The organism is Nocardioides bruguierae (genome assembly GCF_023656415.1).
Taxonomy (GTDB): Bacteria; Actinomycetota; Actinomycetes; order Propionibacteriales; family Nocardioidaceae; genus Nocardioides; species Nocardioides bruguierae.
Map to the genome: position 1 here is coordinate 1 of NZ_JAMOIL010000024.1, position 57,671 is coordinate 57,671.

General features: G+C 73.2%; 46 protein-coding genes and 1 tRNA gene (1 of these 47 running past the window's edge). 17 read left to right on the forward strand and 30 right to left on the reverse strand.

All coding sequences use genetic code 11. From position 1 onward, the window contains the following. Positions 1-25: 25 nt before the first annotated feature. The 6 genes from M8330_RS16355 to lepA all read right to left on the reverse strand — a co-directional run bounded on the left by M8330_RS16355 (position 26) and on the right by lepA (position 8,174). Positions 26-1,081, reverse strand: coding sequence for an intradiol ring-cleavage dioxygenase (locus M8330_RS16355; protein ID WP_250828196.1), 1,056 nt, complete (start codon positions 1,079-1,081; stop codon positions 26-28). Between the two features lie 139 nt (positions 1,082-1,220). Then, a complete protein-coding gene (locus tag M8330_RS16360; RefSeq protein WP_250828197.1) occupies positions 1,221-3,050 on the reverse strand; it encodes an AMP-dependent synthetase/ligase in 1,830 nt (609 codons plus the stop codon). 70 nt (positions 3,051-3,120) lie between these two features. Then, complete coding sequence (locus tag M8330_RS16365) at positions 3,121-3,804, reverse strand: MOSC domain-containing protein (RefSeq protein WP_250828198.1); 684 nt, start codon at positions 3,802-3,804, stop codon at positions 3,121-3,123. Positions 3,805-4,036: 232 nt separating this feature from the next. Next, positions 4,037-5,236: an NAD(P)/FAD-dependent oxidoreductase gene (locus tag M8330_RS16370; RefSeq protein ID WP_250828199.1), complete on the reverse strand. Its 1,200-nt coding sequence runs from the start codon at positions 5,234-5,236 to the stop codon at positions 4,037-4,039. A gap of 111 nt (positions 5,237-5,347) precedes the next feature. Further along, positions 5,348-6,277: an aminoglycoside phosphotransferase family protein gene (locus M8330_RS16375; protein WP_250828200.1), complete on the reverse strand. Its 930-nt coding sequence runs from the start codon at positions 6,275-6,277 to the stop codon at positions 5,348-5,350. A 7-nt stretch (positions 6,278-6,284) separates the two neighbouring features. Then, entirely contained in the window at positions 6,285-8,174 is a 1,890-nt protein-coding gene (lepA, locus tag M8330_RS16380) for a translation elongation factor 4 (protein WP_250052472.1), read from the reverse strand. Positions 8,175-8,306: 132 nt separating this feature from the next. Here lepA and M8330_RS16385 point away from each other — a divergent pair, with 132 nt between their 5' ends. The 4 genes from M8330_RS16385 to rpsT all read left to right on the forward strand — a co-directional run bounded on the left by M8330_RS16385 (position 8,307) and on the right by rpsT (position 11,429). Then, positions 8,307-8,762, forward strand: a complete 456-nt coding sequence (locus M8330_RS16385) for a nuclear transport factor 2 family protein (protein WP_250828201.1) — start codon at positions 8,307-8,309, stop codon at positions 8,760-8,762. 167 nt (positions 8,763-8,929) lie between these two features. Next, complete coding sequence (locus M8330_RS16390) at positions 8,930-9,979, forward strand: phosphotransferase family protein (RefSeq protein WP_250828202.1); 1,050 nt, start codon at positions 8,930-8,932, stop codon at positions 9,977-9,979. Positions 9,980-10,017: 38 nt separating this feature from the next. Beyond that, complete coding sequence (locus tag M8330_RS16395) at positions 10,018-10,977, forward strand: phosphotransferase family protein (RefSeq protein ID WP_250828203.1); 960 nt, start codon at positions 10,018-10,020, stop codon at positions 10,975-10,977. A 194-nt stretch (positions 10,978-11,171) separates the two neighbouring features. Beyond that, positions 11,172-11,429 (forward strand): 30S ribosomal protein S20, encoded by a 258-nt coding sequence (gene rpsT, locus M8330_RS16400; RefSeq protein ID WP_250052477.1) that lies wholly within the window; start codon positions 11,172-11,174, stop codon positions 11,427-11,429. A 126-nt stretch (positions 11,430-11,555) separates the two neighbouring features. On the opposite strand, the gene holA is transcribed toward rpsT, so the two are convergent. From holA to M8330_RS16450, 10 genes are all read right to left on the reverse strand, one after another. Next, positions 11,556-12,590 carry a DNA polymerase III subunit delta gene (gene holA, locus M8330_RS16405; protein WP_250828204.1) on the reverse strand — a complete coding sequence of 345 codons (1,035 nt, stop codon included), beginning with the start codon at positions 12,588-12,590 and terminating at the stop codon, positions 11,556-11,558. A 105-nt stretch (positions 12,591-12,695) separates the two neighbouring features. Beyond that, the gene (gene ppk2 / locus M8330_RS16410; protein ID WP_250828205.1) at positions 12,696-13,505 is read right to left on the reverse strand and encodes a polyphosphate kinase 2; all 810 of its coding nucleotides are present in this window, start codon (positions 13,503-13,505) and stop codon (positions 12,696-12,698) included. 38 nt (positions 13,506-13,543) lie between these two features. Beyond that, positions 13,544-15,907, reverse strand: coding sequence for a ComEC/Rec2 family competence protein (locus tag M8330_RS16415; protein WP_250828206.1), 2,364 nt, complete (start codon positions 15,905-15,907; stop codon positions 13,544-13,546). Then, positions 15,904-16,902 (reverse strand): ComEA family DNA-binding protein, encoded by a 999-nt coding sequence (locus M8330_RS16420; RefSeq protein WP_250828207.1) that lies wholly within the window; start codon positions 16,900-16,902, stop codon positions 15,904-15,906. Before M8330_RS16420 ends, M8330_RS16415 begins: the two co-directional genes overlap by 4 nt. Positions 16,903-17,141: 239 nt before the next feature. After that, positions 17,142-18,014, reverse strand: a complete 873-nt coding sequence (locus M8330_RS16425; protein ID WP_250828208.1) for a DegV family protein — start codon at positions 18,012-18,014, stop codon at positions 17,142-17,144. A gap of 11 nt (positions 18,015-18,025) precedes the next feature. After that, on the reverse strand, positions 18,026-20,512 hold the full coding sequence (gene leuS / locus M8330_RS16430; protein WP_250828209.1) for a leucine--tRNA ligase: 2,487 nt from the start codon (positions 20,510-20,512) through the stop codon (positions 18,026-18,028). 268 nt (positions 20,513-20,780) lie between these two features. After that, a complete protein-coding gene (locus tag M8330_RS16435) occupies positions 20,781-21,299 on the reverse strand; it encodes a Dps family protein (protein WP_250052484.1) in 519 nt (172 codons plus the stop codon). Between the two features lie 239 nt (positions 21,300-21,538). Then, positions 21,539-23,665, reverse strand: a complete 2,127-nt coding sequence (locus M8330_RS16440; protein ID WP_250828210.1) for a PhoX family protein — start codon at positions 23,663-23,665, stop codon at positions 21,539-21,541. Positions 23,666-23,852: 187 nt separating this feature from the next. Further along, on the reverse strand, positions 23,853-25,082 hold the full coding sequence (locus M8330_RS16445; RefSeq protein ID WP_250828211.1) for an MFS transporter: 1,230 nt from the start codon (positions 25,080-25,082) through the stop codon (positions 23,853-23,855). After that, a complete protein-coding gene (locus M8330_RS16450) occupies positions 25,075-26,553 on the reverse strand; it encodes an AAA-type ATPase lid domain-containing protein (protein WP_250828212.1) in 1,479 nt (492 codons plus the stop codon). The genes M8330_RS16445 and M8330_RS16450 overlap by 8 nt, the downstream gene beginning before the upstream one ends. 202 nt (positions 26,554-26,755) lie before the next feature. Between M8330_RS16450 and M8330_RS16455 the strand changes: the two genes are divergently transcribed. From M8330_RS16455 to M8330_RS16470, 4 genes are read left to right on the forward strand one after another with little or no spacing between them, the layout of a single operon-like run. Beyond that, the gene (locus M8330_RS16455) at positions 26,756-27,826 is read left to right on the forward strand and encodes an amidohydrolase family protein (protein ID WP_250828213.1); all 1,071 of its coding nucleotides are present in this window, start codon (positions 26,756-26,758) and stop codon (positions 27,824-27,826) included. Beyond that, positions 27,823-28,689 (forward strand): iron-sulfur cluster assembly protein, encoded by an 867-nt coding sequence (locus M8330_RS16460; protein WP_250828214.1) that lies wholly within the window; start codon positions 27,823-27,825, stop codon positions 28,687-28,689. Before M8330_RS16455 ends, M8330_RS16460 begins: the two co-directional genes overlap by 4 nt. Next, positions 28,686-29,723, forward strand: a complete 1,038-nt coding sequence (locus tag M8330_RS16465; RefSeq protein WP_250828215.1) for an NAD(P)-dependent alcohol dehydrogenase — start codon at positions 28,686-28,688, stop codon at positions 29,721-29,723. Before M8330_RS16460 ends, M8330_RS16465 begins: the two co-directional genes overlap by 4 nt. A gap of 42 nt (positions 29,724-29,765) precedes the next feature. Next, the gene (locus M8330_RS16470) at positions 29,766-30,089 is read left to right on the forward strand and encodes a putative quinol monooxygenase (protein ID WP_284704841.1); all 324 of its coding nucleotides are present in this window, start codon (positions 29,766-29,768) and stop codon (positions 30,087-30,089) included. 37 nt (positions 30,090-30,126) lie between these two features. Here the strand turns inward: M8330_RS16470 and M8330_RS16475 are convergent, their stop codons facing one another. The 7 genes from M8330_RS16475 to M8330_RS16505 all read right to left on the reverse strand — a co-directional run bounded on the left by M8330_RS16475 (position 30,127) and on the right by M8330_RS16505 (position 34,146). Beyond that, complete coding sequence (locus M8330_RS16475) at positions 30,127-30,498, reverse strand: hypothetical protein (protein ID WP_250828217.1); 372 nt, start codon at positions 30,496-30,498, stop codon at positions 30,127-30,129. Positions 30,499-30,716: 218 nt separating this feature from the next. Beyond that, positions 30,717-30,789: transfer RNA gene (locus tag M8330_RS16480), tRNA-Ala, on the reverse strand. A gap of 104 nt (positions 30,790-30,893) precedes the next feature. Continuing rightward, entirely contained in the window at positions 30,894-31,544 is a 651-nt protein-coding gene (locus M8330_RS16485) for a histidine phosphatase family protein (RefSeq protein ID WP_250828218.1), read from the reverse strand. Between the two features lie 4 nt (positions 31,545-31,548). Beyond that, on the reverse strand, positions 31,549-31,935 hold the full coding sequence (gene rsfS / locus M8330_RS16490; RefSeq protein WP_250052498.1) for a ribosome silencing factor: 387 nt from the start codon (positions 31,933-31,935) through the stop codon (positions 31,549-31,551). Between the two features lie 10 nt (positions 31,936-31,945). Continuing rightward, positions 31,946-32,611: a nicotinate-nucleotide adenylyltransferase gene (gene nadD / locus M8330_RS16495; RefSeq protein ID WP_308196305.1), complete on the reverse strand. Its 666-nt coding sequence runs from the start codon at positions 32,609-32,611 to the stop codon at positions 31,946-31,948. Positions 32,612-32,642: 31 nt separating this feature from the next. Then, a complete protein-coding gene (locus M8330_RS16500; protein WP_250052502.1) occupies positions 32,643-32,789 on the reverse strand; it encodes a hypothetical protein in 147 nt (48 codons plus the stop codon). Between the two features lie 28 nt (positions 32,790-32,817). After that, a complete protein-coding gene (locus M8330_RS16505; RefSeq protein WP_308196303.1) occupies positions 32,818-34,146 on the reverse strand; it encodes a glutamate-5-semialdehyde dehydrogenase in 1,329 nt (442 codons plus the stop codon). A gap of 73 nt (positions 34,147-34,219) precedes the next feature. Here M8330_RS16505 and M8330_RS16510 point away from each other — a divergent pair, with 73 nt between their 5' ends. Next, positions 34,220-34,744 (forward strand): SGNH/GDSL hydrolase family protein, encoded by a 525-nt coding sequence (locus tag M8330_RS16510; protein ID WP_250052504.1) that lies wholly within the window; start codon positions 34,220-34,222, stop codon positions 34,742-34,744. Between the two features lie 6 nt (positions 34,745-34,750). Here M8330_RS16510 and M8330_RS16515 read toward each other — a convergent pair whose 3' ends face one another. From M8330_RS16515 to M8330_RS16535, 5 genes are all read right to left on the reverse strand, one after another. Then, positions 34,751-36,010: a chloride channel protein gene (locus tag M8330_RS16515; RefSeq protein ID WP_250828220.1), complete on the reverse strand. Its 1,260-nt coding sequence runs from the start codon at positions 36,008-36,010 to the stop codon at positions 34,751-34,753. Between the two features lie 98 nt (positions 36,011-36,108). Further along, the gene (locus M8330_RS16520; RefSeq protein ID WP_250828221.1) at positions 36,109-37,062 is read right to left on the reverse strand and encodes an electron transfer flavoprotein subunit alpha/FixB family protein; all 954 of its coding nucleotides are present in this window, start codon (positions 37,060-37,062) and stop codon (positions 36,109-36,111) included. Positions 37,063-37,084: 22 nt separating this feature from the next. Further along, a complete protein-coding gene (locus M8330_RS16525) occupies positions 37,085-37,873 on the reverse strand; it encodes an electron transfer flavoprotein subunit beta/FixA family protein (protein WP_250052509.1) in 789 nt (262 codons plus the stop codon). A gap of 124 nt (positions 37,874-37,997) precedes the next feature. After that, complete coding sequence (locus tag M8330_RS16530) at positions 37,998-38,330, reverse strand: hypothetical protein (RefSeq protein WP_250828222.1); 333 nt, start codon at positions 38,328-38,330, stop codon at positions 37,998-38,000. 5 nt (positions 38,331-38,335) lie between these two features. Then, complete coding sequence (locus tag M8330_RS16535) at positions 38,336-39,115, reverse strand: enoyl-CoA hydratase/isomerase family protein (protein WP_250052513.1); 780 nt, start codon at positions 39,113-39,115, stop codon at positions 38,336-38,338. 216 nt (positions 39,116-39,331) lie between these two features. On the opposite strand from M8330_RS16535, the gene glgX reads away from it, so the two are divergent. Next, positions 39,332-41,488 carry a glycogen debranching protein GlgX gene (gene glgX, locus M8330_RS16540; protein ID WP_250828223.1) on the forward strand — a complete coding sequence of 719 codons (2,157 nt, stop codon included), beginning with the start codon at positions 39,332-39,334 and terminating at the stop codon, positions 41,486-41,488. 15 nt (positions 41,489-41,503) lie between these two features. Here the strand turns inward: glgX and glgP are convergent, their stop codons facing one another. Then, entirely contained in the window at positions 41,504-44,128 is a 2,625-nt protein-coding gene (gene glgP / locus M8330_RS16545; protein WP_250828224.1) for an alpha-glucan family phosphorylase, read from the reverse strand. Between the two features lie 127 nt (positions 44,129-44,255). Between glgP and M8330_RS16550 the strand changes: the two genes are divergently transcribed. The 6 genes from M8330_RS16550 to M8330_RS16575 all read left to right on the forward strand — a co-directional run bounded on the left by M8330_RS16550 (position 44,256) and on the right by M8330_RS16575 (position 56,617). Beyond that, complete coding sequence (locus tag M8330_RS16550) at positions 44,256-47,720, forward strand: M36 family metallopeptidase (protein WP_250828225.1); 3,465 nt, start codon at positions 44,256-44,258, stop codon at positions 47,718-47,720. A 352-nt stretch (positions 47,721-48,072) separates the two neighbouring features. After that, complete coding sequence (locus M8330_RS16555) at positions 48,073-50,058, forward strand: alpha-1,4-glucan--maltose-1-phosphate maltosyltransferase (protein WP_250828226.1); 1,986 nt, start codon at positions 48,073-48,075, stop codon at positions 50,056-50,058. Continuing rightward, positions 50,055-51,884, forward strand: a complete 1,830-nt coding sequence (treS, locus tag M8330_RS16560) for a maltose alpha-D-glucosyltransferase (RefSeq protein WP_250052519.1) — start codon at positions 50,055-50,057, stop codon at positions 51,882-51,884. The genes M8330_RS16555 and treS overlap by 4 nt, the downstream gene beginning before the upstream one ends. After that, positions 51,881-53,353 (forward strand): maltokinase N-terminal cap-like domain-containing protein, encoded by a 1,473-nt coding sequence (locus M8330_RS16565; protein ID WP_250828227.1) that lies wholly within the window; start codon positions 51,881-51,883, stop codon positions 53,351-53,353. The genes treS and M8330_RS16565 overlap by 4 nt, the downstream gene beginning before the upstream one ends. After that, positions 53,350-55,644 carry a 1,4-alpha-glucan branching protein GlgB gene (gene glgB / locus M8330_RS16570; protein ID WP_250828228.1) on the forward strand — a complete coding sequence of 765 codons (2,295 nt, stop codon included), beginning with the start codon at positions 53,350-53,352 and terminating at the stop codon, positions 55,642-55,644. The genes M8330_RS16565 and glgB overlap by 4 nt, the downstream gene beginning before the upstream one ends. 52 nt (positions 55,645-55,696) lie before the next feature. Then, a complete protein-coding gene (locus tag M8330_RS16575) occupies positions 55,697-56,617 on the forward strand; it encodes an NUDIX hydrolase (protein ID WP_250828229.1) in 921 nt (306 codons plus the stop codon). On the opposite strand, the gene M8330_RS16580 is transcribed toward M8330_RS16575, so the two are convergent. Next, positions 56,614-57,534 (reverse strand): EamA family transporter, encoded by a 921-nt coding sequence (locus M8330_RS16580; protein ID WP_250828230.1) that lies wholly within the window; start codon positions 57,532-57,534, stop codon positions 56,614-56,616. The two genes, M8330_RS16575 and M8330_RS16580, sit on opposite strands and share 4 nt — an antisense overlap. Positions 57,535-57,608: 74 nt before the next feature. Between M8330_RS16580 and M8330_RS16585 the strand changes: the two genes are divergently transcribed. Further along, positions 57,609-57,671, forward strand: partial view of a LysR family transcriptional regulator gene (locus M8330_RS16585; RefSeq protein WP_250828231.1) — the 5' end (the start) only. Its footprint extends 840 nt past the window's final position; only the first 63 of its 903 coding nucleotides appear in the window; it begins with the start codon at positions 57,609-57,611; its stop codon lies off the right edge, out of view.

The following is a 57,671-nucleotide window of genomic DNA, read 5'->3' on the forward strand; positions in this document are numbered from 1 at the left end:
CCCGCCGGGGGTGCAGCCAATCGGCTCAGATCGGGACGTTGAGCTTGATGGTGTAGCCCTCGTCCACCGAGCCGGTGACGTTCGCCATCTGGAGGCTGTAGCCGTCGGAGAAGACGTTGTCGGAGTCCAGGGAGATGTTGGCCAGGTTGGCGACCGAGTCGTCGTAGCCGTCCACCACGCCGTAGACCTCCTCACAGGTGGCCTGCGGGATGGCGAGCTGCGAGGTGCGCATCTTGTTCGTGTAGGAGGTCGCGGAGTCCTCGTCGGCGTAGATCTCGAAGTGCATGTGCGGCCAGCGGCCGGCGTAGCAGCCCGGGAAGATGCTGGTGAACTCCACGTAGCCGTCGCTGTCGGCGACCTGGACGCCGCGCAGGTAGTTCTCCTCGGTGATGCCCTCGGAGTACATCGAGTAGTTGCCCTGGGCGTCGCAGTGCCACAGGTAGACCGCCGCACCCTCGAGCAGCTCGACGTCGTCACCGGAGAGGTCGTAGATCTTCATCCGCACGGTCACCGGCACGCCCTCGGCGGTGGCGCTCGCGTCGCCGAAGGACGAGGTGATGTCGCTGCGCACGATGCCGGACTCGCTCAGCACGTTCGCGCCGTTGGAGCCGTCGCCCGGGTACGGGCCGGCGGTCTCCTCGGGGATCTCCCCGTCGGCGACCTCGACGGAGGAGTCACCCTGGGCCGCGTCACCACCGCCGCCGTCGCCGCCGGGGCCACCGCCGCCGTCCGGCGGCTCGGGCCGGTCGCTGCTGCTCGAGGCCGAGCCGGAGCTCGACGCCGAGGAGCTGGTGGAGTCGTCGGAGGAGCATGCGGCCAGGAAGCCGGTGGCCCCGAGGGCGCCGACGCCACCGAGCGCGAGCAGGCGCCGGCGTCCGAGCGCCTGCTCCTGCTTGCGGACGATGCGCGGCAGGTCCTCGGAGAGGCCGAGGTCGTGGTCCTCGAGCTCCTCGGGGATGGCGTGGTCGGGCTGGGCGGGGCGCTCGTCGCGGCGCAGCCGGGCCAGCGCCCGGTTGCGGGGGCGGCGGCCCGGGCCTGCGCTGCCCGGGGCGGTCTCGTCGCGGTCCTGGGAATCGCTCATGGGAGGAGCATCCGGGTCACGTCTGTGGGCTTCCTGTGCGCGCACCCTGGGATCGATCTGGACCCGAGGACGCAGCGATCGCCGGGCCCGTGCGGACCCGGCGATCGCAGACGTGGTGCTGGTGCCGGCGCTGGCAGGCTCAGCCGTAGAAGGCGTCGATCCGGTCGTGGTTGTTCTCCTCGACCACGGAGCGCTTCACCTTCATCGACGGGGTCAGCTCACCGGTCTCCACCGACAGGTCGGCAGGGAGGATGTCCCACTTCTTGATCGTCTCCCAGCGGTTGAGCCGGGTGTTCATCTCCTCGACGTAGCCCTGGACCATCTCGTGGACCGCGGAGGAGGTGACGACCTCGGCGTAGGACTTGCCGGCCATGCCGTTCTCCTCGGCCCACGCCGTCATCGCGTCCGGGTCCAGGGTGATGAGGGCGACGCAGTAGTTGCGCTCGTTGCCGAAGACCAGGAACTGGCTGGCGTAGGGGCAGACCGCCTTGAACTTCGACTCGATGGCGGCGGGGGCGATGTACTTGCCGCCGGAGGTCTTGAACAGCTCCTTGATGCGGCCGGTGATCGTCAGGTAGCCGTCGGCGTCCAGGCTGCCCTTGTCGCCGGTGCGGAGCCAGCCGTCCTCGGTGAAGACGGCGGCGCTCTCCTCGGGCAGGTTGTGGTAGCCGGCCATCACGTGCGGGCCCTTGAGCTGGACCTCGTCACCCTCGCCGATGCGGATCTGTGATCCCGGCATCGCCGGGCCGACGGTGCCCATCTTGTACTTCTCGGGGTGGTTCACCGCGGCGCCGGCGGCGTTCTCGGTCATGCCGTAGCCCTCGAGGATGAGGATGCCCGCGGCGTGGAACCAGGAGCCGATCTCGGCGTTCAGCGCCGCCGAGCCGGAGATGAAGAAGCGGACCCGGCCACCGAACCGCTCGCGGACCTTGCTGAAGACCAGCTTGTCGAACAGGGCGTGCTGGACCTTCAGCGGCAGCGGCACCGGCTTGCCGGCCAGCGTCAGCCGGTCGACCTCGAGGCCGACCTTGAAGGCCTGGTCGAAGAGCACCTTCTTGACCCCGCCCTCGGCCTCCTGCATGCGCTGGATGCGGCCGTAGGCCTTCTCGAAGATCCGGGGGGCCGCACCCATGAACGTGGGGCGGACGACGGCGAGGTTGTCGATGATCCGCTCGACCCGGCCGTCGACGGCCGTGGCGAAGCCGATGGCGAGCTGGGTGGAGAGGAGCACCTTGCCGAAGGAGTGGGCCATCGGCAGCCAGAGGAACTGGAGGTCGTCGACCGAGAGGATGTCCTGCGCCTTGATCGACTCGCCCTCGAAGACCCAGGCGCGGTGCAGCAGCCGCACGCCCTTGGGGCGGCCGGTCGTGCCGGAGGTGTAGATCAGGGTGGCGAGCTGGTCCTGGGTGATCTGCTTCGCGGTCTGCTCCAGCACGTCCGGACTGTCCGCCAGGTAGGCGGTGCCGCGCGCGGCCAGGTCGTCGAGGGTCAGCACCCACTCGCCGTCCTCCGGCGCGCCGCTGCCGTCGATCATCACCACGGCGCGCAGCTCGGGCAGCTCGGCCCGGTGCTCGCGCAGCTTGGCCAGCTGCTCGGCGTCCTCGGCGAAGACCACCTTGCAGCCGGAGTCGCCCACGATGAAGGCGGTGTCCTCGCTGTTGGTCGAGGGGTAGACGGTGGTCGTCGCGCCGCCGGAGCACATGATCGCGAGGTCGGCGAGGATCCACTCGTACCGGGTCGAGCAGGCGATGCCGACCCGCTCGGTCTGCTCCACGCCCAGCGCGAGCAGGCCCGCGGCCAGCGCCCCGACGCGCTCGCCGGCCTGCTTCCAGGTCACGGACTCCCAGGCCTCGCCCACCGGGAACCGGTAGGCCTCCTTGTCGGGGCTCGCAGCGACACGGTCCCAGAACTGCACGGCGACGTTCGCGGGCAGGTGGTCGACGAAGCCGGTGTCGGGGTTGATCGGCATGGCGGGAGCTCCTCGTGGGCTCGGGGGCCGGGCGACGGTGCGCGGCCGGGTTCACGTGGTGCAGATCACCTTACCTACTCCCGGGTAGGTCTGGCTGCCCTGATCGCACCATCCGGTCACGCAGGTCGGGGTGCAGGTCGGGGACGGACGCCAGGTCCGGCAGCAGGTCCGGTCGCGTGGTGAGCGCGGCGAAGGCGTGCGCGAGGGTCACGCCGTGGCCCGGACGGTGCAGCACCCGCACCTCGTCACCGGTCTGGACCTGGCCCTCCCCCAGCACGCGCAGGTAGGCACCCGGGCGGCCGTGCTCGGTGTAGCGCCGCACCCAGCCGCGGGCGTCGAGGCCGCAGTGGCCGACCCACCCCGCGAAGACGTTGCAGGGCACCCGAGGCAGCCGCACCTCCAGCACAGCCTCGCCGACGGCCCAGCGCTCCCCCAGCTCGGCGTCGTCGACCGCGAGGCCGCCGACGGTGAGGTTCTCCCCCAGCTGGCCGTCCGGCAGCTCCGCCTCGAGCACGCCCGACCAGTGGTCCAGCTCGGCGCGCGAGACGGCGTAGACGGCCTTGTCCGGCCCGCCGTGGTGCTTGGTGTTCACCACCTCGTCGCCCTCGAGACCGAGCCTGCCGACCAGGACGGGGGCGCTCGTCGGGGTCTTGTCGATGGCGGTGCGGCCCAGCGAGCCGGCCCAGGCCGCGGCCCGGGCGCGCCCGACGTTGACGGACAGCAGCCGCCCGACCGGCGGTTCGGCGTGGGTCATGCCCGCAGGCTAGCCGGACGCAGCGCGCCCCCGGCGTCCTGCGTGAGGACGTGCCGGGGGCGCGGGCTCCCTCCCTGTCCGCTCGAGCGAGACGTCGCAACGGCGGTGGGTCGGCCGCGGGCGGCCGGCCGGTCGGCCTCCTGCCGGGAGAGGGGGCAGGAGGCCGAGCCTCGGGGTCCGGCAGCGGACCCCGGGGCCGGGTCTGGTCAGGTCGTGCCGGGTGGGGGTCGGGTCAGGGCAGCATCACGTGCCCGTTGCGCATCTTCCAGAGGAAGTACTTCTCGAAACCCAGCTTCATCAGGTGGGCCTGCGGGCCCGGGATGAGCACCCCGTGCTTGCGCGGGGGCAGCATCTTGTCGGCCAGGATGATGACGCCGTTGTTGCCGGCGTCCATGACGCAGACGGCCTTGATGTCGCCGAACGCCTTCTCGTGCGAGGGGACCTCGCCGAGCACCTGCGCCGCGATGTTCTTCGCGGCCGTGTGCGCCATGGCCTCCGTCGGGAAGCCCGTCTTGGGGATGCCGACCGGGGTCGGGGTGGTCCACGGGGCATCGACCGCGGCCGCGATGCCGACGGCGTAGACGTCGTCGTACTTCTCGGTCTGGTAGGTGTCGCGGACCTTGACGTACCCCTTCTCGTCGGTCAGGCCGGTGCCGAGCAGGAAGTCCTGCCCCAGGAACGGCGGGATGATCATCGAGTACCTCGAGCGCAGCGTCTCGCCGCTGCCGAGGACGACGGCGTCGGACTCGACGTGGTCGATGCCGGTGTTGATGTGGGCCTCGATGCCCTCCTTCTTCAGGAACATGCCCAGCAGGTCCTCGCCGTGCGGCAGGCCGCCGATGCCGAAGTGGCCGAGGAACGGCTCGCTGGTGACGTAGGAGAGCTTGACCTGCTTCTTCAGGCCCGCCTTCTTGAGCTGGTGGCTCATGTTGAAGAGGAACTCGTAGGCAGCGCCGAAGCAGCCCGCCCCCTGCGTGGCGCCGACGACGACGTCGCCCGGGTCGTCGAGGAACCGCGTCCAGGCCTCCCCGGCGCGCTCGGCCTCCGGCAGCGTGGTGATGTTCAGGGCGTTCTCGGCGAACCCCGGGACCACGTCGTCCTTGTTGCGGTAGCCGGTCGCGATGACCAGGTAGTCGTACTCGAGCTCGCGGCCGTCGGCCAGCGTCACCGTCTTGGCCTCGGCGTCCACTCCCGTCGCCGCGACGTGCTCGAAGTCGATCCCGTGCTCCTCCAGCGTGGGGGCGATCGGGAAGGTGAGGTCCTCGCGGTCCCGCTTGCCGAACGGCAGCCAGATCAGGCTGGGGTTGAAGAGGAAGTGGTCGTCCTTGCTGACCACGATGACGTCCACGTCGCCGTGCAGCTCGTGCTTGACCGCCAGCGCGGCCGTGAGTCCTCCGAAGTTGCCTCCCAGGACGATGACTCGAGTGCGCATCTTCCGCCTCCTCGCGGTAGTTCCCTGCACTCCTCACGGTCCTCCCCAGTGGGGGATGGACGTAGGGAGGAAGGTCCCGCCGACCAGGGTCCAGGGGAGGGTCCTGGGCCGCTAGGGGTCGAGGGACTTGGCGACCGTCAGCATCTGCGTCACGTACCGGCGCACGCCGGCGTCGTCGCGCGCCCCCTCCGGGGTGGCGGCGGCGTCCTCGAGCGCCCAGAAGGCGTTGAGGACGAGGCGCACGACCGCCCAGCCGCGAGCCCGGTCCTCGTCGAGGCCGGCGGCGTCGACGACCGTCTCGAAGCGGGCCCGGAGCGCCCGGGGCCGGTCGCCCGCGGTCTCCTCGAACCGGTTCCACAGCAGCGGCGCGACCTCCCAGGCCGGCTCGCCGCTCATGGCGTGCGGGTCGATGGCCACCGCCTCGCCCGTCACGTCGTGCAGCACGTTGCCGTAGTGCAGGTCCCCGTGCACCAGCGTGCCGACCGCCCGCTCGTCCGCCCCGAGGTCGCGCACCAGGGCCAGCGCCTGCTCCACCATCCGGCGGGGCAGCGGGGCGTTGCGCGGGAGCGCGCGCAGCCGCTCGACGTAGCGGCCCACGTAGGCGGGCACCGTCATCAGCTGCGGCGGGGCCGGCACGTGCAGCTGCCGGTAGAGGTCGGCGACCGTCTCGCAGGCCGCGACGTCCCACTCCTCGTGCAGGTCGCGGCGCTCGAGCCGCTCCAGCAGCACCGCGCGGCGACGGGGGTCGGCCGTGACGAGCTGCGCGGCGCCGCGGCCGGCCCAGGTGCGCAGGGCCAGCGCCTCGTGCTCGGTCTCGACGTCGGGGAAGGCGACCTTCAGCACCCGCTCGCGACCCTCGCGGTCGCGCACGGCCAGCACGACGGAGGCGTGGCCGTGCCAGACCTCGTCGTCGGTCCTCGTCAGGGACCACTCCTCGAGCAGGTCCCGCAGGGTGGCGGGGACGCGCTCGACCCACGCTGCCCAGTCGGGTCCGCGTCCGGCCATGGCCTCGACCTCGGGCGGCAGGCGGAGCGCGCTCACGGGCGGGTCACTTGCCCTTGCCGCCCTCCCCGGCGGTCGGGCTGCCGGTGGAGAGCGCGGCCACGAAGGCCTCCTGGGGGACCTCGACGCGGCCGACCATCTTCATCCGCTTCTTGCCCTCCTTCTGCTTCTCCAGCAGCTTGCGCTTGCGGCTGATGTCGCCGCCGTAGCACTTGGCCAGGACGTCCTTGCGGATGGCGCGGATGTTCTCGCGGGCGATGACCCGGGCGCCGATGGCGGCCTGGATCGGCACCTCGTACTGCTGCCGCGGGATGAGGTCCTTGAGCTTACCGGCCATCATCACGCCGTAGGAGTAGGCGGAGTCGCGGTGCACGATCGAGCTGAACGCGTCGACCGGCTCGCCCTGGAGCAGGATGTCGACCTTCACCAGGTCGGCCGCCTGGTCACCGGTGAAGTCGTAGTCGAGGCTGGCGTAGCCCTTGGTGCGCGACTTCAGCTGGTCGAAGAAGTCGAAGACGATCTCGGCCAGGGGCAGCTTGTAGCGCATCTCCACACGGTCCGGGGACAGGTAGTCCATGCCCTGCAGGTCGCCGCGCTTGGTCTGGCACAGCTCCATGATGGTGCCGATGTAGTCGGACGGCGCCAGCAGCGTGGCGTCGACGACGGGCTCGCGGACCTCGGCGATCTTGCCCTCGGGGTACTCGCTGGGGTTGGTCACCTGGTGCTCGGTGCCGTCCTCCATCGTGACCTGGTAGCTCACCGACGGGGCGGTGGAGATGAGGTCGAGGTTGAACTCGCGCTCGAGCCGGTCGCGGGTGATCTCCATGTGCAGCAGGCCGAGGAAGCCGCAGCGGAAGCCGAAGCCCAGCGCGCCGGAGGTCTCCGGCTCGTAGGTGAGCGAGGCGTCGTTGAGCTGGAGCTTCTCCAGCGCCTCGCGCAGGTCGCCGAACTGGTCGCCGTCGATCGGGTACAGGCCCGCGAAGACCATCGGGTTGGGGTCGGAGTAGCCGCCGAGCATCTCCGTGGCGCCGTGGTGCTGGGTGGTGACGGTGTCACCGACGCGGGACTGACGCACGTCCTTCACGCCGGTGATGAGGTAGCCGACCTCGCCGACGCCGATGTCCTGCGCCGGCAGCTGCTCGGGGCTGATGACACCGATCTCGAGCATCTCGTGCGTGGCGTTGGTGCTCATCATCTTGATCCGGTCGCGGTGGCGCAGCTCGCCGTCGACGACGCGGACGTAGGTGATGACGCCGCGGTAGGTGTCGTAGACCGAGTCGAAGATCAGCGCGCGGGCCGGGGCGTCGGGGTCGCCGACGGGGGCCGGCGTCTGCTTGACGACCTCGTTGAGCACCTTCTCCACGCCGACGCCGGTCTTGGCGGAGACCCGCAGGACGTCCTCGGGCTCGCAGCCGACCAGGCCGGCGAGCTCCTCGGCGTACTTGTCGGGGTCGGCGGAGGGCAGGTCGATCTTGTTGAGCACCGGGATGATGTGCAGGTCCGCGCTCATCGCCAGGTAGAGGTTGGCCAGCGTCTGGGCCTCGATGCCCTGGGCGGCGTCCACGAGCAGGATCGCGGCCTCGCACGCGGCCAGCGAGCGGCTCACCTCGTAGGTGAAGTCGACGTGGCCGGGGGTGTCGATCATGTTGAGGACGTAGGTGCCGGCCTCGGCACCCTCCTCGTTGCCCTCCTCGACCGCCCACGGCATGCGCACGGCCTGGGACTTGATCGTGATGCCGCGCTCGCGCTCGATGTCCATCCGGTCGAGGTACTGCGCCCGGGCCGCGCGCTCGTCGACGACGCCGGTGAGCTGGAGCATCCGGTCGGCCAGGGTCGACTTGCCGTGGTCGATGTGGGCGATGATGCAGAAGTTCCGGATGATCGCCGGGTCGGTCTGACCGGGCTTCGGCCAGGCGGACGAGGGAACAGCAGGCACGGGGTCCTCGGTGTCTCGGGGTGGGAGCGGGTCACGGCGCGGTCGGCGCGCTCCGGCGGCGGACGCGCCGTGCCGGAGGTGTCCGGCCAGTGTCCCACGTCGCTGTCGGAGGTCCTACCTACCGTCGCCGCCATGACCTCGCCCCCGCCCCGCTCCCCCGCCGCTGCGCCGTCGGCCGCCTCGGTGGTCCGCTCGCTGTGGGCGGCCTGCGACGCCCGTGACTGGGCCGGGTTCGCCGCCCTGCTGCACCCCGACGTCGTGATGGAGGTGCCGCAGACCCGGGAGCGGGTCCGCGGCCGGGAGGCCTTCACCCGGTTCAACGCCGAGTACCCCGGCCCGTGGACCCTGCGGGTCACCCGCCTCGTCGCGGACGAGGAGAGCGGCACGGTGGCGACGTGGATCGCGTTCGACCCCGGCCGGAGCAGTGGGGAGGGCGGCGGCGAGAGCAGCGGGGAGGCGGACGAGGGGGTGCAGACCGGCATCGCGGCGTTCACCGTGCGCGACGGACTGGTGACCGCCATGGAGGACTGGTGGCCCGAGCCCTACGCCCCGCCGCCCGGGCGCTCCCACCTCGTGGAGCGGTACTGATGCCGCGTGCGGCGCGCGCCCGGCGCTGCAGCCTCGCCGGCCCCGGGTCCGGTGCTGCGGGTACTGGTGCCGGTGCTGGTGCCGCGACCTCGGGTGTGGCGAGCCCCGCGCGACACACCGGGCCGTGGCAACCGCGCCCGCGGCACGCCCGGGGCCAGACTGGCCGGGTGCTCCCACGCTCCCCTCTCCTCGACTCGCCCTCCGGCGACCCGCTCGAGCCCGAGGAGGCGTTCGACCCGTTCGACCCGTGGAGCGTCGAGGGCGTGCCCCACGGCCGCACCGTGCGCCGCGTCGAGTGGGGGTTCCTCCCGCGCCCGGTGCGCACGGCCGTCGAGACGCGCCTGGGCTCGCCCGTCGTCGAGGCGCACTCCGCCTCCGCCGGGTGGACCGCCGGGCTCGCCTCGTCCCTGGTCTGCGCGGACGGCAGCACGCACTTCGTCAAGGCCGCCTCGCTGCGCGCCCAGCCCGCCTTCGCCGCCGCCCACCGTGCCGAGGCCTCGGTGCTGGGGGTGCTGACCGGCCACGCCGGCGTCCCGGCGCCCGCGCTGCGGTGGAGCACGGAGGTCGACGAGTGGGTCCTGCTGGGCCTGGAGGACGTCGAGGGCCGACTGCCGTCGCGGCCGTGGACCCGCCCGGACCTCACCGCGGTGCTGGACTCGCTGGCCACTTCGGCCGAGGTGCTGCCGGCCGCCGCGAGCGCCCTCGAGCGGGCGGGCGTGCTGACCGACCTCGCCGACGACCTGTCGGACTGGCCACTGCTGGTGCCGCTGCTCTCCGGCCTGCGCGAGGACCTGGCCCCGGAGCGGGTGTGGGAACGGGTGGCCGACGCCGCCGCCGTCCTGGCCTCCGCGGTGACCGGCGACGCGCTGGTCCACGGTGACCTGCGCGACGACAACCTGCTGCTGGCCGACGACGGCCGCGTGGTGTGGTGCGACTGGCCGTGGGCCGCGCGCGGCGCGGCCTGGGCCGACCTGGTCTGGCTGCTCACCTCGGCCGCCACCGACCCCGGCCTGGACCCCGAGCCGCTGCTGCGCGCGCACCCGCTCGCCGCCGGCGTCGAGGACGAGGCGGTCGACGCGCTCCTGGCGGGCACCGCCGGGTACCTGCTCACCACGGCCGAGCGGAAGCCGCCGGCGACGAGCCCCTTCCTGCGGCGCCACCAGCGGCAGCAGGGCGAGGCCGCCCTGGCCTGGCTCCGCGCTCGCCGCGACTGGTGAGCCCCGCAGCCCGGGGCTCTCGCCTGGGCTGGGCATCGGTGCCCACGCGGGTGCGGGCACGGGTCGAGGAAGCGCTGGGCTCGCCGGTGGTCGCCGCCGTCGACCAGACGGGCGGGATGTCGCCGGGGCCCGCGGTGCGGCTGCGCGGCGCCGACGGGTCGAGGCTGTTCGTCAAGGCCTGCCCGGCCTCCCTGAACCCCGTGACCCCACAGCTGCTGCGACGGGAGGCCGTCGTCCTGGACGCCCTCGGTCGGCACCCTCGCTGGGCCGCGCTGGAGCACTGGTGGGACGAGGCGCTCGAGCCCGACGCGCCCGCCGACCCCTGGGTGGTGCTCCTGCTCGAGGACGTCGAGGGCCGACACCCCGACCTCGACTCCCCCGCCGACGTCGACGCGGTCGTCTCCGCCGTGGACGCGCTACCGGCGCTCCTGCACCACCGTCTGCCCTCACTCGACCCACTGCTGGACGCGGGCCGGCGGAGCGGGGCGCCGCTGGGCTCCACCCGGGACAGCTTCTCGGTGTGGGCGGCCTCGCTGCAACGGGCCTCCGAGGTCCTCCCGACCCTGGGCCCGCCATGGCTGGCCGACCTCACGCCCCTGGCAGCGGTGCTGCACGCCGTGCCGGCCGGGGACCGGCTGGTGCACTGGGACGTGCGCAGCGACAACCTGCTGCTGCGACCCGACGGCTCGGTCGTGGTCGTGGACTGGGGACAGGCCCTCGTCGGCCCGTCCTGGGTCGATGCGTTCCTGGCCCGGGAGGAGCACGCGCACCTGCCCTGGTTCGACGCCGCCGCGCTCGACCACCCCGATCTCGCGGCGCTGGGCGAGGAGACGGTGACGGCACTGCTCGCCGCGTTCGCCACCCACCTGCTGCTGCGGGCCGGCACCGCTCAGCGCGACCAGGGCATGCCGACGCTCCGGGCGTTCCGCGTCGAGGTCGCCCACCACCTGCTGGTGGGGGTCGCGCGCCGACTCGGACTCCCGGCCCCGACCCGCTAACGTGGACGTCGTTCGCGGGGCTGCTGACGCTCCGCTCGGGATTTGGGCGGCCTTCCCCCACGCTGTTAATCTCGCTTGTCGCTCGTGAGGCACCCTCTGCCCGCAGCGCACCCAGACTCGGGTCCGACTCGATCGGCCCCATCACGTCAGCGACAACAGACCTGCACGACCGACCCAGAGAGCTAGGCACACCAGTGGCGAACATCAAGTCCCAGATCAAGCGGATCAAGCAGAACAACAAGCGTCACGAGCGCAACAAGGCCGTCAAGAGCGAGCTCAAGACCGCCATCCGCCGCTTCAACGAGGCCTTCGAGGCCGGCGACGCGACCGCCGTCGAGAAGGCCCGCTTCGCCACCAAGAAGCTGGACAAGGCCGTCTCCAAGGGCGTCATCCACAAGAACCAGGCCGCGAACCGGAAGTCCTCCATCGCGAAGAAGGCTGCTTCTCTCTGAGCCCCGCTCGTCGTCGCTGACACGACCCGTCTCGACTCGCCCCGCGCGAGCACGAGGCGGGTCGTCGGCGTTCCGGAGCACCCGGGCGCCGGCCCCCACCGCTCCCCGCAGGCGTGAGCCGGCGGGTCAGGAGCGAGAGGCGCTGCGCAGCTCGGTGATCGTGAGCACGAGGCGCTCGAGGGTGTAGGCCGCGTCGCTGGCAGCACCCTTGATGTCGGCGTCGGCCTGGGCCACGGCGCGGACGGCGGCCGCCAGCTGGTCTTCGGACCACGCGCGGGACTGCTCCCGGATCGAGCGCACCTTCCACGGCGGGACGCCCAGGTCGCGGGCGACGTCGTTGTCCCGGCCCCCGGGGCGCAGGCCCTTGGCGCGGGCCAGGCCGCGCGCGGACCCGGCGAACGCCGACGTCACCAGCACGCCCGCGACACCGCGCTCGATGGCCCAGCGCAGCTCCTCCAGCGCCGCCAGCCGCTTGCCGGCGAAGGCGGCGTCCGCCACCGCGAACGACGTCGCCTCGGCGCGGCCGCCGAAGTACTGGCCGACCCGCTCGGCGCTCACGGACTCCCCCGGGAAGTCGTGCACGAGCTGGTCGACGGCGCTGGACACCGCGCGCAGGTCGGTGCCGACGGCCTGGACGAGCGCCTGGGCGGCGTCCGGGTCCATCCGTGTGCCGAGGCGCCGGGCCTCGGCCTGGACGAACGACGGGTACTCCGAGGCCCGCAGCTCCTCGGACTTCACCTCGGTGACGGCCGGCAGCTTGCGCAGCCGGGTCAGCAGGCCGGAGCCCTTCTGGCCGCCGGTGTGCACGAGGACGAGCGCCACGTCCTCGACCGGCTCCTTGGCGTAGTCGACGATGCCGTCGTAGGACTCGTCCGGCAGGTTCTCCAGGGCGCGCACGACGATGCAGCGGGTGGTCGAGAACAGCGAGGGCGCGGCCAGCTCGCCGAGGGTGGCCAGCGTCAGGTCCAGCGCGTTGGCCTCGGAGACCTCGGCCTCCCCGTCGTGCTGGCGCACGGCCGCCCGCACGGCAGCCACCGTGCGCTCGCCCAGGAACTCCTCCTTGCCGGTCACCAGCGTGACGTGACCGAGGACGTCCCCGGGAGCGGGCGCGGCCGGCCGTGCGGCGGGGCGGGAGGATGAGCGGGATGCGGAACGAGCCATGGTCCGCACAGCGTCCCACACGGCGGCGACAGGCCCGGCGTCCGCTCCGCCCCGCCCCGTACCGCCCCGTCCTGACCCGTCCTGCCCCGTCCTGCCCCGTCCGACTCAGTCGGAGGTCAGCGAGGCGACGTGGTCGGGCACGTAGGTCGTGAGCTCGCGCGGCGGTCGCCGGTAGCCCGAGGATGCAGGCCGCTCGGGGACCGTGATGTCGGGGTGCTCGATCTCGGTGTAGGGGATCGTGGAGAGCAGGTGCGCCATCATGTTCAGCCGCGCCTCCTTCTTCACGTCGCCCTCGACGACGTACCAGGGGGCCTCGGGGATGTCGGTGTGCACCATCATGTCGTCCTTGGCGCGGGAGTAGTCCTCCCAGTGCGTGATGGACTGCAGGTCGGTCGTGGAGAGCTTCCAGCGCCGCATCGGGTCGTCGATGCGACCGACGAACCGGCGCTGCTGCTCCTCGTCGCTGACCGAGAACCAGTACTTGCGCAGGATGATCCCGTCCTCGACCAGGAGCCGCTCGAAGATCGGGCACTGGTGCAGGAACCGGGAGTGCTCCTCGGGGGTGCAGAAACCCAGGACCCGCTCGACGCCGGCGCGGTTGTACCAGGAGCGGTCGAACAGCACCATCTCGCCCTTGCCGGGCAGGTGCTCGACGTAGCGCTGGAAGTACCACTGCCCCTTCTGCTGCTCGCTGGGCGTGGGCAGGGCGGCGATCCGCACGACGCGGGGGTTCAGGTACTGGGTGATCCGCTTGATCGCCCCGCCCTTGCCGGCGGCGTCGCGGCCCTCGAAGACGACCACGACGCGGGCGCCGGTGGCGCGCACCCACTCCTGCACCTTCACCATCTCGGCCTGGAGCCGGAACAGCTCGGCCTCGTAGGTGGCCTTGTCCAACCGCTTGCGGGGCTTCGCCATGCGGCGAGCGTAGTGCGGCCGGCGGCGCCTGGCACGGGTCAGCGACGAGCTCGGGTCGACAGCCCCGACCCGTCGGCCACCACCGCCAGGGCTCCGTCGGTGTCGGTGCGCAGCACCCGGGAGCCGGCACCCTCGAGCGCCTCCACCACGGACGGGGCCGGGTGTCCGTAGTCGTTGCCCTCCCCCACGCTCACCAGCGCCACCGCGGCCCCCAGCCCCGTGAGCAGGTCGAGGTCCTGGGCGCGGCTGCCGTGGTGCGGCACCTTGAGCACGTCGACCCGCAGCCCCGGGTAGGCACGCGCGAGCGCCTCCTGGCCGGGCGGCTCGAGGTCACCGGTGAGCAGCACCCGGACCCCGGACACCTCGGCGAGCAGCACCACGCTGGCGTCGTTGGCCCCGGTGCCGTCCCCCGGACCGGCCGCCGGGGTGTCGAGCAACGGCCAGAGGGTCTGGAGGTCCAGGTCGCCGATGCGCCGCACCGTGCCCGGGAACGCCGTGCTCACCGGCACCCCGGCGGCGCGAGCCGCCTCGTCCACCGCCTCGACGGACGCGGGTGGGTCGAGCAGGAAGGTCACCAGCACCTCGTCCACCGTGCGGTCGGCGAGCACCCCGGGCAGCCCGCCCACGTGGTCGGCGTGGAAGTGGGTCAGCACCACCAGGGGCACGTGCGTGATCCCGAGGTCGCCGAGGCAGGCGTCGACCAGCGCCGGCTCGGGCCCCGTGTCCACCACGACCGCCTCCCCGGGCCCGGTCCGCAGGACGAGGGCGTCGCCCTGCCCGACGTCGCAGGCGACGACGAGCCAGCCCTGGGGTGGCCAGCCGGGCGCGGGCAGCGGCACCGCCGTGGCCACGACGAGGACGAGGACGACCGGCACGGCCCACCGAGGGCGTCGGGCCACCCGCGGGCCGAGGACCGCCACCCCCGCGGTGGCCACGGTGAGGACGGCCACCGCGACCGGGCCCTGCCCCCAGTCCACCGCCGCCACGGGCAGCGCCGCACCCCGCTCGGCCACCTCGACGACCACGGCCGCGCACCAGGTGGCGACCGCGCCGAACGGGCGCCCGAGCAGTGGGTGCACCAACGTGGCGAGGCCGCCGACCAGCCCGAGCACCGTGGCCGGGGCGACCAGCGGACCGGCCAGCAGGTTGGCCCCGACCGCGACCAGGGACACCTGCCCCGAGATCGCCGCGACCACCGGGGTGCAGGCCAGCTGCGCCGCCGTGGGCACCGCCACCGCCTCGGCCGCCCCGGCCGGCAGCCAGCGCCGCAGCGCGTCGCGCCACGGCGGTGCGAGCCACACGATGCCGGCGGTGGCCAGCACGGAGAGGGCGAACCCGGCGCCGGTGGCGAGCGTCGGCTCGAGCAGCAGGAGGACGAGCACCGCGACGCCGAGGGAACGGCCGGCGCGCCGACCGCCGTCCGGGCCGAGGGCGACCAGCCCGACCGCGCCCATCGCCGCCGCCCGCAGCACGCTCGGCTCCGTGCGAGCCACCAGCACGAACGCGACGATGCCGAGCGCCCCCACCAGCCACAGCCACCGGCCGCGCACGCCGAGGGTCCTGGCCAGCAGCACGAGCAGCCCCACGACGAGGGTCAGGTTCGTGCCCGAGACCGCGAGGAGGTGCGTGAGCCCGGTGGTCGCGAAGTCGTCACGGACCTGCTGCTCCAGCCCCGTGTCGTCCCCGTTGACCAGCGCAGGCACGAGGATGCGCTCGGGCGTCGGTCGGTGGGCCACGGAGTCCCGCAGCGCCTGCCGGACCCGGGCGCTGACCCGCCACCAGACGTCCGGCTCGCGCACGGTCTCCCACTCCCCGTAGGCGCTCAGGACGGCCGCCAGGTCCTCGCCCTCGGCCGGCAGGAGGCGGGCACCGGTCACCACCTCGCTGCCGAGCCGCGCCTGGGCCCAGTCCGGGTCCGCGAGCACCAGCACCGGCGCCCGCAGCCGCCACGCCGTGCCGCGGCCCTCGACCTCCAGCACCTGGGCACGCAGCAGCACCCCGTCGGCGTACGGCCCCTCCAGCGGACGTGGGTCGCCGGTGACGCGGAGGAGCACCCGGACGACGGCCCCCTTCTCCGCCAGGTCGGCGACCGGGGACGCGCCCACCTGCTCGCTGCGCACCAGCGCAGCGCCGCCGACGGCGAGCGCCACTCCGGCGCAGGCCAGACCCAGCGCCAGGCCCCGCCGCGGCAGCCGGGGGCCGGCCACCGAGCCCAGCACCCGGGTCACCACCACCCAGGCCACCACCCAGGCCACCGGGACGACCAGCACGACGCCCACCAGCACCACCCAGGAGCCGGTGGCCGCGAGCAGCCCGCCGATCCATGCAGCCGCGCCCACCAGCGGCATCCGCCAGTCCTGCCCCCGGTGCGCGGTGCCCTGCGCGTCCTCCGAGTCGCTCACACCGTCACGTGCGGCGCGATCTGGGCGAGCGTCGCCTCCCCGATCCCGTCGACCTCGAGCAGCTCGTCGACGGAGGTGAACCCGCCGTGCTCGTCGCGCCACGCCAGGATCGAGGCGGCCGTCACCGGACCGACCTGCGGCAACGTCTCCAGGGTGGCCTGGTCGGCGGTGTTGAGGTTCACGAGCCCACCGCCGGCCGCACCCGGGTCCCCGGCGCCCGGCGAGGACAGGGCGGACGCTGCTGCCCCGGCCGCGGGCTCCACCCCCACCAGCACCTGCTCGCCGTCCACCAGGACGCGGGCCAGGTTGAGCGAGGTGAGGTCCACGCCCGGCCGGGCCCCGCCCGCCGCCTCGAGCGCGTCGGCCACCCGGGAGCCGGCCGGCAGCACGGCGATGCCGGGGCGGCGCACCCGCCCCGCCACGTCCACCACGACCTCGCCGGCGTCCGCCCCGTCGACGGCGCCCGACGAGTCCCCCGAGGACGGGACGGGCGTCACCAGGGCGTCGGGCTCCCCCGTCTCCTCGACCGCCTCCAGCGCCGAGGCCGAGGAGCCGGAGGCCTCCGAGGAGGTGGGGCTCAGGACGGTCGGCAGCGGGTCGGGGTCGGCCCGGACGACCCACCACGCCGCGACGACCAGGCCGGCCGCCACCAGGCAGGCCAGCACGGCCACCTGTGCCGACCCGAACCGCAGCAGCCCACGGGCCGCACCCAGGGGGGCCTCGACACGCGCGCGGACCTCCTCGCGGGCTCCGTCACGCAGCTCGGCCGCCCGCGCGCTCGCGTACCCCGGCCCGGCGCGGTGCCGGCCGACCCGGGGCAGCTCCCACGCCGCACCGGGGGCGGGCGCAGCCTCGGGTGCCGGAGCAGGAGCCGACGCCGGCTCGGCCACGGGCCCGGCGGCGGGCTCCGGCGCGCTCTCCACCTCGGCGGCGAGCAGGGCGAGCCGTCGGGCCACGGCCTCGGCGTGCTCCACGGAGGATCGGCGGGTGCGCATGGCCTCGACGCTAGGGAGCGCGGGCGCTGACCAGGAGGGTGCGGGACGGGGCTGGGGACAGTCGCGTCGGACGTGGTGGCTGTGGACGCTGGGTGGCCCGTGGTCTCGACGTGCGCTCCTCGCCGGCGCTCGTCGCTGCTCGACCACCGGGTGACGTGGGCGGTCGTCGTGGACGGTCGGGTCCGGGGGTCTCGTGGCTCAGCCGTGGCCGGCTTCGCACCTCGACCACCGAGGCGTGGTCAGGCGGGGGCGATCCCGACGGCGATCATCCCCGGGCCGGTGTGCGCGCCGAGGGCGGCGGTCACCTCGGACTCCCACCCGCCGGCGAAGGCGTCACCGAGCTCGGCCGCGAGGCGGGAGGTGAGACGGTCGAGGAGGGCCACGGCCCGGTCCGGCGCGGCGAGGTGCCCGACGACCACGCGGACGGCGGTGTCCGGCCCGCCGAGGGCCAGGGCCGCGTCCACCGTGAGCTCCTCGAGGCGGCCCAGCGCCCGGGAGGCGGTGCGCACCCGCTCGAGGGGCTCCACGACCCCGTCGGTCACGGTCAGCAGCGGCTTCACCGCGAGCGCCCCGCCGAGCAGCGCCGCGGCAGTGTTGATCCGCCCGCCGCGGCGCAGGTGCTCCAGGGTGTCGACGTAGCAGAGGGTGGTGCCCCTGGCCGCACACGCACGGGCGGCCTCGGCCACCTCGGCGACGGAGGCACCACGAGAGGCCGCGTCGGCGGCGGCCAGGGCGGCCAGGCCCGTCGCGGGGCCGACCTGGCGGGAGTCGACGACCTCCACGGGCACGCCGACGCGCCGCGCGGCCAGGCGCGCGGACTCGACGGTGCCCGAGACCTCGCCGGAGAGGTGGACGGCGACGATCGCCTCGGCGCCGTCGGCGACCAGCCGCTCCCACCGGGCGACCAGGGCCTCGGGCGCGGGCCGCGACGTGGAGACCGGCAGCCGCGTACCGAGCGCCTCCACCAGCCGCGCCGGCGTCGCCCCGTCCGGGCCCTCCTCGAGGACCTCCTCGCCGAGCACCACGGTGAGGGGCACGACCGTGAGGCCGTGCTCGGCCGCCAGCCCGCCGGGCAGGCTGGCGGTCGAGTCGGTGACGACGGCGACGCCCACGACTGACGGCCTCAGACGACGATGTTGACGAGCTTGGGCGCCCGGACGATCACCTTGCGCACGGTGGCCCCGTCGATGGCCCGCTGCACGCCCGGGTCGGCCAGGGCCAGCGCCTCCAGGTCCGCCTCGCTGATGTCGGGGGCCACCTCCAGGCGGCCCTTCACCTTGCCCTTGACCTGGACGACGGCGGTCACCGACTCCTCGACCAGCAGCGCGGGGTCGACGACCGGCCAGGTGGCCTGGGCGACGCACGGCTCGTGGCCGAGCCGCTCCCACATCTCCTCGGCGGTGTACGGGGCCACCAGCGAGAGCAGCATGGCGACGGCCTCGACGGCCTCGCGCACGGCCGGGTCGGCTCCGCCGCAGCCGGAGTCGATGGCCTTGCGGGTGGCGTTGACCAGCTCCATGGTGCGGGCGACGACGACGTTGAACCGGTAGCTCTCGACGAGCTGCTCGGCCTCGGCCACGGTCTTGTGGGTGAGGCGGCGCAGCGCCACGTCCCCGGTGCTCACGTCGACGCCGGGCGCCGAGGTGACGTCGCCGGACAGCCGCCAGGCGCGCTGCAGGAACTTCTGCGAGCCGGCGGGCGAGACGTCCGCCCAGTCGATGTTGTCCTCCGGCGGGGAGGCGAAGACCAGCGTCAGGCGCACGGCGTCGACGCCGAACTCCTCCAGCTGCTCGGCGACGTTCACGCCGTTGCCCAGCGACTTGCTCATCTTGCGGCCGTTGTTGATGACCTTGCCCTGCGACAGGTACGCCGAGAACGGCTCGTCCCAGGTGATGAGGCCGGCGTCGCGCAGCACCTTGGTGAAGAAGCGCGAGTACAGCAGGTGCAGCACGGCGTGCTCGTCGCCGCCGATGTAGAGGTCGATCGGACCCCAGGCCTGGGCCAGCGCCTCGTCGAACGGCGCGGAGTCCAGGTTCGGGGAGACGAAGCGCAGGAAGTACCAGGACGAGTCCACGAAGGTGTCCATGGTGTCGGTGTCCCGGCGCGCCGGGCCGCCGCAGGTCGGGCAGGTCGTCTCGACCCACTCGGTGGCCCCGCCCAGCGGCGAGGTGCCCTGCGGGCGCAGGTCGGAGCCGGTCAGCTCGGGCAGCTCGACGGGCAGCTGGTCGAGCGGGACGGCGACCTCGCCGTCCTTGTCGCAGTGCACGATCGGGATCGGCGCGCCCCAGTAACGCTGGCGGGAGAGCAGCCAGTCGCGCAGGCGGAAGTTCACCGTGCCGGTGCCCGTGCCGCGCTCCTCGAGCACCGAGATCATCTGCGAGATCGCGCTGGCCTTGTCGGTGAGGCCGTCCAGCGGGCCGGAGCTCACGTAGGTGCCGTCGCCGGTCGTGGCCACGGAGGAGACGGCCGGGTCCTCGGCGCCCTCGACGTCCACGACCATCCGGACGGGCAGGCCCATGACCGTGGCGAAGTCCAGGTCGCGCTGGTCGTGCGCGGGCACGGCCATGATGGCGCCGGTGCCGTAGTCGGCCAGCACGTAGTCGGCGGCCCACACCGGCACCTGCTCGCCGCTGACCGGGTTGGTCGCGGTGATCCCCAGGTCGACGCCGGTCTTGGGGCGGTCGGTGGCCAGGCGGTCGATGTCGGAGGCCTTGCGGACCTCGTCCAGGTAGGCGTCCAGGTCGGCGCGCTTGTCGGGCGCGACGATCTCCGCCGCGAGCGCGGCGTCGGCGGCCACGACCATGAAGGTGGCGCCGTAGAGGGTGTCGGGACGCGTGGTGAAGACCGTGACGTCCTTGGTCGACCCGTCCGCCAGGTTGAGCGCGAAGTCGACGTGCGCGCCCTCGGAGCGGCCGATCCAGTTGCGCTGGGCGTTGACGACCTTGCCGATCCAGGTGTCCTGGAGGTCGTCCAGGCAGTCGTACAGCTCCTGAGCGTAGGCGGTGGTCTTGAAGTACCACTGGGTCAGCTCGCGCTTGGTGACCACGGCGCCACAGCGCTCGCAGGTGCCGTCGGCCAGCACCTGCTCGTTGGCCAGCACCGTCTGGTCCTGCGGGCACCAGTTGACCGGCGACTTCTTGCGGTAGGCCAGGCCCCGCTCGTGCATGAGCAGGAACAGCCACTGCGTCCACCGGTAGTACTCCGGGTCGGAGGTGTGCAGCCGGCGCGACCAGTCGAAGCTCACGCCGTAGCGCTTCATCGAGGAGTACTGCGTCTCGATGTTGCCGTAGGTGTAGGTCGCGGGGTGGGTGTCGTTGCGGATGGCCGCGTTCTCCGCGGGCAGGCCGAAGGAGTCCCAGCCCATCGGGTTGAGGACCTCGAACCCGCGGAAGCGCCAGTAGCGCGAGATCACGTCGTGCAGCGCGAACACCTCGGCGTGACCCATGTGCAGGTCACCGGAGGGGTAGGGGAACATCGTGAGCGCGTACTTCGTGGGCTTGCCCGCGAGGGCAGCGGCGTCGTCGGCCCGGAACGGGTCGATCCGGTCCCAGACCGGCAGCCACTTCTCCTCCACGGCGCGCACGTCGTAGGTGTTGGTCTCCTCGCTCATGACCTCTGGTGTTCCTCGTCCTCGCTGTTCGGGTGGACCGCCGCCGTCCCCCTCGTGAGGGGCCGGGGCGTGGGCACAAAAAAACCCCTCGCGCAGGAGGGGTGGCCGCGTCGGGCTGGGCGCCCGTCGCGGCTAGGGAAGAAGCAGGGTGTGTGCCACGTGGGCATCCTAACCCCTGCCGACCTGACCAGGCATCCCGGACGCCGGCGGCCGGCCGCCCCGGGTGGGGTCGGCCGGCCGTCGAGGAGCCTGCTCGGGTTGGGGGCGCTCAGGCGTGGATCGAGCGCACGCCCTCACCCGGCACGCGGTTCTCGGCGTCGATCATCCAGGCGAGCTGCTCGAGGCGCTCGAGGATGCCGTGGATGAGGTCGGCCGTCGTCGGGTCCTCGGCGTCGGTGGCGTCGTGGATGCGACGACCGGTCGAGGTCACGGCGTAGACCGAGGAGGTGATCAGGTCGACCGTCTCGGTGGTGGAGACCTCCTCGGCCGGGAACGGCGGCAGGGTGGAGGTGTTGGCGATCGTGACGGCGCGGGCGTCGGGCACCAGGTAGAGGGCGCGCATGCGCTCGGCCACGTCGTCGGAGAACTCGCGGGCCGCGTCGACGAGCTCGTCGAGCTGCAGGTGCAGGTCGCGGAAGTTCTTGCCGACCACGTTCCAGTGCGCCTGCTTGCCCTGGATGTGCAGGTCGGTGAGGTCGACCAGCAACTGGTTCATGTTCGTGCCGAGGGTCTCCGAGCCGGTGAACACGCGGGCCGAGCGGGTGGGGGTCTGGGTGTCCTGAGTCATGAGGTGCTCCTTCGGTCCTTCTGCTTCTGCGGGGCGAGTGGTGACACTCCAGCACATTTTCTGGATCAATTCCAGAAAGGTGAGGCTGCCCTGATCGGACCCTGTGGGTCCGGTCCGGCTGTGCCACGCACACCGTCCCCATGCCCGCCCGAGCCCGGGACGACACGACCCCCTCGGGTGAGGCCGAGGGGGTCGTGGGGGGTCGTGCCGGGCGCCCGAGGGGGGCGGCGGTCAGCGGGTCACTGCCGGCGGAACGCCACGCAGACCGAGGGACGCGGGAAGTCGTCGGTGTGCGGCCAGGTGGACGCCTGCGCCTCGAACGTCGACCCGGAGATCTCGCCCGGGTGCTGCACCGCGAAGAACAGCGACTGGTCGTCGTCCGCGACGAGCGGCCCGCAGGCCTCCGCGCCGTACGGCATCGTGACGAACTGCTGCACGTGACCGCGCTCGGGGCCCTTGACGGGCACGCGGAAGATGCCGTCGTTCGAGCCCAGCGCGTTGCCGTCGGTGGAGACCCAGAGGTTGCCCACCGAGTCGAAGGCCACGTTGTCGGGGCAGCTGATGGGGCTGACCAGCGACTTGTCGTAGCCCGCGAAGTAGGTCTCCTCGGCGTCCGGGTCGCCGCAGACCAGCATGAGGTTCCAGGTGAAGGAGGTGTCGCCGTGGTCGCCCTTCATCAGGCTCGTACGGTTCCCGCCGCCGGGGACGATCTCGAGCACGTAGCCGTTGCGGTTGCCGCTCGCCTCGGTCAGCGGCTGCCCCGGGGCGGAGCGGACCATCGAGGTCGTGAGCGGGTTGGCCTCGTCCGGCTCGAAGGAGCTGCCGCGCTGGGAGTTGTTGGTCAGCGCGGCGTAGACCCGACCGTTGACCGGGTTGGGCTCGACGTCCTCGGGGCGGTCCATGGCGGTCGGGCTCACGGCGTCGGCGGCCAGGCGGGTGAAGACCAGGACCTCCTCCAGCGTGAAGCCGTCGACGAAGGACTGCGTCTCGTCGGCCAGCGGGATCCACTCACCGGTGCCGTCGTAGCGGCCGTCCTCGGTGCCGTCACCGGTCAGGCGCGCGACGTAGAGGGTGCCGGCCGAGAGCAGGGTCTTGTTGTGCCGGTGGGCCCTGCGGCTGCTGCCGGGGCGGTAGGTGTCGCGGGAGACGAACTTGTAGAGGTAGTCGCCACGCTCGTCGTCGCCCATGTAGGCCACCGCGTGGCCGTCGTCGGAGAGGGAGACGTTGGCGCCCTCGTGCTTGAGCCGGCCGAGCATCGTGTGCTTGACGGGGCGCGAGCCGGGCATGAACGGGTCGAGCTCGACGACCCAGCCGAAGCGGTGCGCCTCGTGCGGGTGGGCGGAGAGGTCGAAGCGCTCCTCGACCTCGTACCAGCCGGTGCCCGACCCGGAGATGCCGTAGCGGGCGCACTGGGTGGCGTACTGCTCCGGGAGGCCGGTGGTGGCGTCGAAGTACTGGTTGAAGTTCTCCTCGCCCGAGAGCACCGTGCCCCACGGGGTCGTGCCGCCCGAGCAGTTGTTGAGGGTGCCCAGGACGCGGGAGCCGGTCGGGTCGGCGTCGGTGACGAGCAGGTCGGAGCCGGCGGCGGGCCCGTCGACCTTGAACTCGGTGCCGATGTGGACGCGCCGGTTGTACCTCGCCCGGCCCAGCGCGGTGGCCCGCAGCCAGGAGCCGGGCACGAGGCCCTGGCGGATCTCGACGACCGACAGCCCGATCGAGCTCATCGAGATCGCCTTGGTCTCGAGGTCGGTGTACACGCCCGCGGGGTACATCAGGTCGTCGTCGGTGTACTCGTGGTTGGTCACGAGCAGCGCCCGCTTCTTCCTGCCGGGGATCGGCAGGACGCCCACGTAGTCGTTGTTGTAGCCGAACTGCTGGCGCGCGGCCTCGGGGGTCTGCGCGTAGGCGTCGAACGCGGGAGCGCCGGCCTCGACCTTGTCGCCCCAGCTGATCAGCACGTCGCAGTCGAAGCCCTTGGCGGTCACCACGGCGTCGCGACGGTTGGGCTTGACCGAGGTGAAAGCGGTGGTCGCCAGGCTGGTCGTCACCCGCTGCCCGACGGCGGGGGCGGCCGCGGCGGCGCCGCCGGCCGCGGCGGCCGAGAGACCACCCAGCACCAGCGCACCGGCGCCGACGCCCGAGGCCTGCAGCAGGGAGCGGCGCGCGATCACCTTGGTGACCTCCGCGCCGATGTGCGCGTTGCCGGACCGGTTCGGCACCGGGTGGTCGCAGGCGTTGCCGCACTTGAACTTGCAGGTCATGAGGTCACGCGAGCCGTGCCGGGTGGTACCGGTCGGCGTGATCGACAGCAGGCGGCGGGCGCCGGCGACCGGCTGCTCGACGGGGCGCTGGGGCGTGGTGGTCATGCGGGGAGGCTCCTCGAGGAGTGGGGGGCGCGCCGACGCCGCCTGCCCGGAGGGCCGGGCGGCGCGGTGGCCGGGTGGTCGTCGGGGAACCTAGGGAGCCCGGGTGGTGCTGCGAGGGACCTGTGCGTGGAGGGCGGACGGCGGCCAGGTGAACGTTCGGTGGTCCAGACCGTCCGGGGGTGGCCCGTCAGGCCACCGGCGACCGCAGCCCGTGCAGACGTGCCATGGCCACCGCACCCGCGGCCGGCCCGAGCGCGAGCAGCAGCAGCGCCACGCCCCACCCGGACGCGGCCACGACCGTGGGCACCAGCCACAGGGTCAGCACCGTCGTGGAGTAGCCCAGCGCCAGCTGCACCGCCAGCGCCGCCCCCACGCCCTCCGGCGGGGCCGCCTCGGTGACCAGGGCGCTGAACTGGGCGGAGTCCGCGATGACCCAGAAGCCCCACACCGCGCACAGCGCCACGACGACGCCCACCGGCCACCGGGCGTGCCCCACCGCGAGCAGCAGCGCCGTGGCCCCCGAGCAGACCAGCGCCAGCCCGGCGGCCCGCTCCCGGCCCCAGCGGTCGCTCAGCACGCCGCCGACCAGGCAGCCGAGCGCACCGACGCCGATGCAGCCGAAGGCGAGGAGGGCGACGGTCCGGTCGGCACCGTCCCCGCCCGCGAGCCCGGGCAGCGAGGCCAGCAGCGAGGCGACGCCGGCCCACATCGCGTACAGCTCCCACATGTGGCCGACGTAGCCGAGGTCGGCCAGCAGCACCCGGCGGTGGCGCAGCGAGGCCAGCCCGGCGCGCAGGCTCACCGGCCGCCGCTCCCCCGCGAGCACCAGCCCGGGCGCGGTGCCCCGCACCGCCAGCACGACCACGCCGCCCAGGGCCGTGAGCACGGCCGTGGCGGCGACCACGGGCCGCCACCCGGCGCCGAGGTCGACGCCCTGCACCAGGTGGGGCAGCGCCGAGCCGAGGGTGAGCGCACCGATCATCACGCCCAGCGCGAGGCCGCGTCCGCGCGTCACCCACGCGGCCACCTCCCGCACCGCCGGCGGGTAGACCAGGGCGAGCGCCGCGCCCGTCGCGGCCCGCAGCGGCAGGGCCGCGGCCAGCCCGTCGCACAGCAGGAGGCCGGCCGTGCACGCAGCCGCCGTCCACGACCCCACCAGGACGAGGCGGCGCGGCGCGACCGCGTCGGCCAGCCCGGTCACCGCCGTGCCCAGGGCGCCGAGGACGAACCCGACCTGCACCGCGATCGTCAGCGACGCGACGCCGCCGGCACCCAGGTCCCAGTCCGTGCGCAGGCGCGGCACGACCGCCGTCGCGGAGAACCACGCCGACATCGTCAGCAGCGTCCCCAGCGCGAGCAGCGCGACGACGGTCGGCCGGTGGGCGGGCCGGGACGCGCGCAGGGAGAGATCAGGCACGAGGCACGTGGATACCGTACTGAGCGACCTTGCGGTACACGGTGGCCCGCGACATGCCGAGCTCCTCGCCCGCCTCCCGCATCGTCACGCCCGGCCGCGAGAGCACGCGCACGATCTCGTCGCGCTCGAACGCCTCGATCCGGGTCAGCCGGTGCCCGGAGCCGGAGAGCACCTCGGCGGGCAGCGCCGCGACGTCGACGACGTCCGCCCGCCCCACCGCGGCGCGCACCACGGTCACCAGCTCGGTGACGTTGCCGGGCCAGGCGTGCTCGCGCAGCGCCCGCTCGGCGGCGCCGGTGACCTCGACGGGACGGCCCCGGGCGGAGGCCGCCACTCGCCGCACGAGCGGCAGCACGTCGTCGGGGCGCTCGCGCAGCGGGGGCAGCGGGGCCACGGACCCGACGAGGCCGGCGAGCGGCGCGGGCACGTCCTCGAGGCGGGCCGCGGTGAGCCCGACCGGCACCGACGGGGCACCGCCGGCGACGCGGGCTCGGACGACGAGGTCCCGGAGCCGCTCCGCCACCCACGTGGGCAGCCGGTCGACGTCGCGCACGACCACGGCCGTGTCGGGCTTGCCGAGCTCGGGGGTCCACAGGTCGAGCCACTGCTGGGCGTCGGCGGGGTCCGGCGCGCTCGCGGCGAGCACCCGGGTGCGCGGGGAGACGGCCCGGGCCGCCTGCGCGACCAGCGTGCCGCGTCCGGTGCCCTGCTCCCCCACGACCGCCACGACGTCCCCGCCGCGCAGGGCGTCGGTCGCGGTCGTCAGCGCCCGCGACCACGCCTCGCCGAGGTCCGGGGCGCCGGGGTCGACGACGCGGGGAGCCTCGACCCGGAAGACCTCGCCGCGCGGTGTGGGGCGGGGCCGCTGCCCGGCGCCGCGCGCCAGCATCATCGCCGAGGTCGTGGAGGCCGCCGAGCGTGCCAGGGCGAGCAGCAGGTCGGCCGGCGAGGACGCCCAGGTGGTGAGGTTGACGCTGCCCTCGAGCCGTCCGGAGAGCGGGTCGAGCACGGGCACGGCCGCACAGGTGTAGGTGCACAGGGTCAGGGCGTAGTGCTCCTCGGCCCGGACGACGGTGGGCACCCGGTCGGCCAGCGCGAGGCCGAGACCGTTGGTGCCGACGTCCTGCTCGGCGTAGGTGAAGCCGGGGGCGAGGTGCACCTTGTCCAGCGCCCGCAGCAGGCCGTGGTCGCCGGAGACCCGGTCGAGCACCAGGCCGGCGGCGTCGGTGAGCATGAGGCTCACCGGCTGGTCGGCGAGCGTGTGGGCCAGGTCGGCCAGCACCCGGCGTCCGCACTCGGTGAACAGCGACTCCGCGTCGGAGGCGCCGGTGAAGACCGGCGGCACGTCCTCCAGCGGGACGCCGTAGGACTCGCTGCGCTGCCAGGAGGCGACGAGCCGCGGCGCCGGCCGGGCCGCGGCGCCGGCCAGGTCGGCGTGCAGCCTCGCGCGCTGCGGCACCCCGTCGTCCATGTGAGCCACGTTACAGAGCACCCCCGACGGACCGCGCGCCGCAGGCGTCTCATTCTGAGACGCCGCCCGGTCTCAAAGTGAGACGCGTCACCCCTGAATGCCGTCGCTCCCCGCTCCTAGCGTCGCCACCACGACGTGACAGCGGTCACGCCACCACCGACCCGCCGGCCCGCGACACGGAGCCGGCGCGGAGAGGAGAGGCATGTACACCAAGGACGGCGAGAGCTACTTCATCGTGGACGCCCACGTGGCGCTGTGGGACGCCCGACGCGAGAACCAGCGCAACGTGCACGGCGAGCAGTTCATCGACTGCTTCTACGACTACCACCGCAACCTCTCCCCCGAGTCCGAGCTCTGGGGGCACGAGGAGTTCCTCTACGCCGGTGGCGAGCGGCTGATGAAGGACCTGTTCACCGACGGCTACGTCGACCACGCGATCTTCCAGCCCGCCTACCTCGGCGAGTTCTACAAGACCGGCTTCGGGCAGACCGAGGAGGCGTTCGCGCTCTCCCAGGCGCACCCGGACAAGCTGACCTACAACCACAACTTCGACCCCCGCAACGGCGAGGCCGGCCTCGACCAGCTGCGTGCCGACGCCGAGCGCTTCGGGCTCCAGGGTGTGAAGCTCTACACCGCCGAGTGGCACGGCGACTCCCGCGGCTGGTCGATGCGCGACCCGTGGACCTACCGCTACCTCGAGGTCTGCCGCGAGGTCGGGATCAAGAACATCCACATCCACAAGGGCCCCACCATCCGGCCGCTGGACCGCGACGCCTTCGACGTCGCCGACATCGACTCCTGCGCCTCGGACTTCACCGACCTGAACTTCATCGTCGAGCACGTGGGGCTCCCGCGCCTGGAGGACTTCTGCTGGATCGCCACCCAGGAGCCCAACGTGCACGGCGGCCTCGCGGTGGCGATGCCGTTCATCCACTCCCGGCCGCGGTACTTCGCGCAGATCATCGGCGAGCTCCTCTACTGGATCGGCGAGGACCGCATCCAGTTCTCCTCCGACTACTCGATCTGGACGCCGCGGTGGCTGGTCGAGCGGTTCGTCGACTTCCAGATCCCCGAGGACATGACGGAGTACGCCCCGCTCACGCTCGCGCAGAAGAAGAAGATCCTCGGCCTCAACGCCGCGTCCATGTACGGCATCGAGGTGCCCGAGCACCTGCGCCTGCCCGAGGACCTCGCCGACTCCGGCGAGACCGCCACCGGCCCGCGCGAGCCCGCCGCCGGGGACCGCGACTCCCTCGTGGGGGCCGGCCGATGACCACGTTCCTGCCCGACCCCCTGGCGCCCCCGCTCGAGGACCGGCTGCTCGACGTCGACCCGCGCACCCGCCACACCGGCCTGGCGCGCGAGGCCTACGACGCGCTCGACGTGGTGCTCGACCCGGAGCTGGACGAGCCGGTCACCGACCTCGGGTTCGTGCGCAGCCTCGCCGTCGCGCCCGGCTCCCACGGCAGCACGGACGTGGAGGTGCACCTGCGGCTGCCCACGTCCTTCTGCTCCCCCAGCTTCGCCTACCTCATGGCCGGCGACGCCCAGGACGTGCTCACCGCGCTCGAGTGGACCGGCCGCGTCGTCGTCGAGCTGGACGAGCACCACGACTCCGCCGTGATCAACGCCGGCCTGGCCAGCGGCTCCGGCTGGGCCGGCACCTACGCCGCCGAGGAGGCCTCCAGCCTCGAGGAGCTGCGCGCCACCTTCCGGCGCAAGGCGCACACGGCGGCGATGGAGCGCTGCCTGACCGACCTCCTGCGCGCCGACGACACGCTGACCGAGGAGGCCCTGGCCGACGTGGTGCTGGGCGACCTCGCCGCCGGCGAGCACCGCGACGCCCTCCTGCGCCGGCGCGAGGCCCTCGGCCTGCGCACGGACGACGAGGCCCCCGTGCTCGTCGACGCCGCCGGCGTCCCCCACCCCCGCGAGCAGGTGCCGATGGCGCTGCGCCGGGCCCGCTCCACGCGGGTCTCGGTGGACGGCAACGCGCACTTCTGCCGCGGCCTGCTCCGCACCCGCTACCCCGGCTCCGACGCCGACCAGACCCGCCGCGCGGACGGGTCCGAGCCGGCCGACACCACGTACCACGCCGCCACCCCCACCACCGCACAGAAGGAGACCCAGCGATGACCGAGACCATGCGCGCCGTCCAGGTGGTCGGCTACCACCAGCCGCTGGAGATGACGGAGCTTCCCGTCCCCGTGCCCGAGAACCCGTGGGACGTGGTGGTGAAGATCGGTGGCGCCGGCGTGTGCCGCACCGACCTGCACATCCTCGAGGGTCAGTGGCAGGAGAAGTCGGGCGTCACGCTGCCCTACACGATCGGGCACGAGAACGCGGGCTGGGTGGCCGCCGTCGGCTCGGCCGTCACCCACGTCGCCGAGGGCGACCCCGTCATCCTGCACCCCCTGGCCACGTGCGGCCTGTGCCGTGCCTGCCGCTCGGGCGACGACGTGCACTGCGAGACCAGCCTGTTCCCCGGGATCGACACCCACGGCGGCTACGCCGAGTACCTGCGCACCTCCGCCCGCAGCGTGGTGAAGCTGGACGCCTCGCTCGAGCCCGCAGCCGTCGCCGCCCTGGCCGACGCGGGCCTCACCGCCTACCACGCGGCCGCGAAGGCGGCCCGTCGGCTGACCCCGCGCGACACCTGCGTCGTCATCGGCGCCGGCGGCCTCGGGCACATCGGCATCCAGGCGCTCAAGGCGCTCTCGCCGGCCCGCCTCGTCGTGGTCGACCGCAACGCCGACGCGGTGAAGCTCGCACTCTCGATCGGCGCCGACGAGGCGGTCGTGGCGGAGGGCAAGCAGGTGGACGAGGTGCTCGACCTGACCGGCGGCGCCGGCGCAGAGGTCGTCGTCGACTTCGTCGGCGAGAACGGCTCGACGTCGGAGGGCCTGGCCATGACCCGCCAGGCGGGTGATTACCACGTGGTCGGGTACGGCGAGAACGTGGACGTGCCGACCATCGACCTCATCTCGGCCGAGAAGAACGTGATCGGCAACCTCGTCGGGACGTACAACGACCTGTGCGACCTGATGGCGCTCGCCGCGCGCGGCGCCGTCACGCTGCACACCCAGACGTACGCGCTCGACGACTTCCAGACCGCCCTGGACGACCTGGACGGCGGGCGCGTGCGCGGCCGGGCGATCCTCGTCCCCTGAGCACCCTCCCCCGCCCCACGCCACTCAACGAAAGGCGCAGAGTTGATCTTCATCACCGCACGATTCCTCGTGAAGCCCGAGCACGCCGAGGACTGGCCCACGATCTCGCGGGAGTTCACCGAGGCCACCCGCGCCGAGCCGGGCTGCCTCTGGTTCGACTGGGCACGCGCCCTCGACGACCCGCACGAGTACTTCCTCACCGAGGCGTTCGCCGACGACGCGGCCGGCGCCGCCCACGTGGGCTCGGAGCACTTCCGCACCGCCACTGCGACGCTGCCCGGCTACCTGCAGGCGACGCCGCGGATCGTCAGCACCACCGTGCCCGGCACGGACTGGTCCGCCCTCGGCGAGATGGCGGTCGACTGACCCCTACCCGGCGCACCCCTGTCGCCCCCGGCCGGACCTACCGGCCGGGGGCGTCGTCGTCCGGATCGCCGTCGTCGAGGAACCGCGCGGCGAGCCCGGGCAGCTGGTCGGGCGAGAGCCACCCGAGCCCGCGCGGGGTCGGCGGCTCGTAGGGGTCGGAGGACGGCGCCTCGTCCTCGGGTGCCCACGTGCTGGGCGGGACGTCCGTGGCGCCGTACACCCAGTCCAGGAGGTGCTGCTCACGGGCCGCGCCCTCCTCGGCCACGACCTCGGGCACAGCCTCACCCGCTGCCTCACCCGCGGGCCCGGCACCGAGCTCACGGCCCAGGTCCCAGAACAGGCTCGCGGGCACGACCGTGTGCAGCTCGCGCAGCGTCTCGTGCCCACCGGGGGCGTCGTCGTGTCCCATGGGTCCTCCACCAGGTCCGGGCCGCCCGGTCGAGGGCGGGATCGGTGGAGCAACGAGACACGGGCTCGACAGGTGACGGGCCGCCGGCGAAAGCACCGCAGCGGAACCCATCGCGGGAGCATCGGCATGACCTGCGCGGTGACGGGGTAGGCCGCCTGAGGACCCGGCTAGAACGACGGAAGCGGCCCCCGCTGTGCGGGAGCCGCTTCCGACCTGGGTGGAGCTGAGGGGACTCGAACCCCTGACCCTCTGCATGCCATGCAGATGCGCTACCAACTGCGCCACAGCCCCAGGCTGTCTCTCCGTCCGGCGACCTTGCGGCCCCTCGCGGCGACAGGTGAAACACTAGACCAACGGCGCCCGGGAGGCGAAATCGGGGTCGCAGCCGACCCGTCTCAGGCGTGCTGACCAGGGACGACGCGGTTGTAGGCGCCCAGGCGGAAGCCGGCCGTGGTGTCGCCGTGCTCGACCAGCTCGACCCAGCCGCAGTTGTCGAGGCCGCGCATGCTGCGGGAGGCGTCCAGCGACCAGCCGAGCATCGCGACGGTGGCCACCCGGATCGCGGCGCCGTGCGAGACGGCCACCGAGGTGCGCCCGGGCGAGGTGTGGCCGAGCAGCTCGCGCAGGGCCTCGACCATGCGCTCCCCCACGGCGGCGGTGCGCTCCCCGCCGGCCACGACGTCGAAGTCGCCCGTCACGAAGGTCGCGTACTCGCTCGGCGCCGCCGCCTGGTACTCCGGGTGCGAGAGGCCCTCGCGCTCGCCCAGGTGGAACTCGCGCAGGCGGGCGTCGTAGGTGGCGTCCAGGCCGGTGGCCGCGAGCAGCGGCTCGGCGGTCTGCCGCGCACGGGTGAGGTCGGAGCACCACACGTGCTCCGGCTCCAGCCCCGCGACCACCGGGGCGGCCGCGGCCGCCTGGCGCAGCCCGACGTCGTCGAGGGAGGAGTCGATGTGCCCCTGCACGACGCGGGCGTGGTTGTAGGGCGTGCGGCCGTGGCGCAGCAGCACCAGGCGGCGGCCGCCCGTGGTCTCGACGACGTCGGCCACGCGGTCAGCCCCGCGCGTCGTCGCCGGTGGTGACGTCCGCGGGCAGCGCGATCAGCGGGCAGTCGCGCCACAGCCGCTCGAGGGCGTAGAACTGCCGCTCCTCCTCGTGCTGCACGTGCACGACCACGTCGCCGTAGTCGATGAGGACCCAGCGACCGTCCTTCTCGCCCTCGCGGCGGATCGGCTTCGCGCCGATCTCGCGGAGCTTGTCCTCCACCTCGTCCACGATCGCCTTGACCTGGCGGTCGTTGGCGGCCGAGACGAGGACGAAGGCGTCGGTGATCGCCAGCTGTTCGGAGACGTCGAAGGCGATGATGTTGGTGCCGAGCTTGTCGCTGCCCGCACGGGCAGCGGCGACGACGAGGTCGCGGGCGTGGTCGGTGGCGGTCATGGGGTGTGCGTCAGTCTCCTCGGAGGTGGCCGCGCGGCTGCTCGCCGGTGGCCGGGTAGAGGTCGTGCTTGGCGATGTACTGGACGACGCCGTCGGGGACGAGGTACCAGACCGGCTCGCCGCGCTGCTTGCGTCGGCGGCAGTCCGTGGAGGAGATCGCCAGGGCGGGGATCTCCACGATCGTCACCCGGTCCGCCGGGATGGCGGCGAGCGTCTGCTCGTCCATGGTGTACCCGGGGCGGGTGCACCCGACGAACTGGGCGAGCTCGAAGAGCTCGCCGGCGTCGCGCCACGTGAAGATCTCGGCCAGCGCGTCGAGACCCGTGATGAAGTACAGGTCCGTGTCGGGCAGCCGGTCACGCAGGTCGCGCAGCGTGTCGATGGTGTAGGTCGGGCCGTCGCGGTCGACGTCGACCCGGCTCACGTTGAACCGGGGGTTCGCCGCGGTGGCGATGACCGTCATGAGGTAGCGGTGCTCGGCCTCGGTGACGCCGCGGCCGGACTTCTGCCACGGGTCGCCGGTGGGCACGAAGAGGACCTCGTCCAGGTCGTACCAGGACTGGACCTCGGAGGCCGCGACGAGGTGCCCGTGGTGGATCGGGTCGAACGTGCCGCCCATGATGCCCACCCGGCGTCGACCGGGCGCACGTGGAGCGGTCGGCTCGGGCCCCGTCACCGGCTCGGGCGCGGAGCCTGCCACGACGGGATCAGCTGTGCTCGCGGCCACCGGCGAAGGCGAGGAGGATGAACATCAGGCCCAGGAGGATGCCGAGCGTGATGGCACCGATGCCCCAGGACAGGGCGTGGTTGACCTCGTGCTCGGCCTCGGCGGCCATGGCGATCAGCTGCAGCATGCGCACATCCTAGCCGGGCGGGCGCCGCTCAGCGCACGTGGCCGTCCCCGGTGACCACGAACTTCGTCGACGTCATCTCCGTGAGCCCCATCGGGCCGCGCGCGTGCAGCTTCTGGGTGCTGATGCCGATCTCCGCGCCGAAGCCCAGCTCACCGCCGTCGGTGAACCGCGTCGACGCGTTCACCATCACCGCGGCGGAGTCGACCATCGCCGTGAACCGGCGGGCGGCGGCGAGGTCGCCGGTCACGATCGCCTCGGTGTGCCCGGACGACCACCGCCGCACGTGGGCCACCGCCGCGTCCAGGTCCGGGACGACGGCGGCGCTGATCTCCAGCGCGAGGTACTCGGTGCCCCAGTCCTCGTCGGTGGCGGGCAGCACGCCCTCCAGCGCCGCGAACGCCGCGTCGCCGTGGATCGTCACGTCCTGCTCGCGCAGGGCCGCGGCCACGCGGGGCAGGAACTCCTCGGCCACGGCCTGGTGCACCAGCAGCGACTCCGCGCTGTTGCACACGCTGGTGCGCTGGGTCTTGGAGTTGAGGACGATCGCGAGGGCCATGTCGAGGTCGGCGGCCGCGTCGACGTAGACGTGGCAGTTGCCGACGCCGGTCTCGATCACGGGCACGGTCGAGCCCTGCACCACCGCCTGGATCAGCCCGGCCCCGCCGCGCGGGATGAGCACGTCGACGTCGCCGCGGGCCCGCATCAGGTGGGTGACGGTGTCGCGGGAGTCGGCCGGCACCAGCTGCACCACGTCGGCCGGCAGCCCCGCCCGGGCCGCCGCCTCGCGCAGCACCGCGACCAGGGCGGCGTTGCTGCCCGCGGCGCTGGAGGAGCCGCGCAGCAGCACCGCGTTGCCGGACTTCAGGCAGATGCCGGCGGCGTCGACGGTCACGTTGGGCCGGGCCTCGTAGATCATCCCCACGACGCCGAAGGGCACCCGCAGCTGCCGCAGCTCCAGGCCGTTGGCCAGCGTGGAGCCGCGGACCACCTCGCCCACCGGGTCGGGCAGGCCCGCCACGTCCCGCAGGCCCTGGGCCATGGCCGCGAGCCGGTCGGGGGTGAGCCGGAGCCGGTCCACGACGTTCGGCGGGGTGCCCCCGGCCTCGGCGCGGGCGCAGTCCTCGGCGTTGGCCGCCAGCACCTCGGCCTCGGCGGCCAGCAGGGCCGCGGCCATCGTCTCCAGCGCGGCGTCCTTGGTGGCACGGGTCGCCAGCGCCAGCTCGTGGGACGCCGTGCGGGCCCGTCGCGCCAGGGCGCGGACGTCGTCCTCGCTGGTCGGGGCCGGGGTGACCCCGGAGGACGTGGCCGTCGAGGTGGGCGTCGAGGCGGACGTGGTGCCGGCGGTGCGGGTGCTCACCGGTCCAGGGTAGGCGCGTGAGACACCTCTCCCGATCGGGCGTCGGCCCGCGGACGCGGCTAGGTTCGCGGTCATGAGGATCGTGCTGCTGGGAGACAGCCACCTGGCCCGCCTGGGGGTGCGCGCCGCCGAGATCGGTGCGCAGGCCCCCGGGGTCGAGGTGGTCGACGGAGCGGTGGGCGGCGCCCTGGCGGCGGACCTCGCCGCGCAGGTCCGCGCGCACGCCGTGACGCCGGAGGACGTGGTGGTGCTCTCGATCGGCACCAACGACGCGGCCCCGGCGGCCGCCACCCCGCGGGAGACGTTCCGCACCCACCTGACCGCGGTCGTCGACCTCGTCCGCGCCCGGCGCTGGGTCTACGTGATGCCGCCGGGCGTCGTGCCCGGCCGTCCCGGCGTGCAGGGCCGCACCAACGCCGCGCTGTCCTGGTACGCCCAGACCGCCGAGCAGGTCTTCCGGGCCCGCCGCGGCTGGGTGGTGGAGACCCGCGACCTGCTCGAGACCCTGGGCGAGGCCGCCTTCGACGAGGACGGCCTGCACCTGAGCGAGGCGGCCTACGACGTGCTCGTGCCCGAGCTGGCGGCCGCGGTCTCCTGAGCCGGGCTAGTGCCCGCCGGCGTGCGCCGGCTGCGGCACCCGGTCGCCCAGCATGGAGAGCACCAGCATCCCCACGGCGGCGCCGGCGGCCAGGCCGGGCATCGCGCTGAGCGGGAAGAAGAACAGCAGGAGCGCCACCACCGCGAGCGGGCGGCGCAGCAGCACCACGCAGGCGGCGGCGCCACCGGCCGCGGCCAGCGCCCCCACGGGCACGTCGGGGGCGAGCACGGCGACGGCGAGGCCCACCGCCATCCCCGAGAGGACGACGGGGAAGATCTGCCCACCGAACCAGCCGGTCGACAGGCAGGCCAGCGTGGCGAGCAGCTTCGCCGCCGCGACGCCGAGCAGCGCCAGGACCCCGGCGCTCGTGGCGGCGTCGAGCAGCTCCTGCCCGGAGTGCTCGCCGGAGAACAGCGCGAGCGGCTGGAGCACCCCGAGCAGGCCGAGCACCGCTCCCCCGGCCGCCGCGCGCGGCACCGGGTGCGGCAGTGCCCGCTCGGCCAGGCCGCGGGCCGGTGCCATGAGCAGCAGCAGCGCCAGGCCCGCGAGTGCCGCGAGGGCGGCGGCCGGCACCGTCCACAGCAGCGCCTCGAGCAGCCGGCGTCCGTCGAGCGTCCCGGGGTCCGGCAGCGCGTAGCGGTGCAGCCCCTCCCCGGGCAGCAGCACCAGGAGCGTGACCAGGCCGCTGATCGCGGCGACCACGCCGGCCCCGATCAGCCGGTGGCTCTCGGCCGGGCGGCGACTGCCCTCGACGGGCAGGACGACGGCACCCAGCGGCCCGCCGAAGAGTCCGCTGACGGCGCCCACCGAGGACAGGTAGGCGGCCTCGTGCCGGGTGACGCGCAGGATGCGGGCCGCGCGCTGACCCAGGCCCGAGGCCATCAGCAGCAGCGGGGCCTCCGGGCCGAGCGAGGCGCCGGCCGCCAGCGAGACCACGCCCAGCGCCCCGGCCCGCAGCAGCCAGGTGGCCTTCGGCAGCGGCGTGCGCTCGGCGCCGGGCTCGGTGAGGCCGTCGAGCACCGCCAGGACGTCCTCGAGGTCGTGCGGGGCGTCCCTGTCGTGCCGCCCGCGGAGCAGGCCGACCACCACGCCGCCCGCGACGCAGACGAGGAGCACCTGCCAGGCGCCCTCGCCGGGCAGCCGCGGCTCGGTGCCGTCCCAGACCAGCCCGGTGAGAAGCCGCACGAGGACGAGGTAGCCGGCCGAGAGCGCTCCGACGACCGCGCCGAGCACGAGGGCCAGCCAGGTCGTCCGCGCGAGCGCCATGGCCTCAACCTAGGGCACGCACGAGAGGGAGGGCGGCCGATCGGCCGCCCTCCCTCTCGCGTGCACGCGGGTCGCGGCCCGTGGGGCCGCGGACCGGCTCAGCCCTTGCGGGTCGTGACCTCCTCGGTCACCTTCGGCAGCACCGTGTGCAGGTCGCCGACGACGCCGAAGTCGACCAGCTCGAAGATCGGGGCCTCGGGGTCCTTGTTGACGGCGACGATGGTCTTCGAGGTCTGCATGCCGGCTCGGTGCTGGATCGCGCCGGAGATGCCGTTGGCCACGTAGAGCTGCGGCGAGACGGTCTTGCCGGTCTGACCGACCTGGAAGCTGTGCGGCATCCAGCCGGAGTCGACCGCGGCGCGCGAGGCGCCCACGGCCGCACCGAGCGAGTCGGCCAGCGCCTCCACCGGGGCGAAGTCGCCGCCGGTGCCGCGGCCGCCCGAGACCACGATGGCGGCCTCGGTCAGCTCGGGGCGGCCCGAGGCCTTGCGCGGCTGGGAGGCCACGACCATGGCGGCCTTGGCGCCCTCGCTGATCGCCACGCTGACGGGCTCGACGATGCCGGCGCCCGCGGTCTCCTCGACGGGGGCCGAGTTCGGCTTCACCGTGATGATCGGGGTGCCGGTGGTGACCTTCGCCTTGACGGTGAAGGAGCCGGCGAAGACCGACTGGGTGGTGGTGCCGTCGGCGTCGAGGTCGACGGCGTCGGTGATCAGGCCGGAACCGGTGCGGATGGAGAGCCGAGCGGCGATCTCCTTGCCCTCCGAGCCGGAGACCAGCAGCACCGCGGCAGGCGACGTCTTCTCGACGAGGTGCTGGAGCACCTCGACCTTCGGCACGACCAGGTAGCCGCGCAGGGGCGCGTCGTCGACGGTGTAGACCTTCTCGGCACCGTGGGCGGCGAGCTTCTCGGCGGCGCCGGCGGCCGCGTCGGCCGGGCCGATGAACACGGCCGAGGCCGAGCCCATCCGGCGGGCCAGGGTCAGCAGCTCCAGGGTGGGCTTGCGGATCGCGCCGTCGACGTGGTCGACGACGACCAGGACCTCACTCATGTCTGTCTCCTTCCAGCCCTGCTCAGATGAACTTCTTGTCGGCGAGGAAGCCGGCCAGCGCCACGGCGCCCGACCCGTCCTCGTCGGTGACGATCTCGCCCGCGGTGCGCGGCGGCCGCTCGGTCGTCTCGGCGACCACGGTCCAGGCCACGGACGCACCGACGGAGCCGGCGTCCACGCCGATGTCGGAGAGCGACCACGTCGACATGGGCTTCTTCTTGGCCGCCATGATCCCCTTGAAGGAGGGGTAGCGGGCCTCGCCGGTCTGGTCGGTGACGCTCAGCAGCAGCGGCATCCGCCCGCCGACGATCTCGGTGGCGGTGTCGGAGTCGCGCTTGATGCGGACCTGGTCGCCCTGGGCCTCGACGCGGGAGGCGAAGGTGACCTGCGGCAGGCCGAGGCGCTCGGCGAGCATCGCCGGCACCACGGACATGCCGCCGTCGGTCGACGCCATGCCGCACATGACCACGTCCGCCTGGCCGTTCTCCTCGGCGAGCTTCTCGACCGCCTTGGCCAGCACCAGCGAGGTCGCGGGGGCGTCCGAGCCCGCGACGGCCTCGTCGGTGACCAGGACGCCGGCGTCGGCACCCATCTGCAGGGCCTTGCGGACGGCGTCGGTGGCCTGCTCCGGACCCACGCACAGCGCGGTCACGGTGACCGACGTCGGGTCCTCGGCCTTCTCCTTGAGCTGGAGCGCCTGCTCGACGGCGTACTCGTCCAGCTCCGAGAGCAGACCGTCCACGCCGACGCGGTCGACCGTGTTGTCAGCCTCGAACTGCCGGTTCGCGGTGGCGTCCGGCACGTACTTCACGCAAACGACAATGTTCATGCGGTGTCCGACCCCGAGGGGTCCCTCCTGTGGTCTCGACTGGTGGCGATGTTACCCGCCGGTCACATACGTGCCCACACCCGGTGGGTGGGCTGGGTCACAAGGCTCAGGCCTTGCCGGGGCTGACGAGCCGCGCGACGACGCGGCCGACGACGAGGTAGGCCACGGCGCCCAGGCCCCAGTTGAACAGGGCGTTCTTCACCTCGGCGTTGTCGCCGCCGAACTGGCGGATGCCGTTCTCCCGGCTGAAGACGCCGAGGTCGACGCCGTCGGCGAGGTCCAGGACGAACCTGACTAGGTCGTTCTCGGTGTTGGCACCGATCGCGACGAGCAGCGCGCCCACGGCGAGCACGGCGGCCACCACGACGGCGGCCGTCCACACCAGCTGGGCCAGGAGCGTGCGCACGCGACGCACGCCTGCAGCAGTCTTGCCGGCCATGCCCGTCACCGCCCCTCGAACCGGGCCTTGCCCGGCCCGTCCTCGACGAAGGAGCGCATCCCGGTCTCCCGGTCCGCGGTGGCGAAGCAGCCCGCGAAGGCCGCCCGCTCGAGGGCCAGCCCGGTGGTCAGGTCGGTGGCCAGGCCGCCGTCCACCGCCTGCTTGGCGGCGCGCAGGGCCAGCGACGCGGCGCCGGAGAACTGCGAGGCCCACTCCCAGGCCTGGGTGTAGACGTCCTCGGGGGGCACCACCCGGTCCACGAGGCCGAGCGTGAGCGCCTCGTCCGCGCGCACGAAGCGGCCGGTGAAGATCAGGTCCTTGGCCCGGGAGGGCCCCACCAGGCGCGCCAGGCGCTGCGTGCCGCCGGCGCCCGGGATGATGCCGAGCAGCACCTCGGGCTGGCCGAGCACCGCGTCCGAGGCGGCGAAGCGGACGTCGGCGGCCAGGGCGAGCTCGCAGCCGCCACCGAGCGCGTAGCCGTTGACGGCGGCGACGACGGGCTTGGGGATCTCCGCGACGGCCGTGACCGCCTGCTGGAGCGGTCCGATGACGCTGACCATCTCCGCGTACGACATCGACGCCATCTCCTTGACGTCGTTGCCCGCGGCGAAGACCTTCTCGCCGCCGGTGATGACGACGGCGGCGACGTCCTCGCGGTCGGTGCACTCCTCGGCCGCCGCGCGCAGCTCGGCCTGCACGGCCAGGCTGATCGCGTTCATCTTCGGCCGGTCCAGCCTGATCGTGGCGACGCCCTCGTCGACCTCGAGGTGGACGAACTCTGCCATCGGCTCTCCTTCGTGGGGGCGCGGCGGGGGCCCGCGCGACGTGCTGGTGGTTCGGTGCCGGAGGCCCGACGGCCTGGTTCCTGCTGGTGACTGCCCGGTTCCCGCGTCGGGCCACGATGTCGCAGCCCGACCCCGGTCGGTACCGGGCACTCTGTCAGACGCGTCACGCTCCCCGCACCCACCGCGCTGCGTGGCTGTGGTGGGAGGATCGACCCCATGCCCGTCACCTGGAAGCACCTCGGACAGACCGCCAAGGTCTGGCCCGGCCGCAACTGGCCCCTGGGAGCCACCTGGAGCCCGGAGTCGACCAACTTCGCGGTCAGCGCCCCGGCCGCCACCACGGTGTGGGTGTGCCTCTTCGCCCCCGACGGCGTCGGCGGCGAGGTGGAGACGCGGCACGAGCTCACCGAGCAGTCGCTGGGCATCTGGCACGGCGCGCTGCCCGACGTCGCCCCCGGCACCCGCTACGGCTTCCGCGCCGACGGCCCCTGGGACCCCGAGCGCGGCCTGCGGTTCAACGTGAACAAGCTGCTGGTCGACCCGTACGCCAAGGCCGTCAGCGGCACGGTCGACCCGACCGAGGCGGCCTTCGGCTACGTCTTCGGCGAGCCCGAGCGCCGCTCGGAGCTGGACTCTGCCCCCGTCGTGCCGCGCAGCGTCGTGGTCGACACCTCCTTCGACTGGGAGGGCGACAGCCCGGCGCACTACCGCTGGCGCGACACCGTCATCTACGAGTGCCACGTCAAGGGCATGACGGCGCTGCACGACCGCGTGCCCGAGCACCTGCGCGGCACCTACGCCGGCCTGGGGCACCCGGCGGTCACCGACTACCTGCGCGACCTGGGCGTGACGGCCGTGGAGCTGCTGCCGGTGCACCAGTTCGTCTCCGAGCCGGGGCTGACCGCCCGGGGCAGCACCAACTACTGGGGCTACAACTCCCTGGGCTACTTCGCCCCGCACGGCGCCTACTCCTCCACCGGGGACGGCGGCGACCAGGTCGCCGAGTTCAAGCGGATGGTCAAGGACCTGCACCGCGCCGGGCTCGAGGTCATCCTCGACGTGGTCTACAACCACACCGCCGAGGCCGGCCCGCTCGGCCCGACGCTCAGCTTCCGCGGGCTCGACGACCTCGGCTACTACCGCCGCGTGCGCAGCGAGGACGTGCCGACCGACACCTACTGGGACATCACCGGGTGCGGCAACACGGTGAACTCCGAGAACCCCAACGTGCTGCGGCTGATCCTGGACTCCCTGCGCTACTGGGTCACCGAGATGCACGTGGACGGCTTCCGCTTCGACCTGATGTCGGCGCTGACCCGCTCCGGCTACGACGTGGACATGGGCTCCGACCTCCTCGTCGCCATCGGCCAGGACCCGGTGCTGCGCCACGTCAAGCTCATCGCCGAGCCCTGGGACGCCTCCATGGACGGCTACCTCGTGGGCGGCATGCCGGCCCCGTGGACCGAGTGGAACGACCAGTTCCGCGACGTCGTCCGCGACTTCTGGCGCAACCAGACCTGGGGCGTGCACTCGATCGCCACCCGCCTGGCGGGCTCCTCCGACCTCTACTCCGACGACGGCCGGACGGCGTACAACTCGATCAACTTCGTCACCGCCCACGACGGGTTCACGGTGCGCGACCTGGTCACCTACAACGGCAAGCACAACCTGGCCAACGGCGAGGAGAACCGGGACGGCACCGACAACAACCGCTCCTGGAACCACGGCGTCGAGGGCGAGACCGACGACCCGGCGCTGCTGGCGCTGCGGCGCCGGCAGGCCGCCAACCTCATGGCGACGCTCTGCCTGGCCAACGGCGTCCCGATGATCACCGCCGGCGACGAGCGCGGCCGCACGCAGCGCGGCAACAACAACGCCTACTGCCAGGACAACGAGACCTCGTGGATCGACTGGCGCGCCGACGACGCCTGGCTGGACGTGTACGAGACCACCAAGCGGGCGCTACGGCTGCGCAAGGACCACCCGGCCCTGCGCCAGCGGCACTGGTTCGAGGGGCGGCCCACCATCGTCGGCGGCCCCAAGGACATGGCGTGGCTGCACCCCTCGGGGCGGGAGATGACCCCGCAGGACTGGCACGACCCGGGCATCTCCTCGTTCGGGATGTTCCTCTCCGGCGGCCCGCTGCGCTCCCCGGGCCCGCGCGGGGAGCAGCAGGTGGACGACTCGTTCGTGCTCTGGTTCAACCCCGGCCGGGCCCGCCAGCGCGTGCTGCTGCCCGAGAACGACTGGGTGCAGAAGGCCGAGGTGGTGCTCTCCACCGACGCCGAGCACCCGGTCGGTGAGGTGTTCAACGTCGGCGAGCACCTCGTCCTGGGGCGCCGCACCATGGTGGTGCTGCGCGAGCTGCGGTGACCGGCGCCCGCCCGCTCAGCGCGGGTAGGTGACCAGCCCGAGCTCGGCTGGCGCGGCCAGCGCCGCGTGGTGCGGCAGCACCCGCACCGTGTAGCCGAACGGGCCCGCGGCCGCCAGCTCGACGCTGCCCTCGTACCGGTACCGGCCACCGCCGAGTTCCTCGGCCAGCCCCAGGTCCGCGGTGGTCGGCTCGAGGATGTCGTCGGCCTCGCCGGCGCGGCCCTGCACCAGCTGGACCGCCACGTCCGCGGGGGCCAGGGCGCCGAGGGCGACGAAGGCGCGCACGGTGAGGGTGTCCCCCACCTCCGGCACGTCGACCTCTCCCTGCGCGGCGCCGCTGCCCTCCACGTGCTCCACCCGCACGGCGTGCCAGCCCTCGCGCACCCGCTGCTTCCAGCCCGCCAGCGCCACCGCGCCGGCGTGGTCGGCGCCCAGGGCGCGCGCGCTCGCGGTCGCCGGGGCGTAGAGCTGCCGCACGTAGTCGCGCACCATGCGGCTGGCCAGCACCTTCGGGCACAGCGAGAGCAGCGTGTGCCGCAGCATGTCGGTCCAGCGCGTGGGGACGCCGGCGGCGTCGGTGTCGTAGAAGCGCGGCGCGACCTCGCGCTCGACCAGGCCGTACAGGGCGGCCGCCTCGACGTCGTCGCGGTGGTCGGGGTCCTCCAGGCCGTCCGCGGACGGGATGGCCCAGCCGTTGGCCCCGTCGAACCACTCGTCCCACCAGCCGTCGAGCACCGACAGGTTGAGCCCGCCGTTCAGGGCGGCCTTCATGCCCGAGGTGCCGCAGGCCTCGTAGGGGCGCAGCGGGTTGTTCAGCCACACGTCGCAGCCGGGGTAGAACGGCTGGGCCATGGCGATGTCGTAGTCGGGCAGGAAGACGATGCGGTGCCGCAGCTCCGGGTCGTCGGAGAGCTGCACGATCTGCTGGATGAGGCGCTTGCCGCCGTCGTCGGCGGGGTGCGCCTTGCCGGCGATGACCAGCTGGACGGGTCGCTCGGGGTCCAGCAGGAGCCGCGTGAGCCGGGCCGGGTCCCGCATCATCAGCGTCAGCCGCTTGTAGGACGCGGCGCGACGCGCGAAGCCGATCGTGAGGACGTCGGGGTCCAGCACCTCCTCGGTCCAGCCGAGCTCGGCGGGGGTGGCGCCGCGCTGGAGCCAGGAGGCGCGCAGCCGGCGGCGGACCTCGCTCACGAGCCGCTCGCGCTGGGCGCGCTTGACCGACCACAGCTCGGCGTCCGGCACCTCCTCGACGGCCCGCCAGAACGCACTGGTGTCGTCACCGTCCGGGTCCGCGCCGCGGACCGCGGCCAGCCCGAGCACGTCGCGGGCCACCCAGGTCGGCGCGTGCACGCCGTTGGTGATGGAGGTGATGGGCACCTCGTCGATGTCGAAGTCGGGCCACAGGCCGTTGAACATCTCCCGCGAGACGTGCCCGTGCAGCCGCGAGACGCCGTTGGCGCGCTGGGCCAGCCGGAAGCCCATCACCGCCATGTTGAACACGCCCGGGTCGCCGCCCTCGTAGCCCTCCGAGCCCAGCGCCAGCACCCGCTCGGTCGGCACGCCGGGGGTGACGCCGCCGTGGTCGGCGAAGTACTGCTCCACGAGCGTGCGGGGGAAGCGGTCGATGCCGGCGGGCACCGGCGTGTGGGTGGTGAACACGGTCGAGGCCCGGCCCACCTCCAGCGCCGCCTCGAGGTCGAGCCGGGGCCCGTCGTCCGCCACCGTGAGCTCGCGCAGCCGCTCGATCCCCAGGAAGCCGGCGTGGCCCTCGTTGAGGTGGAACACCTCGGGCGCGGCGTGGCCGGTGATGCGGCAGTACTCGCGGATGGCGCGCAGCCCGCCCACGCCCAGCAGCAGCTCCTGGCGCAGCCGGTGCTCGGCGTCGCCGCCGTAGAGCCGGTCGGTGACGTCGACGTAGTGCTGCGGGTTGCCCTTCACGTCGGTGTCGAGCATGAGCAGCGGCACCCGCCCCACCGAGGCGACCCAGATGCGGGCCACCAGGTCCGGTCCGCCCGGCTGGGCCAGGGTGACGGACGCCGGCGTGCCGTCGTCCTCGCGCAGCAGCTGCACCGGCAGCGCGTTGGGGTCCAGCAGCGGGTAGTGCTCCTGCTGCCAGGCGTGCCGGTCCAGGGACTGGCGGAAGTAGCCGTGCGTGTAGAGCAGGCCGACGCCGATGATCGGGACGCCCAGGTCCGAGGCCGCCTTGAGGTGGTCACCGGCGAGGATGCCGAGACCGCCGGAGTACTGCGGCAGCGCCGCGGCGACGCCGAACTCGGCCGAGAGGTAGCCGATGGCCGCCGGCCACGAGGTCGGCTCCGCCCCCTGCTGGGCTTCCTGCTGGGCCGCGCGCTGGTACCAGCGGTCGGTGGAGAGGTAGGCGCGCAGGTCTGCCCGGCCCGCCTCCACGCGGGCCACGTACTCCTGGTCCGCCGCGGCCTCCTCGAGGCGGTCGCGGGAGACGAGGCCGAGGACCCCACGGGGGTCGTGCTCGCTGCTCTCCCACGCCTGCGGGTCGAGGGCGGCGAACAGGTCACCGGTGGCCGGGTGCCAGGCCCAGCGCAGGTTGCCGGCCAGCTCCCCCAGGGCCTCGAGCGGGGCCGGCAGCGCCGGTCGGACGGTCAGTCGACGGATTGCGCGCACGTCGGTGACGGTACTGCGAACCCGGCGCGGGCGGACGGGGCGGAAGAATTGTTAACCGCAAGTAACTTCTGGTGGCGAGCGCGCCTGCGGGGCGTAACCCCGCCCCACAGCCCCCGTTGTGGTGTCCATGACCACCCGACACCAGCGCCGCGCCCGCCGGACCACGGCCGCAGCCGCGCTGCTCACCGTCGCACTCGCGCCGGGACTCACCCAGCTCCCGGCCCTCGCGGCGGACGACGCCTCCCCCACCTCCGTGGCCGGGAGGGACGCGCTCAACGACACGATCGGCACCATCGCCGACCCCGTCGCGGGCCTCACGGACCTCGATCTGCGGGGCTCCGTGCTGCCGTCGGCCGCGCAGAAGAGGGCCGCTCGGGCCCTCGACGCCGGCCTCGGCGGTGTCTCGCTGCGCTGGAACGACTACGGCACCCCGAGCTCGGTGCTCGCGCAGGACGGGGTGCTCGCCCCCGCCACCTCCGCGAACCCCGTGCGCGCCGCCCGCACCTGGCTGCAGCAGAACGCCGCGCTGTTCGGGCTGACGGCGACCCAGATGGGCGCGCTGCAGCTGGTCAACGACCAGGAGCTGGCCTCCTATCCCGACGCGGACGGCGCCCCCACCGCCGACGCCGGCCACGCCGTCCTGTTCCGCCAGCGGTTCGGCGGGCTGCCCGCCGCCTCCGGCAGCATGGTCACGGTCGGCGTCGCCGACGGCTCCATCGTGTACGCCTCCTCCTCGCTCGCCCGCACCGCGGCCTCCCCCCGGGCTGCCGCGCTGACCCCGCTCCAGGCGTGGGCCGAGGCCGCCGCGAACGTGGGCCGCACCGTGTCCGCCGGCGACCTCTCCTCGGTCGTCAGCGCCGTCGACGGCGGCAGGCTCTCCTGGACCCGGCTCACCGTGCCGGGTTTCGCCCAGGAGCAGCAGGTCCGCCTGCGCTCCCTCGCCCTGGCCGACGGCCGGGTGCGGCCCGTGTACGTCGTCAACGTCGTGGACGTCGCCGGCGGCGCCTCGCTCGCCTACACGCTGCACGTGGACGCGGTGACCGGCAAGGTCTGGACGCGGCAGAACCAGGTGGAGAACGACCAGGTCTCCGACGTCTTCTCGGGCACCTTCACCGCCACCGAGTGCGGCCCCAAGCACGCCTTCGAGCTGACCGACGACAACACCCGCTCGATCAACGCGGTCGGCCTCGCCCTGCCCGTCGACGACATCACCGTGAAGTTCTTCGGCCCCGGCGACGAGCTGCTCTACACCGGCGACCTGCTCACCAGCCCCGAGGTCGCCACGTTCGCCTCCGACGACCTGCCGGCCGGCGTCTACTCGGCCCAGGTCTGCCCCTACGACGACGCCTCCGCCGTCATCGGCACCTACTCGATGATCGTTGCCACCTCGGACACGGCCGCCCCGTCGGTCGGCGACCTGGGCTTCGACCCGTCGTGGGCCTACTGGACCGCCAACCCCGACATGGCCTCGACCGAGGTCGGCGTGACCCCGGAGAACGAGGTCGTCGGCTGCTGGGTCGCCACCGAGCTGTGCAACACCCCCACCGGCCCGTTCGAGAACCTCGCCTCGCCGATCGGGTGGGACACCCTCAACGCCGGCGCCGCCTCGTCCCTGACGACGATCGGCAACAACGCCAACACCCACGAGGCGTGGGTCAGCCCGCTGACCCCCGGTGGCCTGCTCCAGGCGCCGGTCTCTCCCACGCGTGACTACACCCCGGAGTTCACCGACGCGTGGAACGAGTCGCAGTGCGACCCGACCAACCTCGTGCCCGGCGGCAACGACATCGAGGCCTCCGTCGCGAACCTGTTCGTCTCGCACAACCGGATGCACGACTACAGCTACTACCTCGGCTTCACCGAGAAGAACTACAACATGCAGCTGGACAACTTCGGACGCGGCGGCGTCGGCGGCGACCAGGAGGTCGGCAACGCCCAGGCCGGTGCACTCACCGGTGGGCAGCCGCTGCTGCTGGGCCGCGACAACGCCAACCAGATCGCGCTGCAGGACGGCATCCCCGGCATCACCAACCAGTACCTGTTCCAGCCGATCGCCGGTTCCTTCTACGCCCCCTGCACCGACGGCGGGCTCGACATGGGCATCGTGGGCCACGAGTACACCCACGCCATCTCCAACCGCATGGTCGCCGGCCCCGACGAGGGCCTGACCTCCGAGCAGGGCGGCGCCATGGGCGAGTCCTGGTCCGACCTGGTGGCCGCGGAGTACCAGTTCAGCCACGGCTACGACAACGGCGGCAACGTCTGGGCCGTCGGCGTCTACGCCACCGGCAACACCGAGGTCGCCATCCGTGACTACGCGATCAACGAGAACCCGCTGAACTACTCCAACTACGGCTTCGACACCACCGGCGCCGAGGTGCACGCCGACGGCGAGATCTGGAACGGCGCCCAGTGGGAGGTCCGCCAGGCGCTCGTGGAGAAGTACGACGCCCGGTTCCCCTACGACGACGCCGACCTCCAGCTCCAGTGCGCCCAGGGCGGCCCGACCGCGTCGCCGCTGGCGCCGCAGTACTGCCCCGGCAACCGCCGCTGGGTGCAGCTGATGTTCGACTCCTTCCTGCTCCAGCAGGGCTCGACGTCGATGCTCGACGCCCGTGACGCCATGCTCGCCGCGGACAAGATGCGCTTCGGCGGCGCCGACGTCGGCACCATGTGGCACGCCTTCGCCCGCCGCGGCATGGGCCCCAGCGCCGTCACCGACGGCGGCGACGACACCTCGGTCGTGGGCGGCTTCTCCGCGCCGCGCGGCAACGGCAAGGTCGCGTTCAAGGCCGGCAAGGCCGCGGGCAAGGTCTACGTGGGCGTCTACGAGGCCCGCAGCACGCCGTTCGCCGACACCTACGCGAAGACGAAGCGGCCGGCCACGCGGTGGATGGCGCCGGGCACCTACACGATGGTGTTCGTCTCCCCCGCCGGCGGCTTCAAGCGGATGAACGTCACCGTGCGCCGCGGCCGCACCACCACCGTGCAGCTGCCGAGCCGACGCAACCTGGCGGCGGCCGCCAACGGCGCGAGCGTCATCGGCGCCACCGAGGGCTCGCTCAAGCCCGAGGCGCTCATCGACGGCACCGAGGACACCAACTGGGCCGGCGTCACCGCCGAGAACGTCGACGTCACCACGCCGTCGGTCTCGGTCGACCTCGCCGGCGGCACGCACACCGTCAAGCGCGTCCAGGTCAGTGCCCTGCTGAACCCGGTCGACGGCGAGGACGACATCGACCAGGACTCCGGCTCGCGGTTCACCGCGCTGCGGCAGTTCGCGATCGAGGTCTGCACCGACGACTGCGCCGGTGCCGGCACGTGGACCCGGGTCCTCACCTCCTCGCCCGACGCGTTCCCCGGCGTCCGCCCCCGCCCGGTGGCGCCCGACCAGACCCTGCGCGCCTTCGTCCTGGACGAGCCGGTGCAGGCCTCGGCCGTCCGCCTCGTGGCCCTGGAGAACCAGTGCACCGGGTACGAGGGCTACGCCGGTGAGATCGACAACGACCCGCTCAACGACACCGACTGCGCGACCGCGTCCACCCGCGGCACGATCGTGCACGCCGCGGAGCTCCAGGTCTTCGCCCGCTGACCCGCTCAGCACCCCGAGGGCGGCCCTCGCCGGTGGTGTCGAGACACGACCTCGTCGTTCCTCGACCTCCGGTGGGGGCCTCCCCGCGTCTGGGCCGACGATGACCGGGGCGAGGAGAGCCAACCCCCGGGCCACGTCGGAGGTCGAGGAAGGACCGACGTCGGGAGCCACCCGGTGGTGCACCATCCAGGGTCTCGACGTGCGCTCGTCGCCCGCGCTCCTCGCTGCTCGACCTCCGGTGCTCCTGACCGCCCCAGGGCCGAGGTGGGAGGGGGTGCGGGTCACGCAGACCACGCTCACTCCCCCGTGGGGTGGCTTGCAGCGGGTGGGCGGGCACGGTTGGGTAGGTCACATGGTCGGACGCATCCCCGTCATGAACGTGATGCCCCTGGTGGACCTCGGGCGCCAACCTGCCAAGGCCACCGTGGGAGAGCCGCTGCCGGTGACGGCGACGGTCTTCCGCGAGGGGCACGACAGGCTGGCCGCCGAGGTCGTGCTGGTGGCACCGGACGGGTCGCGCCGCGCCCCCGTGCGGATGACCAAGCACGCGACCGTGCCCGACTCCTACAGCGCCTGGGTCACCCCCGACCTGGGTGGTGCGTGGGGCTTCGAGGTGCACGCCTGGTCCGACCCGCTGGCCACGTGGGAGCACGCCGCCGGTGTCAAGATCCCCGCCGGGGTCGACGTCGAGCTGATGTTCACCGAGGGCAAGCTGCTCTTCGACCGGGTCCGCGCCTCGCTGCGCGCGGACCAGACGTTCGAGATGGACGTGCTCGACGGCGCCGTCCTGGCCGCCACCGACACGGGCCGCCCGGCCGAGGCCCGGCTCGCGGCGCTCCAGGACCCGGAGCTCGCGTCGGTGCTGCACGCCAACCCGATCCGCGAGCTGGTCACCGTCGAGGGCCCCTTCCCGCTCTACGCCGACCGCCCGCGGGCCCTGTTCGGCTCCTGGTACGAGTTCTTCCCCCGCTCCGAGGGCGCGAGCATCGACGAGGAGACCGGAAAGGTCGTCAGCGGCACGTTCCGCACCGCCGTCTCCGGCCTCGAGCGCGCGGCCCGCATGGGCTTCGACGTCGTCTACCTGCCGCCGATCCACCCGATCGGCGAGGTCAACCGCAAGGGTCCGAACAACACGCTGACCCCCGGCCCGGACGACCCGGGGTCGCCCTGGGCCATCGGCTCCAAGGACGGCGGGCACGACGCGATCCACCCCGACCTGGGCACCATCGAGGACTTCGACGCGTTCGTGGCCCGCGCCCGGGAGCTCAACCTCGAGATCGCCCTCGACCTGGCGCTCCAGGCCGCCCCCGACCACCCGTGGGCCACCGAGCACCCGGAGTTCTTCACCACCCGGGCGGACGGCACGATCGCCTACGCCGAGAACCCGCCGAAGAAGTACCAGGACATCTACCCGGTCAACTTCGACAACGACCCCCGCGGCATCTGCGCGGAGGTCCTGCGGGTGGTCCGCTACTGGATGAGCCACGGCGTCCGCGTCTTCCGCGTCGACAACCCCCACACCAAGCCGGTGGCGTTCTGGGAGTGGCTGCTCGGCGAGGTCCGCAGCACCGACCCCGACGTCCTGTTCCTCTCCGAGGCCTTCACCCGCCCGGCGATGATGCACGGCCTGGGCGCGGTGGGCTTCCACCAGTCCTACACGTACTTCACCTGGCGCACGGGCAAGACGGAGATCGAGGAGTACCTCACCGAGGTCGCCACCGAGTCCGACCACCTGATGCGGCCGAACTTCTTCGTCAACACCCCCGACATCCTGCACGGCTTCCTCCAGTACGGCGGCCCGGCGGCGTTCAAGATCCGGGCGGCGCTGGCGGCGACCTCCAGCCCCTCGTGGGGCGTCTACTCCGGCTACGAGCTGTTCGAGCACGTGGCGCTGAAGCCGGGCAGCGAGGAGTACCTCGACACCGAGAAGTTCCAGATCAGGGTGCGCGACTGGGCCGGTGCGGAGGCCGAGGGCCGCACGCTCATGCCCTACCTGACCCGGTTGAACGAGACCCGACGCGCGCACAAGGCCCTCCAGCTGCTGCGCAACACGACCATCCACTACAGCGACGACGACAGCGTGCTCGTCTACGCCAAGCAGGCCGTGCCGGGCGACCCCGCGAGCGACACCGTCGTCGTGGTGATCAACCTCGACCCGCACGCGGTGCACGAGACCACGGTCCACCTCGACGTCGAGGCCCTCGGGCTGGGCGAGTCCACGTTCACCGTCCACGACGAGATCACCGGCGCGGAGTGGACCTGGGGCCAGCACAACTACGTGCGGCTGGACCCGTTCACCGAACCCGCGCACGTCCTCGTCGTGAAGGGAGCCCGATGAGCACCGACCAGACCAGCCCCGAGCACCTCGACCCGACCGGCACCAGCCCCACCGCCGTCCCCGACGGCCCGCCGCTGGCGGAGGACCCGGTGGTCGACGGCACCACCGACTCCGGCGTGGACGCCGAGTCCGCCGGCCGCCCGCAGCCGGACTGGTTCAAGACGGCCGTCTTCTACGAGGTGCTCGTCCGCTCCTTCCGCGACTCCAACGGCGACGGCACCGGCGACTTCCGCGGCCTGGTCGAGAAGCTGGACTACCTCCAGTGGCTCGGCGTCGACTGCCTCTGGATCCCGCCGTTCTTCCCCTCCCCGCTGCGCGACGGCGGCTACGACGTCGCCGACTACACCGGGGTGCTGCCGGCGATCGGCACGATCGAGGACTTCCACTACTTCCTGGACGAGGCGCACAAGCGCGGCATCCGCGTGATCATCGACTTCGTCATGAACCACACCAGCGACCAGCACCCGTGGTTCCAGGCCAGCCGCTCGGACCCGGACGGGCCGTACGGCGACTTCTACGTCTGGTCCGACAGCGACGACCTCTACTCCGAGGCCCGGATCATCTTCGTCGACACCGAGCCCTCGAACTGGACGTGGGACCCGGTGCGCCAGCAGTACTTCTGGCACCGGTTCTTCTCCCACCAGCCCGACCTGAACTTCGACAACCCGGCCGTGCACGACGCGATCACCGACGCGCTGCGGTTCTGGTTCGACATGGGCCTGGACGGGTTCCGCCTGGACGCGGTGCCCTACCTCTACGAGCGCCCGGGCAGCAACGGCGAGAACCTGCCCGAGACCCACGACTTCCTCAAGAAGATCCGCAAGGTCGTCGACGACGAGTACCCCGGCCGCGTCCTGCTGTGCGAGGCCAACCAGTGGCCGCAGGACGTCGTGGAGTACTTCGGTGACTTCGAGGCCGGCGGCGACGAGTGCCACATGGCCTTCCACTTCCCCGTGATGCCCCGCATCTTCATGGCGGTGCGCCGGGAGTCGCGCTACCCGATCTCGGAGATCCTCGAGCAGACGCCGGAGATCCCCAGCAACTGCCAGTGGGGCATCTTCCTGCGCAACCACGACGAGCTCACGCTCGAGATGGTCACGGACGAGGACCGCGACTACATGTGGCAGGAGTACGCCAAGGACCCGCGGATGAAGGCCAACATCGGCATCCGCCGCCGGCTGGCCCCGCTGCTGGAGAACGACACCAACCAGATCGAGCTGTTCAACGCGCTGCTGCTCTCGCTGCCGGGGAGCCCGGTGCTCTACTACGGCGACGAGATCGGCATGGGCGACAACATCTGGCTCGGTGACCGCGACGGCGTGCGCACGCCGATGCAGTGGACGAGCGACCGCAACGCCGGGTTCTCCTCGGCCAACCCCGGCCGGCTCGACCTGCCGGTGGTCCAGGACGCCATCTACGGCTACGAGTCGGTCAACGTCGAGGCACAGATGGAGAACCCGTCCTCCCTGCTGCACTGGACGCACCGGATGATCCACGCCCGCCGGCACCACCCGTCCTTCGGCCTGGGCGAGTTCCACGACCTGGGCGGCTCGAACGCCTCGGTGCTCTCCTACGTGCGCGAGTGGACCGACCCCGAGACCGGCGCCGAGGACGTCATCCTCTGCGTCAACAACCTCTCCCGCTTCCCGCAGCCCGTCGAGCTGGACCTGCGCCGCTTCGAGGGCCGTCGGCCCGTGGAGCTGCTCGGCAACGTCGAGTTCCCCGTCATCGGCGAGCTGCCCTACCTGCTGACGCTGGCCGGCTACGGCTTCTACTGGTTCCGGCTGCCGGCGGCACCGACCCCGGAGGAGGGACCGCTGCTGTGAGCGACGCACCGGCTCCGTTCACCGGCCCGGTCGACCACGTCGACCCGGCCGTCATCGCCGACTACCTCGGCCGGACCCGCTGGTTCGGCGGCAAGGGCCGACCGTTCGAGGTCAGCCAGGTCTACCGGATCGGCCACGTGCCCGGCACCGCCGAGGGCGGCCCGGTCGCGGTGCTCAACCACCTCGTCGAGCTCACCTACGCGGACGTGCCGGCGGGCGCCGCCGAGGGCGAGGACGGCGAGCAGGCCGTCGAGGTCTACCAGGTGCCGCTGGCCTTCTACACCGACGCCGAGTCCCGCCTCGAGCACGCCTTCATCGGCTGGTGGGAGGAGCCCGGCCTGGGCTGGGTGCACGTCTACGACGCGGTGCACGACCGCGAGGCGATGGCCGCGTGGCAGCGCACCTTCTTCGACGCCTACGAGACCGGCGAGGCGCACGACGCGGCGTCGGGGCTCACCTTCCGCCGGCTGCCCGGCTACGAGATCGACCCGGACGCCCGCGCGTCGCTGTTCTCCGGCGAGCAGTCGAACTCCACCGTGATGTTCGGCGAGGACGCGATCCTCAAGGTCTTCCGCAAGCTCACCCCGGGCCGCAACCCTGACATCGAGATCCACGAGGTGCTGACCCGTGCCGGGTGCGCCAACGTGGCCGCGCTGTACGGCTGGATCGACTGGACGCACCCGCGCACCGGGGAGATCTGGCAGCTCTCGATGCTCCAGCAGTTCCTGCGCACCGCCTCGGACGGCTGGGACCTGGCGCTCAACAGCGTCCGCACCCTCTTCTCCGACCCCGAGACGCGGGCGTCGGCCTCCGGCGGCGACTTCGCCGGCGAGGCGACGCGGCTGGGCGAGGCGCTGCGCGAGGTGCACGACACCCTCGCCGAGCACTTCGGCACCAGCGAGAAGGACGCCGGCGCGCTGGCCGCCCTCATGGGCCGCCGCCTCGGCGCGGCGGCCGCCGTCGTCCCGGCCCTGGAGGAGCACCGCGAGGGTCTGCTGCGCACCTTCGGCGCCGTCGCCGACCAGGGGCTGCTCACCACGCAGCGGGTGCACGGAGACCTGCACCTGGGCCAGACCCTGCGCACGTCGCTGGGCTGGAAGATCGTCGACTTCGAGGGCGAGCCCGCCAAGACCCTCGCCGAGCGGGTGCTGCCCGACTCCCCGTGGCGGGACGTGGCGGGCATGCTGCGCTCCTTCGACTACGCCCCGCGGGTGGTGGAGCGCACCTGGTCCGAGGACGACCCCGAGGGCACCGAGGCCCGGCAGGCACGGGCCGCCGAGTGGGCGAACCGGGCCAAGAACCACTTCCTGGTGGCCTACACCGGCGGTGAGGTGACCGAGGCCCAGCGGACGCTGCTCGACGCCTACGTCGCCGACAAGGCCGTCTACGAGACCGTGTACGAGACCCGCAACCGTCCGACCTGGGTGGACATCCCGCTCCAGGCCGTCGCGGAGATCGGAGAGTCATGACCGAGAGCACCCCCGGCAGCAGCACGGGCAAGAGCACCAGCCCGAGCACCAGCCCCGCCCCGAGCACTGCCCCGAGCACTGCCCCGAGCACTGTCCCGAGCACCGACCCGCAGCCCCTCCCGGTGGCCCGCGACGTCCTCGAGCAGCTGGCCCGTGGCGAGCACGGCGACCCGCACGGCGTCCTGGGCGTCCACCCGCACGACGGGGCGGTGACGGTGCGCGTGCTGCGTCCGCTGGCGACGTCGGTCGCCGTGTCCGGCGCGTGGGGCACCACCGAGCTGGCCCACGAGCACGAGGGCGTCTGGGTGGCGGTGCTGCCGGTCGCCGAGGTGCCCGAGTACCGCGTCGGCGTCTCCTACGGCGGCGACCCGACCACCTTCGACGACCCCTACCGGTGGCTGCCCACCGTGGGCGAGATGGACCTGCACCTGTTCAACGAGGGCCGCCACGAGCAGCTGTGGGACGTGCTCGGCGCCAACGTGCGCAGCTACGAGACGGCGGCCGGCACCGTGACGGGCACGTCGTTCGCGGTGTGGGCGCCGCACGCCCGCGGGGTGCGTCTCAAGGCCGACTTCAACAGCTGGGACGGCCGCGAGCACCCGATGCGCCAGCTCGGCACCTCGGGTGTGTGGGAGCTGTTCGTCCCCGGCGTCGGGGCCGGCGCCACCTACAAGTACGCGCTGCTCACGCAGGAGGGTCACTGGCTGGAGAAGGCCGACCCGATGGCCGGCTGGGCCGAGCAGCCGCCGCTGACCGCCTCCCGCGTGCACGCGACCACCTACGAGTGGGGCGACGACGCCTGGATGGCCACCCGGGGGGAGAAGACCCCCACCGAGGCGCCGATGAGCTGCTACGAGGTGCACCTGGCCTCGTGGAAGAAGAACTACGACGGCACCCTGTGGACCTGGGAGCAGATGGCCGACGACCTCGCCGCCTACGTCGGCGACCTCGGCTTCACCCACGTCGAGCTGATGCCGGTCATGCAGCACCCGTTCGGCGGCTCCTGGGGCTACCACGTCACCTCCTACTTCGCCCCCGACAGCCGCTTCGGCGACCCCGACGGGTTCCGCCGGCTCGTCGACCGGCTGCACCAGCACGGCGTGGGCGTCATCCTCGACTGGGTGCCCGGCCACTTCGCCACCGACGAGTGGGCCCTGGCCCGCTTCGACGGCACCCCGCTGTACGAGGACCCCAACCCGCAGCGCGGCTGGCACAAGGAGTGGGGCTCCCACATCTTCAACTTCGGCCGGCACGAGGTGCGCAACTTCCTCTACGCCAACGCCGTGTACTGGCTCGAGGAGTTCCACGCCGACGGCCTGCGCGTCGACGGCGTCGCCTCGATGCTCTACCTGGACTACTCCCGCGAGGACGGGGAGTGGAGCCCGAACAAGTTCGGCGGCCGCGAGAACCTCGAGGCGGTGCAGTTCCTCCAGGAGATGAACGCGACCGTCTACCGGCGGGTGCCCGGCATCGTCACGATCGCCGAGGAGTCCACCGCCTGGCCGGGCGTCACGCGCCCCACGTCCTCCGACGGCCTCGGGTTCGGCTTCAAGTGGAACATGGGCTGGATGCACGACTCGCTGGACTACGTGGCCAAGGACCCGGTCTACCGGCGCTACCACCACGGCGAGATGACGTTCTCGCTGGTCTACGCGTTCAGCGAGAACTACGTGCTGCCGATCAGCCACGACGAGGTCGTCCACGGCAAGGGCTCGCTGCTGCGCAAGATGCCCGGCGACCGCTGGCAGCAGCTGGCCAACCTGCGCGCCTACCTGGGCTTCATGTGGGCCCACCCCGGCAAGCAGCTGCTGTTCATGGGCTCGGAGTTCGGCCAGGAGTCGGAGTGGGCGGAGTCCCGCGAGCTCGACTGGTGGCTGCTGGAGAACCCCGACCACGCCGGCGTCCGCGACCTCGTGCGGGACCTGAACCACGCCTACTCCGCCAGCCCAGCCCTGTGGGGCCGCGACCAGGACCCGGCCGGGTTCACCTGGATCGACGGCGGGGACGCGGACCGCAACGTCTTCTCCTTCATCCGGCGCACGCCGGGCGAGCCCGACGTGGTCTGCGTCAGCAACTTCTCCGCCACCCCGCACGACCTGCGGCTGGGCCTGCCCGCGGCGGGCGCGTGGGACGAGCTCGTCAACACGGACGCGGTGGGCTACTGCGGCTCGGGCGTGGGCAACCTCGGCCGGATCACCGGGGTGACCGGTGAGTGGTCGGGCCAGCCGGCGCACGCGGACGTGGTCGTGCCGCCGCTGGCGACGGTGTGGTTCCGCCGCAGCGAGTCCTGAGCCACACCCGGCCAGGCCCGTGCGGATGCGCGGGCCTGGCTAGGGTGGGCGCGTGACCTCCCAGCCCACGCTCACCGACGGCACGGTCACCCTCCGCCCCGCCCGCAGCCCGGACCCGTCCCGGCTGGCCTTCTACGTCGTGCTCGGGCAGGACCAGACGATCGGCACCACCACCGTCGTCCTCACCGACCCCGGCACCGCCGCGCTGGGCGTGGACCTCTCGGAGCGGGCCCGCGGGCACGGCTACTCGGTCCGCAGCCTGCGGATGCTGGTGGACTGGTGCCTGGCGGCCAAGCGGGACGACGGCCTCGGCCTGGAGCGGGTCGAGGCGTGGATCCCCGAGAACGACGAGCGGGCGCTCATCGTCGCCACCCGGGTGGGGATGCGCCGCGAGGGGGTCCGCCGCCGCGTCCGCGACGGTGGCGAGGCGCCCGAGGGGCACGTGGTGCTGGCCCGGCTGGCCACGGACCCGCCGCTCACCGAGCCCGGCGCCTTCCGGTCGCTGCTCAACTCGTTCCTGCCCCGCAAGCGGGCCATCGCGCAGATGCTCGTGCGCTCCTCGGAGCAGGGCGAGCCGCGGGTGCTGATGTGCCAGCTCACCTACAAGACCGACTGGGACCTGCCCGGCGGCGTCGTCGAGGTCAACGAGTCACCGCGCATCGCGGTCGCGCGCGAGGTCGAGGAGGAGCTCTCCCTCACCCTGGACGCCGGCTGCCTGCTGCTGACCGACTGGCTGCCGCCCTGGAACGGCTGGGACGACGCCCTCTGCCTCGTCTTCGACGGCGGGACGATCGACCCCGGTGACCTGGACGGCCTGGTGCTCCAGGCCCGGGAGATCCGCTCCGTGCGGCTCTGCACCCTCGCGGAGGTCCGCGAGCACGCCACCGACTTCACCGCCCGCCGCGTGGAGGCCGCGCTGGCCGGCCTGCGGGGCGAGGGCCCGGGCTACACCGAGTCCGGGCACGCGCTCTAGGAGCGAGCGGGCAGGACCTGCTCGGCTGCCGCCTCGGCGGTGACCGGGGCCGGCACGGCCGTGGCCCGCCGTCCGCCCCGCATCGCCAGCAGCGCGCCGGCGACCAGGAGCACTCCCCCGGCGACCTCGCCCGCCGTCGGCACGGCACCGCGCGCGGCCCAGGTGCCCAGCATGGCCACCGGCGGCACCAGCAGGATCCACGGGACGACGGACGCGGCCGGGTTGCGCGCCAGCAGCGAGTTGAAGATGCCGTACCCGACCCAGGAGGCGAGCGCGGCCGTGTACAGCGTGCTCAGCGCGGCCGCCCAGCCGAACGCCTGGAGGCCGTCGACGATCCCGTCGGTGCCGTCGAGCAGCCAGGAGAGCGCGAGCACGGGCAGCGGCACGACGGTGGCCGACCAGACGGTGAGCGAGAGGCCGCCGGGCACCTTGGCGGCGCGCGAGACCACGTTGCCGATGCCCCACGAGAGGGCGCCGAGGACGCAGAGCAGCAGGGCCGCGAGCGGCACCCCGCCCCCGCGCCCCAGGGCGACGACCGCGAGACCCGCCGCCCCCACCACCATGCCGACGACCTGGAGCCGCGAGGGCGTCTCCCGCAGCACCAGCGCCGCGATCGCGGTGGTGAACAGCACCTGGGCCTGGAGCACCAGCGCGGCGAGGCCGGCGGGCAGCCCGGCGGCCATGGAGACGTAGAGGAACCCGAACTGGCCCACGCTCATGAACCCGCCGACCAGCGCCAGGGTGCGCCACGAGACGTCCGGCTTGGGCAGCCAGAGCACCGGCAGCAGCACGACGACGAAGCGGATCGCCAGGAACAGCAGCGGCGGCACGTCCCCGCGGCCCAGGTCGATCGCCACGAAGTTCAGCCCCCAGCAGAGGACGACGACGAGCATCAGGGTGGTGTCGCGGCGGTTCATGGCAACGATCGTCGCCGACCACAACCATGCAGCACCAGCGAATAGAGGTGCATCTCATTCGGTAGCATCGCTGCATGATCGATCTGGAGGCGCTGCGCTCGCTGCGGGCCGTGGCCGAGGAAGGCTCGGTCGTCGCC

Coding starts and splice junctions, on each gene's coding strand:
- M8330_RS16355 (WP_250828196.1), bottom strand. CDS start 1,081: ATGAGCGATTCCCAGGACCGCGACGAGACCGCCCCGGGCAGCGCAGGC.
- M8330_RS16360 (WP_250828197.1), bottom strand. CDS start 3,050: ATGCCGATCAACCCCGACACCGGCTTCGTCGACCACCTGCCCGCGAAC.
- M8330_RS16365 (WP_250828198.1), bottom strand. CDS start 3,804: ATGACCCACGCCGAACCGCCGGTCGGGCGGCTGCTGTCCGTCAACGTC.
- M8330_RS16370 (WP_250828199.1), bottom strand. CDS start 5,236: ATGCGCACTCGAGTCATCGTCCTGGGAGGCAACTTCGGAGGACTCACG.
- M8330_RS16385 (WP_250828201.1), top strand. CDS start 8,307: ATGACCTCGCCCCCGCCCCGCTCCCCCGCCGCTGCGCCGTCGGCCGCC.
- holA (WP_250828204.1), bottom strand. CDS start 12,590: ATGGCTCGTTCCGCATCCCGCTCATCCTCCCGCCCCGCCGCACGGCCG.
- ppk2 (WP_250828205.1), bottom strand. CDS start 13,505: ATGGCGAAGCCCCGCAAGCGGTTGGACAAGGCCACCTACGAGGCCGAG.
- M8330_RS16420 (WP_250828207.1), bottom strand. CDS start 16,902: ATGCGCACCCGCCGATCCTCCGTGGAGCACGCCGAGGCCGTGGCCCGA.
- leuS (WP_250828209.1), bottom strand. CDS start 20,512: ATGAGCGAGGAGACCAACACCTACGACGTGCGCGCCGTGGAGGAGAAG.
- M8330_RS16435 (WP_250052484.1), bottom strand. CDS start 21,299: ATGACTCAGGACACCCAGACCCCCACCCGCTCGGCCCGCGTGTTCACC.
- M8330_RS16440 (WP_250828210.1), bottom strand. CDS start 23,665: ATGACCACCACGCCCCAGCGCCCCGTCGAGCAGCCGGTCGCCGGCGCC.
- M8330_RS16450 (WP_250828212.1), bottom strand. CDS start 26,553: ATGGACGACGGGGTGCCGCAGCGCGCGAGGCTGCACGCCGACCTGGCC.
- M8330_RS16455 (WP_250828213.1), top strand. CDS start 26,756: ATGTACACCAAGGACGGCGAGAGCTACTTCATCGTGGACGCCCACGTG.
- M8330_RS16460 (WP_250828214.1), top strand. CDS start 27,823: ATGACCACGTTCCTGCCCGACCCCCTGGCGCCCCCGCTCGAGGACCGG.
- M8330_RS16465 (WP_250828215.1), top strand. CDS start 28,686: ATGACCGAGACCATGCGCGCCGTCCAGGTGGTCGGCTACCACCAGCCG.
- M8330_RS16475 (WP_250828217.1), bottom strand. CDS start 30,498: ATGGGACACGACGACGCCCCCGGTGGGCACGAGACGCTGCGCGAGCTG.
- rsfS (WP_250052498.1), bottom strand. CDS start 31,935: ATGACCGCCACCGACCACGCCCGCGACCTCGTCGTCGCCGCTGCCCGT.
- M8330_RS16500 (WP_250052502.1), bottom strand. CDS start 32,789: ATGCTGCAGCTGATCGCCATGGCCGCCGAGGCCGAGCACGAGGTCAAC.
- M8330_RS16510 (WP_250052504.1), top strand. CDS start 34,220: ATGAGGATCGTGCTGCTGGGAGACAGCCACCTGGCCCGCCTGGGGGTG.
- M8330_RS16515 (WP_250828220.1), bottom strand. CDS start 36,010: ATGGCGCTCGCGCGGACGACCTGGCTGGCCCTCGTGCTCGGCGCGGTC.
- M8330_RS16520 (WP_250828221.1), bottom strand. CDS start 37,062: ATGAGTGAGGTCCTGGTCGTCGTCGACCACGTCGACGGCGCGATCCGC.
- M8330_RS16530 (WP_250828222.1), bottom strand. CDS start 38,330: ATGGCCGGCAAGACTGCTGCAGGCGTGCGTCGCGTGCGCACGCTCCTG.
- M8330_RS16535 (WP_250052513.1), bottom strand. CDS start 39,115: ATGGCAGAGTTCGTCCACCTCGAGGTCGACGAGGGCGTCGCCACGATC.
- glgX (WP_250828223.1), top strand. CDS start 39,332: ATGCCCGTCACCTGGAAGCACCTCGGACAGACCGCCAAGGTCTGGCCC.
- M8330_RS16550 (WP_250828225.1), top strand. CDS start 44,256: ATGACCACCCGACACCAGCGCCGCGCCCGCCGGACCACGGCCGCAGCC.
- M8330_RS16555 (WP_250828226.1), top strand. CDS start 48,073: ATGGTCGGACGCATCCCCGTCATGAACGTGATGCCCCTGGTGGACCTC.
- treS (WP_250052519.1), top strand. CDS start 50,055: ATGAGCACCGACCAGACCAGCCCCGAGCACCTCGACCCGACCGGCACC.
- glgB (WP_250828228.1), top strand. CDS start 53,350: ATGACCGAGAGCACCCCCGGCAGCAGCACGGGCAAGAGCACCAGCCCG.
- M8330_RS16580 (WP_250828230.1), bottom strand. CDS start 57,534: ATGAACCGCCGCGACACCACCCTGATGCTCGTCGTCGTCCTCTGCTGG.